The organism is Anaerolinea thermophila, assembly GCF_020723905.1.
Taxonomy (GTDB): domain Bacteria; phylum Chloroflexota; class Anaerolineae; order Anaerolineales; family Anaerolineaceae; genus Anaerolinea; species Anaerolinea thermophila_A.
On the sequence record NZ_DYHZ01000004.1, the window covers coordinates 179199 to 235194 of the forward strand.

A 55996-nucleotide genomic window follows, 5' to 3' on the forward strand; every position below is an offset into this window, starting at 1 on the left:
GCAGTAACCCCCCTCTTTCTTCGCGCTCTTTGCACCTTTGCGGTAAACACCCCTCTTTCTTCGCGTCCTCCGCGCCTTGGCGTTTAACACCCCTCCTTCTTCGCGTCCTCTGCGCCTTTGCGGTAAAAACCCTCTTTCTTCGCATCCTCTGCGCCTCAGCAGTAACCCCCCTCTTTCTTCGCGCTCTTTGCACCTTTGCGGTAAACACCCCTCCTTCTTTGCGCCCTCCGCGCCTCAGCAGTACCCCCCTCCTTCTTTGCGCTCTTTGCCCCTTGGCGGTAAAAATCCCCAAAGACACAGAACCCCGGTCTGGTGTACAATACTCTCACAAGGAGGTTCACCATGCCACTCATTCATGCCGACTTCTTCTCTCAAGCCTTGCAACTGTGCGTGGAAGTGGATGTCATCCTGCCCCTGCGCCCGTGGAAAGGCGCGGGCGTGCGCGACGACTCCCTTCACCCCACCCTGTATCTGCTCCACGGGCTTTCGGATGACCACACCATCTGGCAGCGGCGCACGTCCATCGAGCGCTACGTCGAAGACTACGACCTTGCCGTCGTCATGCCAGCGGTACACCGCAGTTTCTACACAGATATGAAAGCCGGTTACCGCTACTGGACCTACGTCTCCGAGGAACTGCCTTACGTGATGCGCTCGCTCTTCCCCCTCTCCGATCGGCGCGAGGATACCTTTGTTGCCGGGCTGTCCATGGGCGGGTACGGCGCCTTCAAGTTAGCCCTCTCCCACCCCGAGCGCTTTGCCGCCGCCGCCAGTTTTTCCGGCGCCCTCCACATGGCGCTGGCATATCAGGATCCCACCCCCGAATGGCAGGCGGAACTCAACCGCATCTTCGGCTCGCTGGACGAGTACCGCGGCAGTGCCAACGACCTCTTTGCCCTGGCAGAGCAAGCCAGAGCCTCCGGCAAACCCCTGCCTGACATGTACGCCTGGTGCGGCACCGAGGATTTCCTCCTCCCCGCCAACCGCGCCTTCCGCGACCACGCCACTCAACTGGGTCTACCGCTGACCTACCGGGAAGGACCGGGCGACCACTCGTGGAAATACTGGGACGAGCAGATTCAGGTCTTCCTGCAAAGGCTTCCGCTGAAGAAAATCGCCTGAAGGCTTAAGGCATCAGGATGGCAGGCACCAGCCCCAGCATGGCGGGGAAGAGCAGGCGCGGGAAAAATCCCAGAAGGATGAGCGCCGCCACGCCCACACCAATCAGAAGGGCTTGAAAAGGCGTCTCCCGCGGCTCACGTGGACCGAAGTACCCGCCGGTGAGCACTGCCAGCACCCGGAAACCGCTCAGGAGCAAACCACCCATGCCCGCCAGCGCCAGCACGGCGCTGAGCGGGCTCTGGCTTGCCAGCGCCTCCAGCAGAAGGAATCGCGTCGGGAAACCTGCCAGCAAAGGCAAACCCGCCAGCGAAAGATACGCCACCGCCAGCCCTGCCGAGGCAAAGGGAGATGTTTCGGCGGCGCGTTCCAGATCCTCAAAGCGCAAACTCCTGTGCAATCCCTGCAGAACCGAAGCCGAAAGCGCCCACAGCGCCAGCGCCAGCACCCGCGGCAGGAACAGCATGGCGAAGATTTCCATGCTTTCGGGGGTGTTCAGGCTCAACGCCAGCAGGGAGATGCCGGTTTCGATGATCACCGCGTAGGCAAACAGCCGCCCCAGATGCCGCTGGAACACTGCCCAGCCTCCCGCCGTGACAATCATCACCACCCCGCTCAGGCGCAGAACCTCCCACAGTTCGGGCAGATTCTTCAACCACGTCACCGCGTTGATGTACTTGACCCCCAGCAGCAGGAAGGTCGTGGGCAAAAGCATCAGCAGATACCCCAGCGGATACGGATCGGCTTCCTCTGCCACCAGCGGCATCCACGTGTAAAAGGGAAAGACCGCCAGCCACAGCGCAAACCCCAGCCCGAGAAAAACCTCCGCCAGCAGGGGAAAAAAGGTGTTGACCGGGTTGGCTTCCACCGCGCTCAACGCCCAGCCTGCCAGCAAAACAAACGGCATGGCAAAGGTCTGGAAGATGAGATAACGCAGCGCCCCCGTTCCCACCGGTTTTCCCGGCGGCGACACCAGCGGGATACTCAACAGCACCGCCAGTTCCACCAGCAGGGCGGCGTAGAGGAAAGGCTGAACCGAGAGCGCCGCCAGCAGGAGCGCCGCCACCGCCAGCCCGTAAGGCACCATGAAGCGGTGAGCGCGCGCCTCACGCGAGCCGCCAAACCAGAAAGCCGCAATCAGGTAAAAGAAAACCAGCAGGGGACGGTCATTGTTCCCCACCACCAGTTGACGCCCCGCCAGCGCCAGAGCAGACTCAATTTCCCAGCGCCTGCCAAACAGGCGGAAGCCTGCATCAATGGGCACAAGCCACGCCAGAAGCGCCAGCAGAAGGCACAGCCCCACCCCCAGGCGCGTCACCCAGCCCTCGCGCCAGCGCAACAGCCACAGGATGACGGCAAAAACCAGCGGCAGCACCACCCAGATCAGCGGAGCGTTCATCGGCGCACCTCTTCGGTCATGGCTTTGCCATAGATCTGCATCAACCCCTCCAGATGATGGCTGGCGGTGAAGCGCTCTTCCACCAGGCGCCTGCCCGCCTGCCCCATGTGATGTGCACCGGCGGGGTCGCCAAGCACATCCCGGATGCGCTCCGCCAGTTCAGCGGCACTGCCGGGGGTGAACAGGTGTCCCTGCACCCCATCCTGAACCAGATACGGCAGTCCCCCCAGACGCGCGGCAATCACCGGCACCCCGCACACCATGGCTTCCAGCGCGGCAAGCGAAAACGGCTCGTACACCGTAGACGGAATGACCACCAGCGCCGCCCCGCACAGGAACTCCCAGCGCCGGTCGGGAGAAATTTTGCCCGTCAGTTCCACATTTGGCAATCCGCGTGCCATGCGCTCCAGCGCCTCCCGCTGAGGTCCATCCCCGGCAAGACGGAAAGGCACATCCGGCAGGCGTCTTGCCGCTTCGATGAGCAGGTGCGCTCCCTTTTCCTCAGACAGACGCCCCAGAAACGCCACGTATCCGTGCACGGGCGGGGCGGGGCGCGCTTCTGGCAGAGGATCGGGAATGAAATTGCCCAGCACGTCCAGTTGATCCGCGCGGAACAGGCGGCTTTCCACCATTTTCTGCGCGGTGAAAGGCGTCAGCGCAATGGCTCGGGTAATGCCCGCAAACGTTCCCCGGCGGCGGTGCACCCCGATGGAGAGCGCATACAGCGCGCTGGCGGTCACGCTGTTGCGGTAACAGCGCCAGCGCACCGCGTGCAGCGTATTGCCCCATTTACAGCGCTCGCAGATAGCCCCGCGGGTGTAGAACAATCCATTCGGGCAGAGAAAACGCACGTTGTGCAGCGTCTGTACCACAGGCACGCCCTCCTCTGCCAGCACGCGGTACACCGCCGGAGAAATCAGCGGGAAAACGTTGTGAACATGGGCAACTTCGGGTCGGGTATTGCGAATCAAACGGCGCACCTCGCGTACCGCGCGCGGAGCATGCACCGCGCTCAGCCCCAGCGCCAGTTTCTTCAAAGGCGCGGCACGGCGCAGTTCCTCGTTGGTGCGGCGGTAGAAGATGACCTCATGCCCTGCCCGCTGAAGCAGACTGGCTTCGGCTTCGAACGCCAGCGTTTCGCCGCCCAGTTGCTGATAATCGTTGTGAATCAGCAAGACCCTCATCCCTGTTCTTCCTCTCCCGGGCGCATGGATGGCGCCGAGACCACATAAGACCCCACCAGCGCCAGCCCCAGGGTGATAAAAGCCTGCACCCCCGCCACCAGAACAGACTGCTCCACGCTGGTGTACAACAGGTCGAAACCCGCCAGCGCCGTCAACAGCGCCACCACCTCACGGAAAGGTCGCGTGGACATCCCCAGGTGCAACATGCCCATCCCGATGAGAATCAGCCCGCCCCGCATGGCAGGCGCAGGCACGGGAAAGTAAGCCACCGCCAGCGGTGCAACCGAGTACACCAGCAAAATCACCAGCCCGGAAGCAATCAGATAAAAGGTTGTACCCACCCATCCCGGCGGGGGCAATTCGCGCCAGTCGCCGGCAGGTTGCGCCGCACCCAGCACCGCCACTGCCATCCAGCCGGTCACCAGTTTGACCGCCGCCAGCCCCGGCGACCACACCCACAGGATATACGCGGCGGCAACGGCATACACCACCGCCAGCGCCATCAGCCCGCGCCGCCATTCCTGCCCCACCAGAAGATAAATGGCGGCCATCAGCGCCACCAGTTCCACCCCGCGGAAGACCCACTCCAGCGTCATCGCGTCACCTCCGCGCGCACCAGCGAGACGAACAGCGCCAGCAACACGAACACCCACAGCATGCCGCCGCTCCCCTCCAGCAAAGAGGACAGCAGGTCGAACACGCCCGCCACCCGCTGATACAGCCAGCCGATCAGGCGGTACAGCCATGTCAGCCCGAAAAAGTCGGAGAGGAACGCCCCGATCCGCTCACCGGAGCGCCGCACCGCTTCCGACTCGAACCACGCTGGAAATCGGCGGCGCGCCAGAATGGCAGCCCCCCATCCCAAAGCCACCAGCCCCAGCGTTGCCCCGCCGCCGATGAGGCTTTCGCGCGCAGGGTAAAGCGACATGCCCAGCACCCCCACCAGCCAGTAACCCAGAATCAGCACCATCAGCCCCAGCGGATAGACCACCTGAATCCAGCGCTCCATCTGACGCAGGGAATCTCCCTCCACAAAGGCAAAGCGCAGTGCCCCCAGCAGGAGCAAAGGCAGGGGCAGCAGGAACGCCCATTCCAGCGGCGAAAAGGCGCGCGGTAGAACCCCGCTCCAGCCCGCCGAAAGTGGCGTAAACGGCAGACCCGACATGCCCGCCAGCGCAATCAGCGGGAAGACCACCGTCCCCGGCTGCGTGGCAGAATACAGGAAAAACACCGATCCGGGCAGAATCAGCAAAATGCCCCACGCCAGACTGGCAGACGGTTGACCATGCACCACGCAGACCACTGCCATGCTTGCTGTGGCAATCAGCCAGAAGGGGCGCGCGGTGAGCACATCCGGCGCGGTCAGCCACGCCGCCGCGCTGTAGAGCGCCGCCAGTGCAAGAAGCGCCAGCAGACCTGTCTGCCACTCCGTCGGAATGGCTTCGGCGGGCAGGCGCGCCAGCACTGGCAGAACCGAAGCGGCAGACGCCATCCGCAGGGCGGTGCTCAATCCGCGTCGCGCCACAGGGCTTTGAACCGCGGTCAGGTGCAGAGGAAGCACCCCCAGACGCAATCCGCTGGCAAAGAGCAGGAGAAGCGCCTCACGCGGCGGGAGCGAGGCAAAAGTGGGGGGTAAATTTTGCCCGCGCACCAGCAGGATGGCGGTCAGAACCAGAAAACTGCCGCTCACCCGCACGGCAAAAGCGGTGACGGTTTGCAGTCCAATGCGGCGTTCGCGGCTGTTGGCTTGCAGGATGACCAGTTCGATCAGATCCATCAACGTCCAGGACAGCACCAGGCTGAGCAGATTGACGGCATACACCGCCAGCATGGCAACCGCCAGAATGCTGAGAATGCCCGCCCATGCCGGCGGGCTGACATCGCGCTGAAGCCGCGCCGAAGCGGTCAAAAGCGCTCCCAGCGCCAGCAGACTCAAACTCATCGTATACAGCCACGAAATGCTGTCCAGCCCCCAGATGGGGGAATCGGTGAACCGGGAGAGGGGCAGCCAGTTCTGCGCCACCACCTGTTGAGGCAGATGCCAGCGCAGGAAGAGCAAAAAGGCGCTCGCCAGCAGAGCGCTCAACACACCGCTCAGCCAGGCGTAGCCCACGCCGGGACGGGTACGCCGCAGGATGAAAATGACCAGCGTACCCAGCAGAAGCAAAGACGGAGGAATCAGCGCCAGCAAGGGTTAAATCACCTCTCCGGTCGTTCGTCTCAGGAAGCGTCCCATGCCGGGACGTCCGCGCCACTCCCCGCGCTGTACAATTATCTGTCCGCGCAACAGCACCGTTTCGGGAAAACCCTGCAACTCCCAGCCTTCGTAAAGATTGTAATCGGTGCGGTGATGAGCGTACTGCACCCCGTAGGTCACCTGCCGGGATGGATCCCAGAGGACGATATCGGCATCCGCGCCGGGGAGCAGGGCGCCCTTCTGCGGATACAGCCCGAAGATGCGCGCCGGTTGGGTGGCAGTGAGAGCGACAAATTGATTGGGGGTGAGCCGTCCCGCGCCCACGCCGTACGTCCACAGAATGGGCAGACGATCGCCCACCCCGGGCAAGCCGTTGGGAATGCGGGTAAAGTCGTCTTTGCCCAGTTCCTTGCCGGGGATGGCAACCCGTTTGCCCTCGTACTCAATGGGTTGTGTGCCGTCGTAAAAGAAAGGACAGTGATCTGTGGCAATGGCTTGCAGCGTGCCCTGCGCCAGCCCCTGCCACAGGCGTTCCTGATCGGCAGGCGTGCGCACCGGCGGAGAGCAAATCCACTTGGCGCCGTCGGGACGCTGCAGGTCTTCCTCGCTGAAGAAGAGGTACTGCGGGCAGGTCTCCCCCATCACCGGAACACCCTGATCGCGGGCATACGCCAGCATATCCACCTCGCCCGCGGCGTTCATATGCACCACGTAGAGCGGCGCTTCCGCCATGCCCGCCAGCGCCGCGCCGCGCAGAACGGCTTCCACCGCGCTCCATGCCGGACGGGTACGCGCATGCCAGATCGGCTCGGTGTGTCCCTGCGCCAGCGCTTCGGCAACCAGCAATTCGATGACATCGCCGTTCTCGGCGTGCATCAGCGTGAGAATGCCGTGCTTTCCCGCCACACGCATCACCCGCAGAATGTCGTCATCGGGCAGGCGCAGGCGGTTGTTGTAAGCGGTGAACACTTTGATCGAAGAAATGCCCTCTTCCAGCAAAGTGGGCAGTTCCGCCAGCGTGTCGGGGTAGATCCGGGTAATGTTCATGTGAAACGAGTAATCCACCGCCGCTTTGCCGCCCACCCGGGCATGCCAGGCTTCCACGCACTGACGCAGGGCAGGCATATCCTGGCTGACAAAATCAATCACCGTGGTGGTGCCGCCGAACGCCGCCGCCTTGTGACCGGTGTAGTGATCGTCCGAAGAAACCGTGCCGAACATGGGCAGGTCGAAGTGGGTATGCACATCCACCCCGCCGGGGAGCACCAGTTTGCCCTCCGCATCCAGCACTTCGGCATCGGGGGCGCTCAGGCTGGCGCCTATGGCGGCAATTTTCTCCCCCTCAATCAGGATATCGGCGCGGAAGGTCTCCGCGGCGGTAATCAGTGTGCCATTTCGAATCAACAGACTCATAGTGTCCTCCAGTCTCCGGCTGGCATTGCCATTGCAACTTTTTTGGATGATTTCAAGTATAAACCAAACCACAATTCGTGATATAAACATTAAAATAGTTGCAACACTCGAACTGCGCGGGAGAGTCCCATGAAGCCTCTGCAAATTTCCCCTTCGGGAAAGTGGCTGTTTCACGCCACCCCTCAGGGCAAAGTGATGGTGTGGGATATTTCCAGCGGCAATCTGCATGCCGTCTGTGATGGGCACTGGATTGGTCTTTCTCAGAATGAAGACACCCTCCTCACCCAGACACCCGAAGGCGTGAAAGCATGGGCGCTCCAGACCGGTCAGGAAATGGCGCTCACCGCGCTAAACCCGGACACATTTCCCCTGCACCAGCGGGTGCTGGTGCACAAACAGCCCTACACCCTGCAACTCGACCTTCAAGATGCTTTCACCGGCGAAACGGTCTGGAATTTCCGCTTTGCACAGGACCCCCGCTACCATGCCCGTCTGGAAGCCTGCACGCTGGCGCCCGACGACCGCTCCCTGCTGATCACTCTGGCTGGCGAGTTCACCGGTCAGGCATGGGCGCACGGCTATGTGCTGGACATTTCCAGCGGCGGAAGGCGGCTGAAATTCAAGGTCAACCGCCACCAGCCCCCCTCGTTTTTCTCCTTCTCTCCTCCCCCGCTTCAGGTGCTTGTGCCGGATGAGATGTACCACCTCACCCTGATCAATCTGGAAAGCGCTCACATCGAACAGGATGTATGGGTCAGCGGATTTTCGGGTGTAGCGGCGTTCTTCCCCCTGTTGCCCGCCGTGCTGGCGGTAAGCGTGTGGGAGCCGGTAGTGGATCCAGCCATCTCACCGTTTTCGGTACAGTTTCTCGACCTGCGCCGCACCAGCGGCGATCGCATGCGCCGCGCCGCGGTGATTGCCGAGTTTCGAGAAAGCCATCCGGTGTACGACATGGTCTTCACCCCCGACGGGCAGACGCTGGCAGTGCTGGTCAGCACCGGCGCCATCCACCTGTGGAATCTGGCACAGGGACGCATCGAGCGCACGCTGGAACTTTAAAGCGTGGATTCAGCCCGGCTTTCCCTGCGCCAGCCGATCTGCCAGCGCGCGGATTTCCTCCCGCAGGGCAATCTTCTCCAGCCAGTGGGCGGGAATGCCCGCCTCCCCATAAAAAGCACCTGCAAATTGCCCGCACACTGCCGCCGTGGTGTCGGCATCCTCGCCCAGATGGGCGGCGCGCAGGACGGCATCGGCAAAACTCTGGCTGTGCCAGAAGCACCACAGCGCCGCCTCCAGCGTATGCACCACATACCCCGAACTGCGAATTTTCGCCTCCGGTCTGTCCATGTACTTGCCGCGCGCAATGGCGGTTATGCGTGGACTGCCGCGGAAGGTCTCGGAATCGCCCAGCAGGACCTGTTCTTTCGGTTGACCAGCCAGCGCCCGCACCAGCATGCGCGCCATCAAACGGCAGGCATCCACGCACTCCGCCGCGCCGTGCGTGGTTCGCGAACTCTCGGCGCTGTAGTGCTCAGCCGCATCGAGATCGGGGTAATAAAACAGGGGCACCGGCGCCAGGCGCATGATACAGCCATTCCCGGCAGAATACGGGTCGGTCGAACCGGCAAACGGCTCTCCCGTCAGCCGGTAGCGTTCCAGCGCCGCCGCCACCGTCCCGCCAATGTCGAAACAGTACCCCGTACTGCTCCAGTACCCCTCATCCCGCCACCGGCAGTAGCGTTCCATCTGATCGCGAGCATCGAAACCGTTGCACTCCACCAGGCTGGACGCCAGACACAGCGCCATTGAGGTGTCATCCGTCCACTGCCCGGGTTTCAGGTAAAACACTCCCCCGCCCACGATATCGGTCAGAGGTTCAAAACTGCCGCGCGCCCGAAATTCGAGCGTCGTCCCCAGGGCATCGCCCACCGCCAGTCCCAGCAGGCAACCGCGAAAACGGTTCAACAAATCCATACAGCCACCTCCTACCGGGTCTGCGCGCTTGCCGAGGCAACCATGACCGGCACATTCCCCGTCTGCGCCAGCATGCCGCCAAAGGTCTGGGCTTCTGCGCTTTGCGTGTCGAGCACATTCTTTGCCCAGCGGTAACTCACCGACTGGTAAAGCAGTTCCGCCTCAATGGTAAAAGGCGCGCCAGCCGGGTTCACGGGAATGCGGTACTGCACGGTATCGCCCCCGCCGGTAAAATCGGGGTCGTTCAGGGCATCGCCAACCACTGCCGAAACACGGGGCGGCTGGGACTTGTTAAAGCCGCGCGGTAGCAGTCGGTTATCCTTGATGTACGAGGCGGCAAGCAACTGGTAGGTGGTCACCTTACCGGTTTCGGTCTGCATCACCGGCTCGTAAATCTGCACCTGATCTGCCGCGGTGATGAGGGTGTAATGCGGTTCATAAGTTTCGGGGTTTTCATCGCTGGCATTGCCGTAAATCTTCCCGTCGCGCTCGTACCCGCCCGACTCAAACACCACCCTGCCGGACGCATCCTTCACGGTGACATGAAGCCAGGCCCGCCGCGAGGGGAATGAAGTGGGGAACTTATGTCCGGTGAGCAGGTCCACGCGCACGGCAAACTCCAGGTTATCGCCCTCCTGCCGGGGTGAGGTGATGGCAAGAGTGGCAGTACGGGTTTGCAGGTACTCGGTGGTCCGGGCAATGTGAGCATCCAGCCCTGTGCCGCCGGGGTTGCGCACGCCCTCCACCTTGCCGTCCTTCAGCAGGGTGAGCAGGAAGACATTGCCGCCGGTAAAGGTGTGGCGGTAAAAGGGCTGATAGGTATTCTGCGGGGTGATGTTGGAAACAGGCGCAGAGCCTGCCGCGGCGGGCATATGGCAGTCCTGACAGGACGATTGCTGCGCAAAGTCCGAAGCCAGCCACTCGCTGAAGGGCGTCTGCTCGTAAAAGAGGGCATCCTCTCCGCTCAACGAGCCATCGGCGGTGATGTAGTTCAGGTACAGTTCGTGGCAGGTGGCGCACAACTGCGACTGGCGCACATGCTCGCTCTGCACGGCAAGGTATCCTGAAGCGGCTTGCATGGTCTGGCGGTTCTGCTCGCTGATGGGAAGCGCCCCGTACAGCAGACGCTCTCCCATTGCAGTGACCGTGTCAATTGCCATATTACCGCTGTGGCGCAGTTCACCGGCAGGCGGCTGAGGAATCTGGTGGCAGACCGTGCAGGACACGCCATCCAGCGCCAGTTTTCCCAGCACATGTCCCTCCGCCAGCACCCCCTCCTCGCCCAGAAGCGCGGTAGATTCACCCTGCGCCTCCTGAGTGACGCGCGCCATGGGCGTGTGGCAGGTGGCGCACTTGGACTGGATGGCATCGGCGTACTGCGGCGCGTTGAGCAGTTCCATGCGCACGCTGGCGCGGAAATACGGGTCGAGGGCGGCGTTGCCCATCACGCTGGTCTGCCACTCAGGGACAATGGAAACGTCCGCACCGGTGCTGTCTTTCAAGCCCTGATGACAGGCGGCGCAGTTACCGGACGGCTTGAAAAAGGCTTCTCCGGGCGCGGTGGCAGGAGCAGGAGTCGGGGTGGCAGGCGCACTGCAGGCGCTCAACAGGAACAGCACGATGAGGGGCAAACCCCACAAAACGACACTTCGTCTGGAAATCACTGAAGGTGCCATGGCATTCTCCCTGTACATGTATTGTAGCGCGAGTCGGAAAGAGGGAGAGCCTCAGGAATGAAAAAAATTCATTCTTGACACAACTGATTAAATACTGTATTATTCAATTGTAAATACAAAAATTTTCGAATTTTTCACAAAAAAGGCTAATTATGTTAATAGAATTTAGCGTTTCCAATTTTCGATCTTTTTCTCAACCGGTTATCCTGAGCCTGCTTGCCACTCCTTTGAAAGAAAAAGATTCTCGATTAAACACGGACAATCTGTTCGAGGTTAATCGTCTTAAACTCCTGCGCAGCGCGGCAATTTACGGCGCCAACGCAAGTGGAAAGAGCAATCTGGTGAAAGCAATCGGATTTATGCGCCGGTTTGTTCTCGATTCGGCGACAGAATTTCAATCCGGAGAAAAGATCCCGGTTGATCGCTTTCGACTGAGCAGGGAAGCACGCCAGAAACCTGCCTTCTTTCAGATCATTTTTTCTCTAAACGGTAAACGTTATCGCTACGGTTTTGAACTGGATGAAGAACAAGTCCACGGCGAATGGCTATACCAGACCGTACAGCGTGAAAGTCTTTTATTTATCCGGGAAAAGGATCAATACGAAGTTTCTACCTCCTTCAGGCGGGAAGCCCCGGTAAAACTTCAGGAAATGACCCGCACAAATGCCCTGTTTCTCTCCGTGATGGCGCAGTTCAACAGTCCGCGGGCAGTTGAATTGCTGAACTGGTTCCGCAAGAGCCTTCGGGTAGTTTCAGGGCTTAAGGATGAGTTCTACGCGCCCTATACAATGGAACAAATGGAAAAGGATGAAACCTTCCGCCGGTTTGCCCGGGAAATGGTGCGCATGGCTGATACCGGTATAACCGATCTATCAGTTAAAAGTGAAGTGCTGGATAGTGCTTCATTTCCAGCCGAACTACGCAAACTCATTCAGGAAATTGCGGAAAAAGAAGGCAAAACACCTGATGAGTTATCCATTCAAACCGTGGAAACAAGGCACCCCGTTTATGAAGGGGAAACATTTGTCGGGAGCGAGAACTTCGATATTGACGAAGAATCAGACGGAACCCAGAAGTTTTTCTTTTTACTGGGACCGCTTTTCTATACATTAAAGAAAGGCAATGTGCTGGTCATTGATGAACTGGATGCTCGCCTGCACCCCAGCCTCACCCGCGAAATTGTACGCATGTTCAACTCTCCCGAAACCAATCCTTACAACGCGCAGTTAATTTTCGCCACACACGACGCCGGTCTGCTGGGCGAATGTCTGTTACGACGAGATCAGGTGTGGTTTACTCAGAAGAATCGCTTTGGTGCCTCAGAACTGTATTCACTGGCTGAGATGAAAGAGCGTAAAGATGCTTCTTACCTGAAAAATTACCTTGCCGGACGTTATGGAGGTATTCCCTTGCTGGGAGGATTACGCCCATTTGTCGAGGAGATGCTGAAGCATGACACGAACACCGAAGCCGAGCGGTCGCAATAAACTCTCCCCCAAAGGACAACCACTTCGCCAGCGTTCGACCGCAACGCGTAACCTCAGAGAACGCATCTTGATTGTGTGCGAAGGCAAACAAACTGAGCCTAATTATTTTAATCGGTTTCGAGTGAATATTGTTGTGGAAGTGTGTGGACTGGGAAAAAGTCCTCTGGACATTGTCAAGCACGCTCAGAACTGCCAGAAAAATGGGGATTATGACCAGATATGGGTTGTGTTTGACTACGACAATGTTCCTGTAAATCAGTTCAATCAAGCCATTCAAGTGGCACAGCAATCAGGGATAAAAGTGGCTTATTCCAATCAGTGTTTTGAATTATGGTATCTTTTGCATTTTGCCTACCATAATACACCAATAGATCGGCAACAATATATCTCCAAACTAAGCCAGTATCTGGGAAAACCATACGAGAAAAACAGTTCTTCGGTATATGATGATTTGTACCCCTATCAACAAACAGCCATCAGAAACGCCCGGAATTTGTTAGCCTCCTACAATCATCATAATCCTGCAAAGAACGACCCCAGCACGACCGTACATCTTCTGGTGGAAGAATTGAACAGGCATATCCTATAGGAAATCCTGTTTTCCCCACTACAAAACCACACACGGGGGCAGATAACTCTGCCCCCGTGGAGATGATCAGGGATCTATTTACTTTTCTGGCGGGGTATCCGGCTTTTCGGCAAACGGATCCACGTCCGGGTTGGTGCCCGCCCACACGCACGCCGCCTCGCTCATCAAGCCGCACTCGGCGCCGCGCGAACAGCGGTGCGCCACAATCCGCGGCTTTTGATCGGGCAGATGCTCGTCAGGGTAAATCACCTCCGCTTCCAGCGAGACTTCCCGTCCCACATGCCGGCAGTACTGCACCTTAATGGTTTGCCACACTCGTTTAGCCATGCATCACCTCCTGTAAACTACTGCGATTGACGAACCAGTTTGAGCACCGCCCCGTTCTGGTGATCGGTGATGTACACCTCGCCCAGGGCATCCTGCCCAAACGAACTGACCGAAACCCCGCCCAACTGGAAGAGCAGTTGCGATTTCCACGTGCCATCCGCCTGACGGAGCAAACCCCACACCTTGCCGTTGCAGTAATCGGCGTACAGGTACACCCCCTGGAACTCCGGAAGCGCCGCGCCGCGATAGACAAACCCGCCCGTCACCGAACAGCCTTCGGGGTGCGGGTACTCCGCCACCGGGTCAATCAGCACGGCATCGGCGGGAGGCGTCCCCTCATAGGGATGCAGCCCCTCGCGGTAATCCCAGCCGAAGTTGGCACCGCCCGGCGAACCGGCGGGTAGAAAATCAATTTCCTCGTACAGGTTCTGCCCCACATCGCCAATGTACAGGTCGCCGGTCAGGCGGTCAAAGGAAAAGCGCCAGGGATTGCGCAACCCGTACGCCCAGATCTCCGCCAGCCCCTTCTGACCATCTGCAAAGGGATTGTCGGCTGGAATGGCGTAAGGTTCACCGCCATCCACGCTGATGCGCAGCAGTTTGCCCAGATGCGTCTTCAAACTCTGCGCATTCCCCCATGGATCGCCGCCCTGACCGCCATCGCCCAGCCCGATGTACAGATAGCCATCGGGACCGAACGCCAGTCCACCGCCATTATGGTTTGCCGCCGGTTGATCCACCCACAGCAGAACCTTCTCGCTGGCAGGATCGGCGCTGGAACGGTCGGGAAGGGCAGTAAAGCGGGCAATGACGGTATCGCCTTTGCGGTCGGTGTAGTTGACGTAAAAGAAACCATTTTCGGCAAAACGCGGATGCAGGGCAATACCCAGCAAACCCTGCTCGTTGCCAGAAGATCCCACCCGTTCCACAATATTGAGGAAGGGCGTCTCCCGCCGCGCGCCGTTTTCGATGAGCGAGATGACCCCGCGCTGTTCCAGCACCAGCAGACGCGAACCATCCCCGCTGAGGTCTGCCACATCCAGGGGACGTTCAAAGCCCGCTGCCACCTGCACCCAGCCGAACTGAGCCACTTCAGGGAACTGGCTCACCCCGGCCGCAGGCGCCTCGCCGGGAGCGGGATAGGACACCTGCGTGGGCGCGGGAGGATTGTCCGCGGGGGGCTGGTAGCCCTCCGGGGCAGGCGCCGTCCCACCCGGGACATCGCCAGCGGGCGGAGCGTAAGCCGTCGGCGCGGCGGGCGCCGGAGCAGTGGTCGTGGGGGGTTGCACAGAGGGCGTCGCCTGCGGCGAACAGGCAGATAACAGCACCCCGAAAAGAACGCACACAGCAAACAAACGACGCATCAAACCCAAATCAGCCTCCTTGCCACCATTAAGAATTGAGCGGACCTTCATCGCGGAATTCCGCGTCTATAATGTTCTCGTCCTCAGGTTTTGGCGTTTCCGAAACCACCTGAATGTCTACCTCGCCCTCGATGGCGCGGCGGTGTTCTTCCACCACATCCTGCGGGCACATCTCGATGAAGAGGGAGTTTGCCAGCCAGATGACCGCCGCATCATCAAAGGGCAGCAGAGGCAAGGCATCGGCAGGGATGAACATGTACACCACCGAGGCGATGGGGAGAATCTTCACCAGCGGCGAGACGCGGCGATCCGCTACCAGTCGGGCAATCAAACGCACCTGATTGGAAAGCGTGCGAAAAAATCCCCCACCCCCCACAACGATTTGGCGCGATTTTTCGGGCATCGCAGACCTCCGTTAGAAAGATTATACCAGCCCCGAGGGGTTTGACAAGCAGGGGTGTACACGATTCCGGCAGGCGATGCTCTTTTGATATACTTATCTTCAATGGCATCTTACTTCCTCGGACTGGATGCAGGCACCTCTTCGTGTAAAGCGGCGCTTGTGGACGCCTGCGGCAACCTGATTGCGGAAGGCACCGGGGCTTACCGCCTGCCTCCCCATCAGTCCACCACCGATCAGGATCCCGAAGCCCTGCTGGCGGGGATAGCCCAGGCAGGACGGGACGTCCTCGAGCGGGCAGGCATTTCCCCCGCAGATGTGGCGGGACTCTCGCTGGGCGCGGCAATGCACTCCCTGCTGGCAGTGGATGCCCGCAACCAGCCCCTCACCGGCGTGATGACCTGGGCGGACAACCGCGCCCAACTGCAGGCAGACCGACTGCGCGGCACAGCAGAAGGCGAGACGCTCTACCGCCGGACGGGCTGTCCCATCCACCCCATGTACCCGCTCTACAAAGCCCGCTGGCTGAGAGAAAACCACCCCGAAATAGTCCGGCGCACCGCGCGCTTTGTCACCCTGCGAGATTACGCCCTTTACCGCCTGTGCGGCGTCTGGGTTACCGATCCCTCCATGGCATCCAGCACCGGCTGGCTCAACCTGCACACGCTGACGTGGGACGCCGGGTCGCTGGCATTCTCAGGAATCGGAACGGCGCAGTTGCCGGAGATTCACCCCCCCGATGCCGTCTTTCCCCTGCGTCCCTCTCCGCTGACGAAGGCTCTGGGTTTGCTCCCCGGCACACCGGTGGCACCGGGATGCAGTGACGGGGTCAACTCCAATCTCGGCGCCGGAGCCGTGCGCCCGGGACAATCTGTGCTGATGATCGGCACCAGCGGCGCCCTGCGTCTGTTCTCTGACCAGCCGCGCTTCCACCCCGCGCAGGGGTCCTGGTGCTACGCCGTGGAAGCGGGGCGCTTTCTGGTGGGCGGTGCCATCAACAACGGCGGGCTGGCGCTGAGCGTGCTGCGCAACCTGCTGACATCCTTCCCCGGCGCCCCCGCGTTGAGCGTGGAAGACCTGCTGAGGCTGGCGGAGCAGGTTCCCCCCGGCGCAGAGGGATTGATTGCCCTGCCCTTCTTCAACGGCGAGCGCAGTCCCGACTGGAATGCGCAGGTGCGCGGGGCATTTCTCGGCTTAACCCCTGCCCATCGTCCGGCGCATCTGGCGCGGGCGGTGCTGGAAGGGGTTGCCTTCCGCCTGCGCGCCGTGCTGGAGATGCTGGAAGAAACCGGCTTGAGCCTGTCCGAAATCCGCGCCTCGGGCGGGTTCGTGCGCTCGCGTCTGTGGCTCTCCATTGTGGCTTCGGCACTCGAACATCCCCTCAGCCTGCCCGCCAGCGGCGAGACTTCCAGCCGTGGGGCGGCGTTCTGGGCAATGCGCGCCGCCGGCGCGCTCAGCAATTTCGAAAGCCTGCCTGAGCGCATCACCATCGTCGAGACGGTGCCCCCCCAACCAGCCGCGCAGGAAGCCTACCGGCGCCTCTATCCGCTGGCGCAGTCAGGCTACCGCGCCCTGCTCCCCCTGTACGATGCGCTTGCCGACCTTAACTCATCCCCACTGGAAAGGTGACCCGTGATGACCCCCTCGCCTGACCCCCTGCACATCCAGCGCGCTCAGACGGTGTACCGCATTCTGGAAGCGGTGTACGGCATACCCGAATGGCGCAATCCCCTGCCGCCGCTGGATGAACTGGTCTCCACGATTCTCTCGCAGAACACCAACGACCGCAACCGCGATCTCGCCTATCAGCGCCTGCGGGAGCGCTTCCCCACCTGGGAAGCCGTGCGCGACGCGCCCACCGCCGAGGTCATCGAAGCCATCCGCCCGGCGGGGCTAGCCAATCAGAAAGGGGCGCGCCTTCAGGAAGTCCTGCGGCAGATCACCGCCGAGCGCGGCTCGCTGGATTTAAGTTTCCTGCAGGAGTTGCCCGCCGATGAAGCCCGCCAGTGGCTCCTGCGCTTTAAAGGCGTGGGGGTAAAGACAGCCGCCATCGTCCTGCTCTTCTCGCTGAACAAGCCTGCCTTTCCGGTGGATACGCACGTGCACCGCGTCAGCGGACGCATCGGTTTGCGCCCGCCGCAGATGAGCGCCGAAGACGCCCACGAGTACCTTGCCCGCGTGTTCACCCCCGAACAGTACGCCGCCGGTCACCTCAACCTGATTCGCCTCGGGCGGGAAGTGTGTCACGCCCGCAAGCCCGACTGTCCCCGTTGCCCCCTGCGTGCGGTGTGCGCATACGTCAGGCAGGAGGACGGCGGTCGCGCATCCACAGAGCAAACTGCCCCATAAAAAGGAGACTGAGCGCCAGCAGGACGAGGAAAATCCCTGCCATGTTCGCCGAACCGGAATTGAAGATGGGCGAATCGGGGTGCAGAACGTTCTCCGCCCTCCCCAGCGCCATCCACAGCGCCGCGCCGAAGAGGGCGTTGATCAGTCCGGTCAGCCAGGGCAGGTCGAAGAGCGCCAGCGCCACCTGCACCAGCACCGCCGCCACCCCAAACGCGGCAGGGATGCGCCAGCGCGGCTCGTCCCAGAAGATGCCGCCCCAGTTGATCTGCTGAACCAGCAGGGAGACCGGCAGATAGGTGAGCCAGAAGAACAGTCCGGTGCGTCCCAGCGCCAGCGAGGCTTCTGCCCAGCCAGAAGCGCGCCCGGAACGCGTCAGCGACAACGCCACTGCGGCGATGCCGCTCAACCCGGCAAGGGCAAAGGCAATCTTCCCCATCCACACCCACGCGCCATGAAAGTACACCAGGCGAATGCGTTCGCCCAGCGTTTTCTCCAGCGGGGCAAAAGCCGCCACCAGGGCAATCAAAGCCAGGCTGGCAAGCATGCACTGCCAGCGGTAACGTCTCAATGCGTGCAACAGGGTTGACATTCTTCTCCTCCAGAGGCACAGCAATGCCCTCTGCATCCCTGCAGAGGGCAATGGGAAACCTGCAAAAAAAATTACGGCGTCTCCGCTTCGTGAGGCGGTTCAGGCAGGTGGCTCAGGTACACATTCAGCCGGTCGTAGCCTTCAATGCACCCCAGACGCACCAGCCAGTCCAGGTCGGCGTCGCTGGCGCGATGGCTGACCTCCTGTTCGCTGGCAGTGAAGAACTGCCCGCGCACCAGATCCAGGTACAGACCATTGCCCCAGTCCAGCGCCGCAAAACCGGCACGCATCATCACCACCCAACTGCGGGCAACCGGTGTAGTGCGCATCTCTCAAATCAGCGCGGTTGAGATGCCAGTGCCGCTGCAAAGGTGGTTCGGCGCAGTTTTTCAATCAATTCCTTCTGCGCATCGCACCAGATGGGTTTCATCGGGCAATTTTCGCCAAACTCACACGCCCCGGAGGGTGAGGTGCACTCGTTCATAGCGATGGGACCGTCAATGGCTTCCACCACCTCCAGAACGCTGATCTCTTCGGGCGGACGCGCCAGCGACACGCCGCCGCGCGCACCCCGGGACGTGTGAATCAACCCGGCAATGGAAAGTTGGGAGATAATTTTCGCTAAAAAAGAAGGCGGGATGTGCTGTTCCTCGGCAATCTGACTGGTTGCCGCCCGCTGATTGGGAGATAATCGTGCCAGATAAACCATCGCGCGGAGCGCATAATCAGCCTGTCGGGTAATCTGCATATCAACCCCTTTTCGGAAATAAAGATAGAAATTCTCAAGATTATAAATAAGTTTATTTAACTCTATTTTATCCGACAAGTGATAGATATCACATCCTCTTGTGATGAAAAGCGTCAGCGTCAAAAATAATGGGACACGCAACCCCTTCAGGGCACTGGTGCAAAAAAACAGGGCAGTGCCCTGTTTTTTTTTTTTTGCATTATATACTATTAAGGTAAATAATACTTTATTACAAACCTGCCAGCAGACGCTGACGGTTGAAACCGCGCACCGCAAGGCGGGTCAGCGCCAGGGCAACTGCCCAGATTGCCCCACCCACCAGCAAGCCTGCCTCCACCGTCAGGTACACCACCCCTGCAATCTGCCCGAAGAGCAAAGGAAGCACCAGCACCACCAGCACCCCGCTCAACTGATACGCCCCCATGAAAGTGGGATTGCGCGCCGAAATCAGCACGGTGAATGCTGTCCCCAGCAGAGAAAGGGCGGGAGAAATCCAGAAAATCAGCGGGTACCACGTGGGAATCGGGAACCACACCCACCCCATCGTCCAGTACGACGCCAGATTGACCACCAGCGTATACACCAAAAAACTGCCCCACGTCAGCCCCAGCGCAGGCAGGAACGCCGCCAGCACCTTGCCGAAGAACAGCTCCACATCGCTGGCGGGGGTGTACAGCAGGGCTTCGATGGTCTTGCGCTCGCGCTCACCGGCGAAGGAATCGGCGGCGATGACGGTCGAGGTCATCAGCGGCAGGATGAGGAACATGGGCGCCAGCATCATTCCCAGCATGAGGACGATGACGGTGCGCTGGACGTCCAGCCCCTGCGTGTAGGGCGTCAGGAAGGCGGGCAGGTTGTTCAGCAACGGCTGGATGTCGGGATCACTGACGAACGCCTGCGACATTTGCGGCGAGAGCGACGGAACGATGATGAACAGGACGGGCATCAGCACCACGAAAATCAACGGCAGCACGATCATGGGCACCACCACCGCGGTGTTCTTGAAAGCATCCGCCCAGTCTTTCCGGGCAAGCGTCCAGAGTCTTTGCAGATTCATAGGGTTTCCTCCTCCGCCTGCGCCTGCAGGGTAAAGTAAATATCCTCCAGTGAGGGACGCGCAGGTTCGACGCGCACAATGGGCGCCCCCAGACCTGCCAGACGGCTTACCAGCGCGGGTATGTCCTCCACGCGGGAGACCTGCACCCGCAGAAGCGCGTCCTGCGCCTGCACCTGCAGGGCAAAAGGCAGTTCCCCCGCCGGGATGAGATGCGGTTCGAGCAGTTGCACCTCCACCCACACACCGGGGTTGAAGCGGCGCTGGAGTTCTTCCAGCGAGCCCATCGCCAGGGCGCGCCCGCGGTTGAGAATGAGCACCCGGTCGCACAGGCGTTCGGCTTCCGTCAAAATGTGCGTGCACAGGAAGACCGCCTGCCCGTTTTCGCGGCGTAGAGAGGCAATCAGTTCGCGCACCTGCCGCGAGGCTTCCGGGTCAAGCCCTGCGGTCGGCTCATCCAGAAAGAGGATTTTGGGACGGTTGAGCAGCGCCCGCGCCAGCGCCAGGCGCTGTTTCATCCCCTTGGAGAAGGTCGCCACGCGCTCATCGGCGCGGTCGGCAAGGTCAAAAAAGCCCAGCAGGTCGTCCATGCGCCGCCTGAGGTCCGCGGCGGGCATTCCCATCATCTCGCCGAAAAAGCGCAGGTTCTGGCGGGCGGTGAGGCGTTCGTACAGCGCAGGCGATTCGGTCAACACGCCCGTTTGAGCGCGCACCTGCCCACCCTGCACAGATGGATCCAGCCCCAGCACGCGAATCGTACCTGCAGTGGGACGGTACAGCCCGTTGAGCAGGCGCACTGTGGTGGTCTTGCCCGCCCCATTCGGACCCAGCAGGGCAAACACCTCGCCTTCGCCGACGGTGAAGGACAGGTCATCCAGAGCGCGGCGCTCGCCAAAGGCATGCACCAGATGTTGAACGGCAATGGTTTCCATAACGATTTCTCCAGCGTCTCACGTGAAGCCTTCAGCCATAAGGTTCCAGAGATGTTTCACGTGAAACAGGGATCTCACACCCTTGAAAAATGTTTCACGTGAAACATTTACTCCTTCTGATTCAACCGGCGATAGACGAAGTACGAATACACCACCGTACCCAGCGCCGCGCCCAGCAACGCCGCCAGAATGACCCAGATGGAGATGATCGGCGGGAGAAACGCCGCCAGCACGCACAGCACCCCCGCGGCGCGGAACACCCACGCCCCCACCCGGTGCGTCTCCACCCACACCGCTTCACTGCTCAACGTCCACGGCGTGCGAATGCCGATAAACCAGTTCGGGCGGGCATGCTCCAGCAGACTGCCAATGCCGATGAACAGCAACCCCATGGCGGGTAAAAGCATCAGGGTCATGTTGAAGGCCACCCCCAGCCCCGCCAGCAGGGTCAACACGTGGATGTACGCCATGTACACGCAGAACCCCGCAATAAAGCCGTGATACACCCTGCGGAAGGACTCCACGTTCTTTCCCAGCGGGTCAATAGCGGGGATGTACACCAGCAGGTAGCCGATCCCCAGCGTCATCAGCGGTATCAGCAGAACCGCCCACAGGCGCGGCAGGGTGTCATCCACCTCGCCCTGTGCGTTCCAGTGCGAGGGCGTCTGTTCGGGCAGGCGCGGGTACGCCCACGCCCCAAACGCCAGCATCGCCAGCACCATCAACAGAATCGTCAGGTTAATCGCTTTTCGAGTCATCGTTTTCCTCCATGACAGTACGAATACACCCCTTCTAACCGCAGTTTCCTTTTTCTCCGATTTTTAACGTTCGGCAGGCTCGCCTTGCAGAACAGCGCTCCCTGCGCTGGCTGAGCCTGCCGGGCACCTTATTCTTCTTTCGGTAATTGCTGCTGACTCAGCGAGACCATCCCGCTCAGCCCGCCCAGATTCATCGTGTCCACCGCGCTGGAAGGCACGATGACCAGCGCACCTTTTTCCTTCAACCCTTCAGAGCATGTTCATGGCGCGCAGATGCAGAGCGGTGGGATTGTTCTGGTATGCCCGCGAGGCTTCGGCAAAACTCTCGGCGATTTGCTTCTCGCTTTCGCCCAGGATGACGCGCGCCTGACGTTCGCGCTCAGCCTGCGCCTGACGGCTCATGGCATCTTCCAGCCCCTGTGGAATGATGATGTCGCGTATCTCCACCGACTGCACCGTCACTCCCCACGGAGTGGTGCGCTCATCAATGATCTTCTGCAGGTCGGCATCCATCTTTGCCCGTCCCACCAGAATATCCGCCAGTGGCATCTGCCCGATGACCTCCCGCAGGGCAGTCTGCGCCGCCCAGGTGATGGCGGCACGGTAGTCTTCCACCTCCAGAGCGGCTTTTTCGGCGTCCCACACCACCCAGAAAAGCACGGCGTCCACGTCCACAGGAACGGTATCTTTGGTGAGGGTCTTTTCGGCGCTGAAAGGCGTCACCATCACACGGTGATCAATCCATGTGGCAATGGAGTCGATAATGGGCAGTATCCAGAACACACCCGGACCGCGCAAGCCGTGGAACCTGCCCAGCCGCAGGATGACGGCTTTCTCCCACTGCCGCGCCATCCGGAAGGCAAACAAAATGTACAGCCCGATCAGCGTCGGCGGCAGGACCACAGCCAGAATCGCGCCATCGCTGGCGCCGCGTTCATCCATCACCGCCGCCAGCACCACCCCAACGGTGATGAAGAGGATAAACAACGCTACTGCCAGCGGATTGACATGGGCATCCTGCGCGGAGCGCGTTCGCTGGGTGAGTGCCTCTTCCTTTCCTTCGCGGTGGCTCTTGCTTTCTTCTTTTGTGTGAACAGTCTGACTCATTTTTACACTCTCCTTTTAACCTTGTTCTCTTTCAGACCCTTTTTCTCTTTCCCGGCGGCGTTGCACCGCCTGATGAAAGACCCGTTCGATTTCCTCAAGATCGTACCCGCGGCGCAGGGCGCTCAGCAGGTAATCCTCGGTCATCTCTTCCAGCGCCATTTGACGCAGTCGTTCGGCGTGTTCTGGCGGGGGCTGTTCCAGAATGTAGGTGCCGCGCCCCTGCTGGGTGGAGATCAGCCCCGCCTCGTCCAGCAGACGGTACGCCCGCGCCACCGTATTGAAATTGACCCGCAGTTCCAGCGCCAGTTGCCGTACCGTAGGCAGTTGATCGCCCGGCTTGAGTGCGCCACTCTCAATCTGCCGCCGCACATGAGTAACAATCTGCTCATAAATGGGCACGCCAGAACGAAAATCGAGTTGAAAACCGCGAAATCCGTTCAATCCTTTGTTCTCCCATATTGTATCATTGTATCATTGATTGAATTGTATATTTATTGGAGCAAAAAGTCAAGGGGAATCTGAAGGGAAAGCAAAAAAAATCGTCCCCCGCAGGGCAATCCGGCGGGGGACGGCAAACGTTCTCTTTCTTGAGTCGCAGGCTGGCTCTCCTGCTGTTTAACCCAGGGTGGCGCCGTGGGCATCTCCCCAGCGGTCCAGGGTCTCCTCCACCCGATCGAGGAAGGCGTCCATTTGCTCGAGACGGGCGGCAAAACGGCTTTTATCCAGCCCCACCTGCCGGGTCATCTCCTGCCAGGTTTGCAGATCAGGCGAGCCGGCGGGTAAATGCGCCGCCGCCAGCGTCCACACCCGCAGTAACAGCCAGTACGCCGCCGAAGGAGCACTGTCCCACAGGGCACCTGCCGCCTTCAGGTAGTAAGCACGGCGGGCAGGGTGCAGACGCGGGGGCAAGGATTCCTGATTCGCGCTCTGATCCCAGGCCTGGGTGGCAGAGTTTATCCATGCCTGCCACTGGGCATCGTTGACCTCGATTTCTTCGGACAGCAGGGCAACCATTTGAGCGTACAGGTCGCTCCAGCCCGCCTGCTGAAGATGACGCTCCAGGTGCATCAGAAAGCGCCGCTCTGCCAGCGGCAGGGCGTGCAAACTCACCAGGGCGTTGCCGGCGTTTTCGATGGCTTTGAGATAGGCATACAGCCTTCGGGCGTGGCTGGGTTCGCTCTGCAGGGTCAGGTTCATCCAGGTACGGCGCGCCTGTTCGGCAAAGGCGCGGGCGCGCGCCAGGGTGTAATCAGCCTGCCAGAACTGCGCGCCGGTGGCGGCTTGAATGTAATCGAACCAGTGTTGAGGGTCGAACAGCACCAGCGGCTTGGCGTAGATGAACGGTCCCAGCCAGGGATCGGTGCGCAAATGGCGCGGCTGTCGGAAGGTCTCCTGAGCGAAACAGGCAATATCCAGATGCACCTCATCGGTCACCGGCACAATTTCGCGGGAAGCGTTGGGTTCGGTGTCGTAAATGATTACCAGGTCCACATCGGCGGTGCCGCCCAGCAGAGGTTCCTCCTCCATCAGTGAGCCGGTGAGGTAAATACAGCGAATGCGGCGGCTGACCCGCGTGCGCTCATCGGCGGCGCTGCGGGCAATGCGCATCAGAGTCTCGCGAGTGATTCGCATGGTTTCCTCCCTTTCTCTCTCACCGCACCGTCTGATGCCCGAATCAATCGCCGTGCAAAGGCAGAGGAAGTTCGGGCTGGTAGGGGGGCAGTTCCAGCGCCTGGCGGATGCGGTTCTCAATCCAGCGCAGGTCTTCAGGATAGCGCACAAAGTCCAGCACGTTGGCGTCCAGCGTCAGCACGGGCGAGGAAAGCCTGTCGGGGGAGAGGAAAAATTCATCATAGGCATGGTTGAGTTCGTCAATGTACGCCCGCTCCATGTTGCGCTCATAGACGCGGTCACGGCGGGTAATGCGCTCCATCAGCAGGTCGGTGGAGGCGCGCAGATAGACAATCAAATCGGGGGGCTGGATTTTCTCCGCCAGGGCTTCGTGAACGCGGTAGTACATCTCCAGTTCATCCCCCTCCAGGTTGATGCGCGCAAACAGGGCATCCTTGTCGAAGGTGTAATCGGAGATGAGGTTGCGCCCGCCCGCCGTCAGTTCGGGAATGCCGCGCCGCTGTTGATGATACCGGCTGAGCAGGAAGAAAATCTGAGTTTGAAAGGCATAGCGGGCGCGGTCTTCGTAAAACTTGCTGAGGAAGGGGTTTTCTTCAAAGACTTCCAGAAGAAGGTTGGCTTGAAAGGCAGGCTGCAGCATACGCGCCAGCGTGGTTTTGCCAACACCGATGACACCTTCAATTGCCAGATACATGAGAATCGCTCCAGAGTGAGGGTGATGGCGTTAATATACCATATTTCCAACCTTAAGAATGGGCGGGGAGACGGGCGAAGAGATCTCCCTGTGGAGAAAAACGGCAGTGCGAATCGAACAAATGGTCCCCTAAATACGGATTGGCATTTTTCCTCAATTTCCACAAAAACTGTGGATAACCTGCGAAAAACTGTGGATAACCCCCTCTGTTTGTGGATAATTATCGAAAATTTGTCCAATGAGTCTTTTCTGCCCTGTAGCGCCACCCCCCATATATGGGGGTGGTTTTGCGAATCCTGCGTTATTTCGGCGTGTGGATAACTTTGCCCGATCTGTGGAGAAATTCTCCACGGGTTCTCCACCACTCACCTGTGGATAACTTTTCCGCGATTCAGCCGAAGATGCGAGGGAACCAATATCCGCTCCCCCCATATCTGGGGTTAAACAGGCTTCTCAAACCTTAAAATCCACATATCCACACCCTCTACGATTACGACGATTCCTGATTCATTCCTGTGGGGAAAAGAATATATGGGGAAAAAAGAAACTCCCCCCTTCCACAAAGTTTGGAAGGGGGAGTACAAAAGTTATTGTTGTTTCTTGCTCGATTGTTGTTTACCTGAATTAAATTCAACCAGTTTTTCCCAATCAATATATCCATCACGACAAAAATCTTTTGTAAATTCCTCTGTAAACAGATTTACAATGCGGGCATATTCTTTCTGAAAATCTTCATTACGCTCTTTTGCCCGGTGTCCCAGGGGCTCAATGATGTCTAGATAAAGACGTTCATCTCCGGAAATAAATGTCCAGAATTCCTGCCCGCAGATTTTGATGTAGTCGCCATATTCGTGGGATTCTTTACCATAACAACACCCGTTAACTGCACGGACGTTGATGTTTGGCTGATTGGTACGCAGAGTCCTGATGGCTTTCTGGAAGGCTAAACGCATTTTTTTAATTTGTTCAGAGTTTCCCCAGTTAGGACCGGATTTGACTGAAACCAGATAGATCACTCCATCCTTTTCAAATTCAAGGTCTATACCTTCTGAAGATGATTTTCTTCCCCCGTAAACCTGATTACACACAAAAATGGCTAACTGTTCCATAAACTCGCCGAATATGGTTTCTTCATGGGAAGAAAGGAAAGCATCCAGCAACATCTTAACCAGATCATGAGCAACATGCAGGTTTTTGGCTTTGAAAAGGTAAGGATTTTTCCGTTTGAGGACTTCGTTTAATTTCAAATTTTTCAAACGTTCCAGACGGCGCTTATGAAACCCGTCAATATTCTTTTCCACAAATTGATAGATATGATCACTCAGAGTGGGGGGCATCATAAGATCCTTTTTCCTCCAGTAATACCATTTGTTTGGGGATTTCCAGTACAGGTTGAAGACTTTGCTGAGACAATGCAAAGTACTCAGGCAAGATTTCAATGCCAATGGAATTGCGTCCCATCCTTTGGGCTACCCGGTTGGTTGTTCCAGATCCCATAAACGGATCGAGTACCCAGTCTCCCTCACGAGTGAAAAGTTTAATAAACCACTCGGGCAGATCTTCAGGAAATACTGCACTGTGATTTCGGTTTTTCGTTTCTGTTGCCAGATGCAAAACATTGGTTGGATATACTTTGTTTCTGCCAATCCAGTTGGCTACCCGTTTGCCAAAGCCGCTTCCCACTCGTGAGTTATCGCGAACAAGATCGGTGTGGCTCAAATTTTTCAGGCGTTTTTCTGCCCAGCTCCCCATTGGTACCATCACTTCTTCCTGATACATGTGAAAATGCTTTTGCTTATTAAACTGAAGCAGTCTTTCCCATGCATCGCGGAAGCGATTGGGCCATTTACCGGGGTAGGAGTTTTTTTTGTGCCAGATGAACTCTTCTGTCCATAACCAGCCCTGTTTGCGCATTTCCAGAATTAATTCAATGACATAAGTGTGGCGTTCGCCATTGACGACTTTCTCTTTGATGTTCAGAATAAAAGTACCTGTAGGTTTCAGCACCCGAAGAAGTTCTCTGGAAATGGGTAAGAACCATTCCACATATTCATCAGGCTTTATCCCACCGTAGGTGTTGGAGCGACTATCTGCGTAAGGTGGTGACGTAAAAATTAAATCAATAAAGTTATCAGGAATTTCTTTCAATTTTTCCCGGCAATCACCCAGAATTAAACGCGTTTCTACTTTCATATTTTTATTATAATCCTTCTGAACAGAAGTTCTATCTTTTTAACGGGTAGGAGAAGAAAGAAGAAGCGGAGCCTGTACTGCTCCGCTTCCCGTAGGGCTTGAAGAGACCTTATATATGAATTGCGTGTCCCAGAACGGCTTCTGCGGCTTCCATGATGACCTCGCTCAGGGTGGGGTGCGCATGAATGTTGCGCGCCACATCTTCAATGGTCAACTCACTGCGCTGAGCCAGGGTGAGTTCGGGCAGAAGTTCGGTCACTTCCGGTCCAATCATGTGCGCGCCCAGAATCTCGCCGTGCTTCTCGTCCACAATGATTTTGACAAAGCCGGTGTAATCGCCCAGTCCCAGGGCTTTGCCGTTGGGCTGGAAGGGGAAGCGCCCCACCTTGACGGCGTACCCGGCTTCCTTTGCCTGCGCTTCGGTAAGCCCAAACGAAGCCACCTGCGGCTGGCAGTAGGTGGCGCGGGGCACCATGCGGTAATCAATGGGCTGTACCGGCAGACCGGCAATGGCTTCGGCGCAGGCGATGCCCTGTGCGGATGCCACATGCGCCAGCAGAAGTTTGCCGGTCACATCGCCAATTGCCCAGATGCCCGGCACGCTGGTTGCCATGCGCTCATCCACTTCAATGAAGCCGCGCTCGTTCATCTTCACGCCCACCTCTTCCAGTCCCAGATCGCGGGAATTGGGCTTGAAGCCAATCGCCAGCAGAGCCTGTTCGGCTTCCAGGGTCTTCTCGCCGCCTTCGCCGCTCACCACCACCCGCACGCCGGTTTCGGTGGTTTCCACCGATTGCACGCGGTGACCCGCCAGTACATTGATGCCGCGCTTCTGGAAGGCTTTGGTCAGTTCGGCGCTGATTTCTTCGTCTTCCAGCGGCGCAATGCGCGGCAGCATTTCCACAAGGGTCACTTCGCTCCCGTAGGCGTTCCACACGGTGGAGAACTCCAGCCCGATGGCGCCGCCGCCGATGACGATGACCGATCCGGGCAGGCGGGTCTGCAGGATGGCTTCCCAGTAGGTCAGCACTTTCTCGCCGTCCACCTTTACCCCGGGGATGACCGCCGCCGAAGCACCGGTGGCGATGATGATGTTGCGCCCCTTCAACTGGCTCACCTTGCCGTCGCGATCGGTCACCTGGACGGTGTCGCGGGCGGTCAGCCGGGCGGTGCCCATGTGCACGTCAATGCCGTTCTTTTTCATCAGGAACCCCACCCCTTTCGTCAGGCGGTCCGATACCTGACGACTGCGCTTGACCGCCACGGAAAAATCGAGGGTGAGGTTTTCAAAGGAAAAGCCGAACTCGCGCCCGCGTTCGCGCAGGGTGTGAGCCACTTCGGCGTTCTTCAACAGGGCTTTGGATGGGATACAGCCCACATTCAGGCAGACGCCGCCCAGCCACTGTCTGTCCACAATGGCGGTTTTCAGTCCCAACTGCGCCGAGCGGATGGCGCTGACGTACCCGCCGGGTCCCGCTCCAATGACGATGACATCGTACTCGTTCATGGTTTAACTCCCTGATAGGATGCGGGCAGGGTGATCCTACCCGTTTTTTGTTTCAAGCATACCATAATTGGATGATTTTTTCCGCTGGCGGTTACACCTTCCGGCGTTCTTTTTTTCTAAAGCCGTTCGAAAGGCACATGTCCGGTGCCGGAAAGAGGACAGTCTGCCTGAATGCCTTATCCATTTGAAGAAGAGCGCTCTTGCTCTTCCCGAATGACCTGCAAAAACACTTCCACGACGCGCGGATCGAAGTGGGTGCCGGCATGTTCCTGAATGAACGCCAGGGTTCTCTCCACGCTCCACGCCGGACGGTAGGGACGATCGGAGCGCAGGGCGTCCCACACGTCCACCACGGCAAAGATGCGCGCCGCCAGTGGAATCTGCTCGCCCTTCAAGCCGCGGGGATAGCCGGTGCCGTCCCACTTCTCATGGTGGCAGTAGGGAATGTCCAGGGCGGGACGCAGGTACTGAATGGGCAGGAGCATCTGGAACGCCAGGGTGGGATGCTGGCGCATGATGCGCCATTCTTCGTCGGTGAGTGCGCCGGGCTTGAGCAGAATGGCATCGGGGACGCCCATCTTGCCGATGTCGTGGAGCAGGGCGCCGCGGCGTACGTGAACCAGTTGCTCTTCAGACATGCCCATGGCGCGGGCAATTTTCAGGGTGAGTTCAGTGACCCGCCGGGAGTGTCCCTCGGTCTCGCGGTCGCGCAGGTCGAGAGCGCGGGACCAGCCCTCAATGGTCTCATCATAGGCGAGGATGAGGTCGGTGTTGGAACGCTGGAGTTCCTGGAAGAGGGTGGCATTGTCCACGGCAATGGCAATCTGACCGGCGAGGGTCTGGAAGAAGTCAAACCATTCCCTGTCGAGCGAGCGGGGCTGGCGCAGGAAGACTTCGAGAACTCCCTTTACCTGTCCTTTGGCGATGAGCGGGACGGCGGCATATCGGTTAAACCCTTCGCTTTGCAGCAGGTCGGCGCAGGGAAACGCATGGATTTCCTTCTGGATGTCGGCAATGAAGATCGGGCGTCTTTCCTTTGCCGCGTGCCCTGCCGGAGCCTCTCCCACCCGCAGTTTGACCCGATCGGGCAGCGATGAGGCAAACCCCAGACTGGCGAGGCTCTCCAGTTGCTGGGTGCGCGGGTCGAGCAAAAGCACGTTTGCCGCGTCCACCTTCAACTGGGTGGTGACCTGCTTGAGCGCCACCCGCAGGGTCAGCGCAAGGTCCAGACTGTTGCTGATTGCCTGATCAATCTCCCGCAGGGCGGAGATTTGCTCCAGACGTTGATGGGTCTGCTCGAAGAGGCGGGCGTTTTCCAGCGCGGCGGCGGCAAGGTACGCCAGGGTCTGGAAGGTATGCAGACGTTCTTCGTCGAAGAAGCCGGTCTGATCGCTGTACACGGTGAGCGCGCCAAACACCCGCCCGCGGCTGGTCAGCGGAAAGGCGGCGTTGGTGTACAGTTCGTGACGAATCAACAGTTCCCGCCATTCCGGTATGGCGGGTTGAGAGAGCAGGTCGGGAATGACCTGTGCGGTTTTAGTGCGGATGGCTCTGCCGGTGGGACCGTTGCCATATGGGCTGTCATCCCAGCGCACCCCGATTTGATGGGGGTAGGGATGATCTGGCGGGTAAACTGTCAGCACGGTGATGTTCCCGTCGGGTTCGGCTCTGCCCAGCCAGGCCAGTCTGGCACCCAGCACCTCGCAGGCAAGCCGCACGGTTTCCTGAGCGGCGTTTTGGATTTCCAGGCTCTCCGCCAGCGCGCGGGCTTGATCGGTCAGGGCGGAGAGCATCTCAAACTGGCGGCGAATGCGCTGTTGATCTTCCACCCGTTCGGTGATGTTAGACCAGGTGCCGATGATTTCCGGCAGGCTGTGTTCACTTCTGTGAATCAGGCGCAGTTGCTGACGAATCCACAACAGCGAGCCGTCTTTGTGGAAAAAGCGGTAGGTCAGGTCGGCGCAACCGGTTTCCAGCACCCGGTTGCTCTGTTCAATGGCTTTCTGGCGGTCTTCGGGGTGAACATGGCGAAGCCACCAGTCGTAACTCAGGGCTTCTTCTGCGGTAAACCCCAGCAGAGCGTGCACATTCTCGCTCACCCAGACGGGGGAAACCCTCCCGTCCTGTTCAACCCGCAGAACAAAATTGACCACCGGACTGACCGAAAGATACGACTCCAGCCGTTGAGCGGTTTCCAGGCGGGCTTCGCGTTCGCTTTCCAGGGTTTCCAGGCGCATCCGCAGGGTCAGGTAAAGCAGCAGGGCGGTGACAAGGACGAATCCCCAGCCTTTGTAGGTCTGAAACAGGGCAAGACGGTCTGGGTCGGGAACCAGCCACTCCAGCAGGCGGTCGGAAAAAAGAATCCACAGACCCGCAAACAGCAGGTACAAACCGCTGATGCGCAGGGCTTCTTTTTGAAAGCGCACAGGCAATTTCATGGTATTCAGTTCTTGAGCAGATCTCCGGCTTCTGTGAGAAAGGACGCGACCGCTGGAAAGGAGATTTATTTACGTTCTAAGTATACAGTTTTTCAGGGATGAGGAATATCCGATTTGTACAATCCTTTATTCCCTTGAGGCGGACGATTGCCCGGCTTCCCGGATGAGATCTTGCAGGACCCGCAGGGCAGACTCACGGCGTTCCCACGGCACAAACAGATGATCGTGATGCACAGCCGAAACCACGTTGAGAGGAATGCCCGCTTCTGCCAGAGGGCGGGCAATTGCCGCCAGAAAGCCCACCGCGGTCAGCGCCGAATGCACGGTCAGGGTAATGCATGCCCATTCTTCCGCTCCGGGCGGGGCAGGTAGAATGAGGGAAACGCCTTCCGCCTCGCGGAACCAGCCCAGGGCTTGATTCTGCCGGTTCTGGGCTTCCGCTTCGGGCAGGGAACGGAAGAGAAACCCCTGCGGGTGCAGGGCGGGCGCCATGTGGGCGAGCAGAAAAGTCAGATCTTCAGAAGCAATCAGGGCACACCTCACAGCGGTTGGGTAAATCTTCCGGTGGCGCGGCGCCTGTGCAGGGATCAGGTGCGCTCCACGAAGAGGTAGCGCGCCACGGCAAAGCCCAGCGTCAGGGCATTTTCCTGAACTTCAACGGTCAATGTCTGGTTAAAGGGCAGGACTTCCTGCACCCGCAGGGACGCGCCGGGGGTCAAGCCGCGCGCATACAGAAAGGTAATCACCTGCGGGTCGTCTTCGGCAAACTCGTGGATGCGCCGCAGGACGCCGCCCTCTCCGGCGCGCAGATCGGTGAGGGCAGTCCATGCCTGTACCACACTCTCACAGCCAGGGAAGGGGTTGCCGTGCGGACACACCTGCCGGTCTCCCAGCGCTTCGCGCAGGCGTGCTTCCAGTTGCGGCGAAATGGCGTGTTCGATGCCGTGGGCTTCCTCGTGCACCTGCTCCAGCGGCACTTTGAGCATCTCGACCAGCAGCCACTCTGCCAGCATGTGCCGGCGGATGACCGAGTGCGCCGCGGCGCGCCCGGTCTCGGTGAGGCGCACGGCTTTGCGCCCGGTGCCGGTGATCCAGCCGTCGCGCTCCATGCGCTTGAGCGTCATCGTCACTGTGGGTGGGGCGACCCCCATGCGCTCCGCCAGACGCGCGGCAACGATTTCGCCCTGATCGCGCTCCATGACGGACATGGTCATCAGGTAATCCTCGATGGTGCGGGTAGGGCGGGAGTCATGAGAAGGGAATATGGCTCGGGTCATAGAATATTTAAGAAAAATATGACAAAAATCATCTTTACTATCTGATAATATTAGTATATACTAACATTCGCAGTTGACGCAGGCTAATTATACCATTGCCTACCACTTTACTTGAATCAATCACAACGGAGAACTGCCTGTCATGTTCAAAACCATTTCGTTCCTGTTTCTCACAACCACGCTTTTCCTGAGCGCCTGCGCGCCCGTTTCTACCCCGCAGGTCCGTCAGCCCGAAGCGCCCGCGCACACTCCCACCTCCCCTGAGCCGACAGCCGCGCTTGCGGAGACGCCTGCCGCCGCGCCGGTCAGCGGGCGGCTGGTGATTTACTCCGGGCGTTCCGAAGCCCTGATTCAACCCGTGCTGGACGCCTTCCGCGCCCTTTACCCGGATGTGGAGATTGCCCTGAAAGCCGGAAGCAACAGCGAGATTGCCAATGCGCTCCTCGAAGAGCAGGGCAACCCTCAGGCAGATGTGTTTCTCACCACCGAAATCTTCACCGCGCAGAAGTTGAGCGAGAGCGGCGTGCTGGCTCCTTATACCTCGCCACTGGTGGATCAACTTCCCGCCGATCTGCGCTCTCCCGACGGCACCTGGGTGGCTCTCACCCGCCGCGCCCGCGTCATCATGTACAACACCGATCTGGTTTCGCCCGATGAACTGCCCGCCTCGATTTTCGACCTGACCGACCCGAAGTGGAAGGGGCAGGTTGCCGCGGCAGGCTCCACCAACGGCTCTCTGCAGGCGCAGATTGCGGTGATGCGCCAGTTGTACGGTGAGGAAGTCACCGAAAACTGGCTCAGCGGGTTGATTGCCAATCAGGTGACCTTCTTCGGCGGTCACACCGACGTGCGCAAAGCCGTTGCCGCGGGCGAGTTCAAACTGGGGCTGGTCAACCATTACTACTACCACCTGCAACTTGCCGAGAGCAGTCCGGTGGGGGTGATTTACCCCGATCAGGGCGAGGGGCAGAAAGGCGTCATCACCAACGCCACCGCCGCCGGTCTCATCCGGGGCGGTGCCAACCCCCGCGCGGCGCAAGCCTTTCTGGATTTCCTGCTCTCGCCGGAGGGACAGCGCCTCTTCGCCGAACAGAATTACGAGTATCCGGTCGTGCCGGGGATTCCGGTGCGCGAGGGCGTGCGTCCGCTGGATGAGGTGCGCCTGGCGGCATTCAATCTGGCAGAGGTGGTGAAGGATTTCGACGCCACCTTTGACCTGATCGAGAAGGTGGGTCTGCCCTGATTTCTATGCAAGTTTCCCTGCGTCCATCTGCTCCTTCGTTCAGCCCCCGGCTGGCTTTTGCCGCGGGGCTGGTGGGGTTGTTCGTGGCGGTTCCGCTTATTTACATCTTTGTGCGCGCGCTGGGTGCCGACCCCGCCGACTGGCAGAGACTGCTGCAAACCCGCCTGTGGACTCTGCTGGGCAACACCCTGCGGCTTGCCGCCGCGGTCACTGCGGGGACGCTGGTGCTGGGGGTGGGGCTGGCGTTCCTGACCGAGCGCACCGACCTGCCCGGCAGGGCGTTTTTCCGCTGGGCGCTGGCACTCCCGCTGGCAATCCCGCCGTACATTGGCGCCATCATCCATCTGGCGTTGATGCGTCCGCGCGGGGGGGTGCTTCCGCAGGCGCTGGAATCCTGGCTGGGATACGCCGTTCCCCTTCCCAGTCCGCTGGGGTTCTGGGGGGCGGCGTTTGTCCTGACCCTGTTCACCTATCCCTATGTGTATTTGCTCAGCGGAGCGGCATTCCGTTCACTGCACGCCTCGCTGGAAGAATCTGCGCGCACGCTGGGGCGCAGTCCTCTGCAGACCTTCTGGCAGGTCACCCTGCCGGTGTTGCGTCCGGGTTTGCTGGCAGGCGCCCTGCTGGTTTCGCTGGACATTCTGGCGGAGTACGGCACGGTGGCTCTCCTGCGCTACGAGACCTTTTCTTCGGCGATATTCGTGCAGTTGTCCGGGCGGTACGATCGCTCCGCCGCGGCGGTTTTGAGCGGGGTGCTGGTGACGCTCGCCATGCTCATGCTGTGGGGCGAGGTGCGCGCCCAGGGGCAGGCGCGCTTCACTCAGATGGAAGGCGGCTGGCGTCCTGCTGCCCCGGTTGCGCTGGGGCGCTGGCGCCTTCCCGCGCTGATGGGAGCGCTGGCGGTGAGCGCCGCCAGCCTGTTCGTCCCACTGGGGGTGCTGACGGCGTGGAGCGTGCAAGCCTTTGCCGATGCCGACATCACCGCGGCGGTGTTCCGCACCGGCTCGCAGGGCTTTGGAAACTTTGCCCTCAACAGTCTGTGGACGGCGCTTCTGGCGGCTGTCCTGGCGGTACTGCTCTCTCTGCCGGTGGCGTTGTTCGCGCGCCGCTCTCCGGGACGCTTTTCGCACTTTCTGGCGCGCCTGTGTCAGGTGGGCTACGCCATCCCCGGGGTGGTGATTGCCCTCAGTCTGGTTCTGCTGGTCAACCGGTTTCTGCCCTTTCTGTACGGCACGCCGCTGGTGGTGGTGATGGCGTACGTCCTGCGGCACATGCCTCAGGCGGTGCGCGCCAGCCAGTCGGCGCTGAGTATACTTTCGCCCACGCTGGAAGAAGCCGCGCGCACCCTGGGACGCACTGGTGCGCAGACCGTGCTTCAGGTCACCCTGCCGCTCATCCTGCCGGGACTGCTGGCAGGGGGTGCGCTGGTGTTCCTCACCTCGCTCAAAGAATTGCCTGCCACCCTGCTGTTGCGTCCGGCAGGTTTCGACACGCTGGCGGTGCGGGTGTGGATGTGGGCAACGGATGGGTTTTATCTTCAAGCCGCTCCAGCGGCGCTCTTTCTGGTGCTGATTTCGATTGCGCCGCTGGCATTCCTTCTTCGCAGGGAGCAAATGTTTCGATGATTGCGCTTTCTCTTCGTCACGTCTCTAAACGGTTTGCCCGCAACGCTCAACCGGCGGTGAATGACCTTTCCTTTGACCTGCCCGCCGGGCAGATTCTCGCGCTGGTGGGACCCAGCGGGTGCGGAAAAACCACCACCCTGCGCCTGATTGCCGGGCTGGAGCGTCCCGACCGCGGGGAAATTTTTATCAACGGGCGGTTGATGGCTTCGCCGCAGGTCTTTGTCCCGCCGGAACGACGGGGGGTGGGGATGGTCTTTCAGGATCATGCCCTCTTTCCCCACCTGACGGTGTTTGAAAACGTGGCTTTTGGCTTGCGGGGCAAACCCCGTGCGCAGGTGCGCGAAACAGTCAACACCCTGCTGGAGATGGTGGGTCTGCAGGCACTGGCAGGGCGCTATCCCCATGCGCTTTCCGGCGGAGAGCGTCAGCGGGTGGCGCTGGCGCGGGCGCTGGCGCCCCGTCCCGTGCTGGTGCTGATGGATGAACCCTTCAGCAGTCTGGATGCGGATATGCGTCTGGAGATGCGCGAGCAGGTGCGCGGCATTTTGAAAGAGATGGGGGCAACGGTGGTGTTTGTCACCCACGATCAGGAAGAAGCCCTCTTCATGGGCGATTGTCTGGCAGTGTTCAACAGCGGGCGCATGGAGCAAATCGGCGCGCCGGAAGCCATTTTCCACACCTCAGCCACGCGCTTTGTGGCGGAATTTATGGGCGACAGCGATTTCCTGCCCGGTGTGGCGGTGGAGGGGGGCATCCATACCCCGCTGGGGGCACTTTTCCAGCGGCACCCTCTGCCTGCGGGGACACCGGTGGAAGTTGCCCTGCGCGCCGACGATGTGGATTTCGTCCCGGCGGCGGAGAACGCCAACGCGGTGATTGTGGAGCGGTTCTTCCGCGGGGCGTTCCATGTGTATCGTCTGCGGCTGGACAGCGGCGAGGTGATGCATGCGTTTAAGGCGCATACGCTGGTCCTGCCTGCCGGGGCGCGGGTGCAGGCGCGCATCAGCGCCGAACATCCGCTGATGGTCTTCCCAAAGGGGCAGTGAGGGCTTTTGCGCGCGCTTTTTTGGGTTCTGTCCGGTAGCCCGGGGGATGTGTTGGAGAGAATTGCCGCGCGCTCAAAAAAAATGCCCCCAATGATCAAAAAGATCCAGCCCTCGAAGACATTCGAGGGCTGGGTGGTTTCTCTCTCTCAGGGGATTACTCGTGGATGATCCAGCAGGCGTGCGGGGGGAAGTTGAGGGTCACCTCTTCGCCTACGCGGGGCAGGCTCATCTGACGTTCGTTGAACAGGTCTGCCAGGGCTTCGTGTCCCTGCAGATCCACGCGCACGCGCACAATGGCGCCGAGGAACATCACATCCAGCACCTTACCGCGCAGGTGATTGCGCCCCGGCACCTCGCCCAGATTGAGTTCTTCCGGGCGCAGCGCCAGGGTGGCTTCGCTCACGCCTGCCAGCGGCGCGGTCAGTTCCACCTGAATCGGGGTATTCTTGAACAGCACCACCCCGCGGGCAGGGTCGCTCACCTGTACCGGCAGAAGGTTCAACTGCCCGATGAAGGACGCCACAAAGCGCGTTTTGGGGTAGTTGTACACCTCGAAAGGCGTGCCTGCCTGCTCGATGTGCCCGGCGTTCATCACCACCACGCGGTCGGAGAGCGAGAGGGCTTCTTCCTGATCGTGGGTGACGTACACCGCGGTAATCCCCAGGGTCTGCTGGATGCGGCGGATTTCCTCGCGCAGTTCCACGCGAATTTTGGCGTCCAGCGCCGAGAGGGGTTCATCCAGCAAAAGCACGCGCGGGTGAATTGCCAGCGCGCGCGCCAGTGCCACGCGCTGTTGCTGTCCGCCGGATAACTGGTAGGGGTAGCGGTTGCCATAATCGCTCAAATGAATCAAATCGAGCATTTCCTGCACCGTTTTGCGGATTTCCTCGAGGGGGCGTCTGGCGATCTTCAGCCCAAAGGCAATGTTTTCCGCCACGGTCAGGTTGGGGAACAGGGCGTATGACTGGAACACCATGCCGATGTGGCGGCGGTTGGGCGGCAGATGGGTGATATCCACCCCGTCCAGCACAATTTGACCGGTGGTGGGGTACTCGAACCCGGCAATCATGCGCAGGGTGGTGGTTTTTCCGCATCCGCTGGGACCAAGAAACGAGACCAGTTCCCCCCGTTCGATTTCGAGATTGAAATGCTCCACGGCAATGGTCTGTCCAAACTGTTTGGAAAGCCCTGTCAAACTCAAATACGCCATAATCCTCACCTGAAATGCAAGGTTTAACGAGCCACAAAGGTCTGATCGCCGCCCAGTGCGCGTCTGCCGACGAACTGGAACAGCGTGGTAAATGCCCACGTGAGCATGAAACTGATCACCGCCAGCGCGGCACCCTCGTAGGCGCGGTTTTGTCCCACCTGAGACATGTAGGGACCGAAGGCGCGCAACCCCACCAGGAAGGACGCCATGGTCAATTCGCCCATGACGATGGTGATGGTGAGGAAAGCGCCGCTCAGAATGGCGCTGCGCAGGTTGGGGAAGATGATGCGGGTGATGATCGTCCACCAGTCTGCGCCGAGGCTCTGGGCGGCTTCGGTGAGGGTGCGGATATCCAGTGCCTGCAAGCCGGTATCCACCGCCCGGTACAGGTAGGGCAAAACCAGCACCACATACCCGGCGACGAGCAAAATCTGCGTGCCGGTTTCGGAGTTGGTCAGCAACAGGGGCGGGCGGCTGAAGACGCGAATCAGTCCGAAGACCAGCACGATGGCGGGTACAACAAAGGGGATGAGGGTGATGAACTCGACAATGGGGCGCAGTTGCGGCAGGCGCAGGCGAATCCAGTACGCCGTCGGCACGACCAGAATCACCCCCACGATGACGGTCAACAGCGCCATTTCAAGGGAAAAAGTGAACGCCTGCACGAATTTGGGATCGCGGAGGACGCGCTCATACGCCAGGAAACTCAGCACCCCCTTCTTCGCCCGTAGAGAGAACTCCAGCGTGGCGATGAGGGGCAGGAAGAAGTACAGCGCGCCCAGGAACAGGAAAAACCACGAGAGCAGGCGCTGACGGAGTGGAATGGATGGTCCTTGAGACACAGGCTTGCTCCTTTCCCCTTTACCGCTTCAGCCAGCGTTCACTGCGTTTGCGCAGGAAGTAATACACCACCATATTGATTGCCATGACCACAATCATGCCAAACGAGAGCGCGTAGCCCAGCCCGGGGTTGTAAAGCACATCGCCCATGATCTGCGCGCCGATGAGGATGGTGATGAGGTTGATCAGCCCGCCGGTGAGCGAGAGGGCGGTGGCGTAAGCGCCAAAGGCGTTGCCAAACAGCAGGATGATGGCGCCGAGGATGGAGGGGGTCAGAATGGGCAGGGCGACCATGCGCCAGTACTGCCAGGTGGTGGCGCCAAGATTTTCGGCGGCTTCGCGCCATTCGCGCCTCAATCCTTCCAGTGCCGGGGCGATGATCAGCACCATCAGAGGAAACTGGAAGTACATGTAGGTAAAACTCAACCCCCAGAAACTGTACAGGTTAAAGCCCGCGCCGTACAGGTCAATGCCGAGGGCTTTGAGAAACACGGTGAGCATGCCCAGCCGTCCCAGAGTGGCGACAAAGGCAAACGCCAGCGGCACACCGGCAAAGTTAGATGCCACCCCCGAAAAGGTCAGCAGGGCATCGCGCGCCCAGCGCGGCAGTCCGCCCAGAATGACGGCGTACGCCAGCAGGAAGCCAAACACGGCGCCGCCCAGGGCAGTCACCAGGCTGACGCGGATGCTGATGGAGTAGGCGCTCAAAATGGAGGGAGTGAAGAGACTGCGGAGATTTTCCAGGGTGAAGTTGCCCTGCGGATCGCGAAAACTGCCCACCAGCAGAGACAGGGAAGGCAGAAGCATGAAGAGCAGGGCAAAAACGAAGAAGGGCATCACCCCTGCCCATGCCCAGAGCCCGCTTGGCTTGGGGAGGCGGGCAGGGGAAGAAGGGGAGGCGGGATGCCGTCCCAGCCCCCCCTCATTGCCCGATTGGCGAAGCAATTCGGGACTCATGCGCAAACGGGTTATTTGACGTCGGCGCCGACCACTTTATCCCAGTTCTCAGCAATTGCCGCGCGCGCCGCATTCAACTGCTCGATGGTGGGGAAGACGGCTTTGGCGTACAGTTCGGCAGGGGGCAGTTCCGCCAGCACATCCTGCGGGATGGCGTTGCGCTTGAGCATGTCATCGAAGCGCACCGGGCGGCATCCGCCTTTGAGCCAGATCAACTGTCCTTCGTCCGAGTAGAGGAATTCCATCCACAGTTTGGCGGCGTTGGGGTGTGGGGCATAGGCGCTGATGGCTTGAATGTACACGCCGGCAATCACACCGCTCTTGGGAATGACCACTTCGATTTCAGGGTTGCCTTCGAGGGCTCTCTTGTCTGCCAGGGCGTTGTAATCCCAGCGCAGGACGACCGGGGTTTCGCCTTTGGCGATGGTGGATTGTTTGGCAATCACCGGCACAAAGTTGCCCACTTCATTGAGTTTCTTGAAGAATTCCAGACCGGGCTGGACGTTATCCAGCGAGCCGCCGTTTGCCAGCGCTGCGGCATAGACGCTCATCTGAGCCTGTGCGGAGATGCGCGGATCTCCCGCCAGCGCGACCTGATTCTTGTACTCGGGCTTGAGCAGGTCTGCCCAGTCCTGTGGGACGTTCTGGACGACGTCTTTGTTGACCTCAAATGCCATCACGCCGTAGTAGTCGCCGTACCAGTAGCCGTCGGGGTGCTTCAGGTTGGCGGGGATGCTGTCCCAGGTGGAGACTTTGTAGGGCATGACCAGCCCTTCCTCAATTAACTGTGGACCAAAAGCGTAGCCCACATCAATCACGTCGGGAGCCTGGGGACCCTTGCTCTCTTTGTTGGCTTTAATGGCTTCGATTTCCTCAGCGGAACTGGCGTCGGGGTTCAATTCGTTGACCTTGATGCCGTACTTGGCTTTGAAGGTCTCGATGGCTTCGCCGTAGTTGCACCAGTCGTGCGGCAGAGCGATGGTGGTAAGAGTGCCTTCCTGTTTGGCGGCGTCCACCAGTTCTTTGAGGGCGCCGGTCTCGGCGCCGGGTTCAGCCGGTTTGGCGGTGGGCGCGGCGGTGCAGGATACCAGCATTGCCACCAGCAAAACGAGGCTCAGCAGGCGTACCCACTTGGATTTTCCAGAAAAGAACATAAATTTTTCCTCCTCCTTGGGTAGAAAAAAGATTGGAAACATCATCATTGTACAATGAAATCGTTTTCGCGCAACATTCTACGGGGTAAGATTGGGTTAAGGCTGCGTTAAGGAGCGTTAAAAAGCAACACAGCGGGAGGTCCCGCTGTGTTCAGTATTAAAGTTTGAAAAAGACTTACCAGCCGCGGCGGTCGTTGCGGCGGTCTCCACCACCACCGGTGCGGCGCGGGCGGTCTCCGCCACCGGGGCGGCGCTCTTCGCGCGGGCGGGCTTCGTTGACACGCAGGGCTCGACCCTTGAGTTCCTTACCGTTGAGCCCCTGGATGGCGGCTTCTGCCTCAGCCTGATTGGGCATTTCTACGAAGCCGAACCCCCGGGACTGACCGGAGAACTGGTCTTTGATGACGGCGGCGGACGTGACGGTTCCGTAGGCGGCGAAAGCGGTGCGCAGATCGTCTTCGCTGGCTGAGAACGGCAGGTTTCCTACATAGATATTCATACGATTGACTCCTCTTGATACAAAAAGAAATGGCTCTCCCGAATGTTCAGAAGGAAGCGTTATTTCGGCTACAGATTCGGGGTGGAGCCAGCAAGAGGGTCAAAATCAACTCTGACCGAAAACTGCACGGAAACCATCACACCAACCGGGTGCTCTGCGAACGCATCGCTTTTGAAAACTGCAAGCCCCCAAACGGACAACCTCTGCAAACTTCGGGCGACTACGTTCATCATTGTAGCACCTTTTCCAAAAAAGTCAATCAAAATCGAGGATGTGTTCCACGGCTTTCCTGACTCTGGAAAAACAGTGCCTTCCCCTTCTCTCCGGGATAAGAGGAGAATACACATGCCTTTCAGCAAACGACGTTGCGGCTGGCATGCGAACACGTCCGCTGGATGGGGTGTTGACGGGGTCGGGCAACCCGAAAGCGGATTTTACAGTTTTTTTACAGGCGGATAAAATCTGCCTTACGACCAGGCGGTATCCTTGGGATGAGAAATCCTTGATGGAGGTGAAAGATGAAATTCAAATGCTGGTCGTTTCTTTCGGTTGTGCTGGCGCTTCTGCTGGCGTTTGGCGGGCTGATGGTGCAAACCCTGCCCGCGGCGGCGCAGTCTTCCGGTCCGGAGGGCAGCGCGCGGGAGAGGATTAAGCAAATGCGTGAAGGGGCGCTGGAACGCACCTATCAGCGTGAACTCAACTGGCTGGCGGCACAGGAAGATCACCTGAACAACGCCCGCACCTTAGCCGGCAAGACCCGCGAATGGCTCAAAAAAGCCAGTGAGAAGGGGCTGGATGTCAGTGCGCTGGAATCGGCGCTGGATGCCCTCGATGCCGCCATTGCCGCGGCACAGGGACACCATGATCAGGCGGCGGCAGTGCTGAATGCGCATGCCGGTTTTGACGATGCCGGAAAGGTGACCGATCCGGCGGCGGCACGGGAGACGGTGGCAAACGCCCACCGCGCGCTGAGCGATGCGCACATGACTCTGAAAAAGGGCATCATTGACTTCCGGCAGGCGCTGCGCGCCTGGCGCGACGCCCATCGTCCCACCCCTGGAACTCAACCCCAGCCCTGATGGAGGATGAAGCATGCGCCGTGACCTGTGGATGAAGGCAATTCTGGTGGTGCTGGTTCTGGTGATGATCGGGGTGAGTGCCTGTGCCCGTCCGAAACGCCTGCAACAGTCAGCGGACGCTCAGGCTCCTGCGGCGGCAGGGCAGGTTGTCCTCCCGTCCGAGGGCGGAGAACAGGACTACGTCTCGGTCGCCGATGAAATGGATAAACTCTTTCAGGAACTGGAAGAAGAACTCAACAACACCGATACCCTTGCGGATCTTCAGTGAGCCAGTGAGAGAAGCAAAACGTCCCCGGCGGAGTAACCTCCCGGGGGCGTTTTGCTTTCCATGGAGAACGGTTCGATGGGTTTGCCAGTCTGCCTCAAAAAAACATCCCGCAGGATTTCTGCGGGATGGCAGGGTGTCTCTTTAGACCACGCTGGCGGCGATTTCTTCGCCATAGCCCAGCAGGGCTTTGACCATCTCCGGAGTGCGCCCTTCGGCGTACACCCGCAGAACCGGTTCGGTGCCGGAAGGACGGATGAGCAGCCAGGAATCGTCCGCCAGGATGTACTTGACCCCGTCCAGCGTGCTGATGTCCACGATGCGCTCGCCGCCGATTCCGGCGGGGGCGTCGTTGACCAGCCGGGCGGTCATCTGAGATTTGGCAACCGGGCGGCGCAGGCGCAGGTCGGTGCGCTCGTAGTACGCCGGTCCCACCTCTTCCAGCAGTTGACGCACCAGATCGCGCAGGGGGGTGCGGTACGCCGCCACCATCTCGACGATGAGCAAGCCCATCAGGATGCCATCGCCTTCGGGGATGTGTCCTTTGAAGGAAATGCCGCCCGATTCCTCGCCGCCGATGAGCACGTCGTCTTTCATCATGTAATCGGCAATGTGGTTGAAGCCCACCGGTGTCTCGTAGAGCGGCAGACCGTATTTCTGGCACAGGCGGTCAATCATGCGGGTGGTGGAAACGGTGCGCACCACCGCGCCGCGCAAACCGCGCTTTTCCACCAGATAGCGCAGGCTGAGCGCCATGATCTTGTGCGGATCGACAAAGTTGCCGTGCTCGTCCATGGCGCCGGTGCGGTCGGCGTCGCCATCGGTGGCGATGCCAAACCCGCCCACGCCGCTGCCGATGGCGCCTGCCAGCGCGCCCAGGTAACGGGCAATGGGTTCAGGATGCACGCCGCCAAAACCGGGGTTCATCTCGCCGCGGATTTCGATGACTTCACAGCCGGTGCCCTGCAGGATGCCGCGAATGACTCCGCGACCGGAGCCGTACATGGAATCCACTACAAAGCGGGGCGGGTTGCTGGCGATGACGTCGAAGTCAATCAGGCGGCGCAGGTGGTCGTAGTACTCGGGGATGGGGTTGAAGCGGATGATGCGCCTTTCTTCCAGAGCGTGCTCGTACTCCATCAGGTTGGGACCGCGGGCTTTGGCTTCGTTGTCGTTCAGGAAGACTTCCACCTCGCGGCACTGTTCGGGCAGGGCAGAGCCGCCGTAGTAGGATTTGAGTTTCACGCCGTTGTAGCGCGGGGCATTGTGCGAGGCGGTAATCATCACCCCGCCGATGGCGTTGCGGTTGTACACGGCGTAGGAAATGGCAGGCGTGGGGGCGTCTGCCTGCGCCAGATAGACGGTGAAATCGTTGGCGGCAAGCACGCGAGCCACTTCCTGCGCAAACCGGTCGGAGAGGAAGCGGGTATCGAAGCCGACAATCATGCGCCGGGGGTCAATCGGGCGGTCGGTGGGCAGGTTTTCTGTCCATGAACCGCTGGCGATGGAATCGGCAATGGCTTGCGCCACCATGCGCAGGTTGGTAAAGGTGAAGGTATCTGAGATGACGGCACGCCAGCCGTCGGTACCAAAATGAATGGGCATGCAGGGTTTCTCCTTGTTAAGATAAAAAGTTCAATTTAACCGTTTCCCGGGGATGTTCATGGAATGTCACCATCCGGGGGCGGGGGTGGCGGTTGCCAGCAGGGCGCGCACAATCCAGCCTTCCACGCCGTCGGCGGTGCGGATTTTCACCCAGGTGGCGCCGTCGGCAGTGGCGACATCGTTCAGCACTTCGACGATGATGCCGTTGAGCAGGCTCTTGACGATGGCGGCGTTGTAGCCCGGTTCGGCGCGAATCACCGCGCCGTTACTGCCCTTGACGTTGATACGCGCCCACACCGGCGTAGGCTGTGGGGTGACGGTCATGGTGGGGGTGTTGGTGGGGATGAGGGTGCGCGTGGGGGTGGCGGTACCGGTGACGGTTGCCGTGGCGGTGAGCGTGGGGGTTGCCAGAGCCCCGGCGGGGGTGGAAGTGACCTGTTCATTCACGGAAGGCGGGGCAGATGCCTGCGGTGCCTGCGGGGCGGTCATCTCCGGCAACTGGATGACCGGGATGCCGCCGCTGAGCCAGATGACCAGCGCGGCAACCACCACGGTCATGTAGGCGCCGGTGAAGAGGTAACTCCACCCGTTGAGGGGGCGCAGACCCTGAATCACCAGGGTGACGGCGCCCAGCAGGGCGGCAACCGCCAGACCGATGAAGAACACCACCATGCCGTTGTACCACGGTAGAGGGGCGCCGGAGGTAAGCCCGTAGCCCGCCGCGCCCAATGGCAGGAACAGCGCATACGCCATGGCGACACTGCTGACCAGCGGACGCTGCTGTGTGGAGCGCACCAGCAGGACGGTGGACAGAATTGTCCCGAGGCTGAGCAGAAGCAGGCTGTAGCCGTCCAGACGCAGGAGGTAAGATAACTGCACCCAGCCGTTCAGGGCAAGCAACCGGGCGGGAATGCCCGTCAGTGTGCCGGTGAGGAAGAAAATCAACCCGCCGATGAGCGTACTGACCAGCGAGCGCAGGAGGAAGCCGGTGGAACCAGCCACGCCTGCCACCCCCATGCCCAGCACCGGCGCCATGAAGGGCGCCAGCAATGCGGCAAGCACCACCAGCGCGGGTGAATCCAGCAAAAGGGCGATGCCGGTCACCAGCCCTGCCAGCAGGGCAGAGAGGAAGAACTCCGCGCCGGGGGTGGTGCGCTCGCCCAGAGCATCCAGAAACGCCGATTGTTCATCGTGACGCTCGGGGATGACCATGCGGCGCAATCGCCGCCGCCGGGCGGGCGGAAGTTCTTCTTCCGGCAGAGGGATGGGTTCACTGGCAGGCAGGGTCATCTTCGCAACGTTGCCACCAATCGTGTGGGTTTTAAGAGCAACTCCAGTGCAGGAAGGATGCCAGGCGCGCAGAGATCTGCCGATTGCAGGGTGGAAAGGGCGGTGCCTTCCGGCGAGAGCACGCAAATGCCGATGCGGGCTTCGCGGAGCATCAGGGCGTCGTTGGCGCCCTGTCCAATGGCAACCACCTGCTCTGCGCCCAGCGAGCGCACAAAGGCGGCTTTTTGTTCGGCTTCATCCCCTGCCTGCAGGCGGTGTGCCTGAACTCCCAGTTGACGGTCGAGCGCCGCCTGCCCGCCGTGCGTATCGGCAGTGATGAGATGAATCTCCAGCCGATCGCGGATCTGGTCGAGCAGAGGGCGCACCCCTTCGATGAGATGTCCATCTACGGCAAGGGTGCCGTTGACATCCAGCACCAGATGGCTCAGGCGAATCACCCCCTGACCGGGAACGGTCAATTCAATCATACCGCAATTATAATACACTCCGCAGGGGGCTGTTGCCGGCGCTGGAGATGCCCGCGGCAGGGCGAGGGCGGATGCCGGTAAAGAATCGGTTAGAGGGTTATCCCCCGCTCATCCCCGATTCGTCCACCGATTCTCCACAGTTTTCCACAATTTTGTGGGGGTTTTCCACAGATTTTCTGGGAGTTATCCACAGGAAAGGAGAGTCTATCCACAGAGAGGTTGTCCTGGTGGGGGAAATCCTGCCGGAAAGGCTCTGTGGTATACTATCGGCGTTGCTATGAAATTGATCATTCAAATTCCCTGTTATAACGAAGCCGAGGTTCTGCCGCACACGCTGAGCCTGTTGCCGCGTCAAATGGAGGGCTTTGATGCTGTTGAGGTGCTGGTTGTGGATGACGGCAGTCAGGACAACACTGCTGAGGTTGCCCGGGCGGCGGGTGCCGATCATGTGGTGCGTCTGCGCAAACACAGCGGGCTGGCAAAAGCCTTTGCCGCCGGGCTGGATGCCAGTCTGCGCGCCGGGGCGGATGTCATCCTGAATACCGATGCCGATAATCAATACAGCGCCGAGGACATCCCCACCCTTCTGCGCCCGATTCTGGAAGGCAAAGCCGATCTGGTGATTGGCGACCGCGGGGTGGCAACGCTGGAGCATTTTGCGCCGTTGAAGCGGCGTTTGCAGGTGTGGGGCAGTCACGTGGTCTCTCGCGCGGCGGGGTTGAGCATTCCCGATGCCACCAGTGGTTTCCGCGCGCTGACGCGCGAAGCCGCCCTGCGCACGCTGGTGCTCTCCGATTATTCCTACACGCTGGAGACGCTCATCCAGGCGGGCAACAGTCCCATTGCGGTGATGTCGGTGCCCATTCGTACCAATCCGCCCACCCGTCCTTCGCGGCTCATCCGCAGTATCGGCGATTACCTGCGCAATTCGAGCATCACCATTGTGCGTTCGTACTCCATGCACCGTCCCCTGCGGGTGTTCAGTGTCGTCGGGGGGATTCTTCTGCTGGTGGCGTTCGGGCTGGGTATGCGCTTTGTCATCCTGCGCTATGTGCTGGGACAGGATGTGGCGCAGGTGCAGGCACTCATCCTTGCCGCGATTCTTGCCATCATCGGCTTCCAGACGCTGATGATCGGGCTGGTGGCAGATTTGATTGCCTTCAACCGCAAGATCTTGGAGGAAGTGCTCTACCGCGTGCGCCAGCAGGATTACGAGAGAGGGGAGAGCAACGCCTCTCTTAAGGAACGATAACCGCCCCCAGAGATAGTTGTTGATTCGGGGTCAGTTGAATCAGCATGGGCGTCATATCGTCCATGGACTTGACCGCAAGTTCATAATCGTATCCCAGATTGACCACCAGGAAATAATTCCCCGGTGTCAGATTGTTAAACGTAAACTCACCCTTTTCATTGGTTTTCGCGGCAATATCCCCTTTATCTGCCAGCGGACCTGCCAGAATGGGTGGGGGTTGATCGCGGTTATCTCCCTGAGCAGGGGTGAGGTAAATGAAGAAGTTGGTCAGCACCGCAGAATGGGATTTCTGATAGAGGATTCCGCTCAAAGAGGCTTTTCCTTCATCGGGAACCGGCGCCGGTACGCTCCCGGAAGGGACTTCGGAAGAGGAGTTTTGAGGGGCGGCGTACCCTTCCATGCCCTGAGACCCCATGGTGGGATATCCTGCAACAGAGGGAGTTGCGGAGGGACTGGCTGCCGGAGCGCATGCGGACAATGCCATCACGAGAACGACCAAAACCACAAAAGAGATGCGAAATTTCATACCTGTTCCTTTGCAAGGTTTTTTTCGAGCGTTGTTTCAGGGTTGATTTTACATGATTCTTTCCCATCTGGCATACCCCTCTGAATAATACCAATGGATTATTGAAAATGCCGGGTTGAAACGCTATGCTTATCTTAGCCTTTAAATCCCAAAGGAGGATTGGTATGCTGAAAAAATCACTCATTTCTTTGCTCTCGGCGGTCATGATTCTGACTCTGGTGTTTGCCACGAGCGCCTCAGCCGCCGCAACCACCAAATCGCTTTCCACGAACTTCACCCTGGTGAATCTGGGAAGCAGTTCCGCCGATGTGGTGGTGGACTATGTCAAACCCGATGGAACCCCCTGGACGGGTTCTTCCTATACCAGCGCCACCATCCCGGCAGATGGCGGTCAGTGGATTGTCCGGCAGTATTTCGACACCCTGACCCCCGGACAGGGCTCGGTGGTGATCTCCGCCACCCAGCCTCTTGGTGCGCTGGTGCAGTTGATCAACCGCAGTGGCGTTCCCACTTCCGGTGCGTATAAGGGCTTCAATGCTGGCACCGCCAAAGCCTACGTGCCGCTGGTGGCTCGCCAGGGAACCTCGGCAACCGGAACTGCCAATTCTCAAATCATGATTCAAAATATTGGTTCTGCGGCAATTGATGTGACCGTTGCGCTGACTCAGGTTGGGGATACCACCCCCGATTACACCAAGACCATCACGGGCATTGCCCCCAAAGCCACCTACACCTACGATATTTCGGATGAGACCAACCTCCCCACCAACTGGTTTGGCTCGGCTGAGGTTTCGGTGACCACTTCCGGCGGGCAGGTTGCGGTGGTTTCCAACCTCTTCTTTGGCGCCGACAGCCTGATGACCTTCAGCGGCTTCCCGCAGGAATCGGTTGACTCGGTCTGGTTCGTCCCCTTGCTGTACTCTCGTCTGACCAACTCCCTCAACACCTCTCTGGCGGTTCAAAACCTCGATACCACCGATATTGCAGCGGGCGATCTGGTCCTGAACTGCACCAAGGATCCTGCTTACACCGGGCCGGCCACACTGACCATTTCGAACGCCACCGCCATTCCGGTGAAAGGCTCTTACACCTTCAACACGCTGGTAGATACCACCAACTTCCCCACCAACTGGCAGGGCTCCTGCAAAGTCTCCGTGACCTCCGGGAAGAAGGTTGTGACGCTGGTGATGTACCGCTGGGTAAACACCAAAGATCAGGCGGCTTATGAAGCCATCCCCGGCTCCTCGACGGGCACCACCGCTTACGTCCCGCTGATTGCCAAGCGGCTCAGCAACGGCTTCTCCACCACCGTCACCATTCAGAATCTCTCCACCAATCCTGCCACGGTCACGTTGACCTACACGCCTTCGGGTGGCGGCACGCCGATTGTCCGCACGGGCATCACCATTCCGGCAGAGTCCAGCATTGTGCGCAACTTCCGCCTCTCCGGGACTGAATTGCCCGAAATCACCGATGGCTGGCAGGGTTCTCTGAAGATCGTTTCTGACCAACCCGTTCACGCCTACATTGCCAACACCTACATCACCCCGCCCAACGGCGATCAGTTCATGGCTTACACCGCTCTGGTGCCATAACACTGGCTGAGTTCATTCAATCGAAAGGGCTGACCCCACGGGGTCAGCCCTTTCTGGTTTGTCCCTCTCCGGCGCGGGTGCCGCTTCCCAGGATCAGGGCAATCAGAATCCAGAGCAGTTCTGCCAGCGAATACAGAAGGCGCGAAAGCACGGCAATCCATGCAGATTGTCCTGCCGGAACATTCACCAGTTGAGTCAGCAAGAAAGAAAGGGAAACTTCCCGGATGCCCATTCCGCCGGGAATGAAGAGCACAAAGAAGCCCGCCAGCCACGAAAAGGTGTAGCAGAAGGCAATCAGTGCGCTCTTTTGCAGGGTGATGAAATCAAAAACAGACCCGCTCTGTACCCCAAAGAGCAGGAAAATGGTGCTGATCCCTAGAAGCACCCATTGAATCACTCCGGAATACCCCGCAATGAGCCAGTCTGGCAGGTGAATCTGAAAAGGCAGCCATTGATTCTGTTGAATGACGGGAAGTGAGAGTATTTTCCAGACCAGGAAGGGGAGCAGAAGGGTGAGGAAAACCACCATCAGGAACCCCGGGAGAGGCAGGTTCGAAAACAGCCCGGCGAACAGGAACAGCGCCATGAATGCCGTGAGAATAATCTGAAGCACTTCCAGTACAGACGAGAGGTTTCCCTGAGAAGCAGGGATTTGATAAGCCTCTTTCAGCCACTCACTCCGGTTCAGATACCCCCACACGCCGCCGGGAATGTAACGGGGGATTAACGACAGGCTGTATCCTCTGGCGATTTGAAGATACCGCAACGGAATGCCCATGGCGTTCAGAATCTGCTTCCAGATGAAAATCTGGAGCGCAATGAGCAGAAACATGGTGAGAAACGCCAGAAAAATCCATCCCCACACCATGCGCAAAGGCGATGAGGAGATGGAGAGAATTGCCTGAACGATCTGGGAAAGGAAAAGCCCAAAGCCGATTGCCAGTCCCAGACGACGAGCCCATTTTCTGATCATTCTTCAAAGAATTCAACGAGGGTATAACGGCTGGGGAGGTGAGGGTCGGTTTTTTTGACCAGCACCCAGTTGAAATTGGGGGTCAGCCATGCCACCAGATGCTTCACCCAGCGGGGAGCCTTTGAAAAAGCCCGGTATACCTGCCGCTTGAAGCCCTGCCTTTCATGGGCGAAGAACCTCAGCACCGGTACGGTGACATCATAAATATCAAAGCCTTTCAGCACTTTGCGCAGGTCTCCCAGCGTGCGGGAGTATTCGTAAAACTCGTTGCCTTTTCCCAGCAACTGGACATACCGGTTTGCCCACCGGGGGGGAAGCCACTGCAAAAACGGCAGGTTGTGATGCAGTTCGATGGGAAACAATTTATTGGGTCCACTGAAGAATACAATCCCGCCCGGTCTCAGAACGCGTTCAATTTCCTGAAACAGCCGTTCGTCATCGGGAACATGTTCATATACCTGGGCGCAAATGACCACATCCACACTTTCGTCTTCCAGCGGCAGATTCATGGCATCGCCGCGCATGAAACCCACTTCCTGTTTTTGTTCGGGCGTGATCAGTCCCAGTCCTACGGGGTCATAATCCAGACCGATCATCTTATGGAATAACGGGCGCAAATAACTGGTAATCACACCCGCAGAACAGCCTACATCCAGACAGGTTCTGGTTTTTAAGTCTTCTTTGCAAAACTGGGTCAGGGTAAAGTGGATTTTTCGTCCCTTTTCCAGCCTGCGGTCGTGGCTTTGAAACGAGGTGTATAACGTAAAAAAGTTTTCCTGATAATTCCTCTTCATGTTTCTATGCTCCGTGCGCCTGATCATAATAGGCAACAATGGAAGAAGCGATTTTGTCCCAGTCGTAAAGGCTTTCCACGCGCTTCTGGCTGTTGCGGCTTTTCTCCTCCCATGCCTCATTTTGAACGAGAATCTGTCTGAGGGTGTCTGCCAGTTCTTCCACACGTTCGGCTTCAAAGAGGAAGCCGCAGTCGGGGGTCACAATATCTGGAATGCCGCCGACCTTCGATCCGATGCAGGGCGTGCCGCAAGCCATGGCTTCCAGCAAGACCACGCCCTGTCCTTCTTCAACGGAAGGTAAAACGAACACCTTTGCCCGGCGCATCCAGCGAATCACATCATCGTGGGGGAGGTTGCCGGTGAAGACCACTCGCTCTTCCAGTCCCGCTTCGCGCACCCGTTTTTCCAGCAGTTCCCGCTGATCTCCTTCTCCCACAAATACCAGCCGGTATGCAGGAATTTCATAGGCGATGTTCTTAAAGGCTTCCAGCAGGTGGGTTACCCCCTTTCGCCAGAACAGCGAACCGACAAACAGGATCACCGCTTCGCGGGGTATTTCTTCTTTCAGAAGGATTCGAATGGACGCAAGATTGACCCCGTTGGGCACAATTTTCACTTTTTCTGCGGCAACGCCAATTGCCTGCACTTCTTGAGCCAGCGCCCGGCTCAACGCAAAGACGAAGTGAGCGCGCTGGAGCGCCCATGCGGAGACCTGCCTGACCAGCGGGATTTTCAACCCCTGAAACACATCGCTTCCCTGTACCGTCACCACGTAGGGCTTGCGGTGAACCCCCTGCGTGAGCCACGCCACCATGCCCGAAAGCGTCCAGTTGGCGTGCAGGATATCTGCCTGGCGGGCATAGCGCAGGACGGCGAGGGTGTGCCGGATCAGGAAAGGGATCAGCGCCAGTTTTGCCCATGGATTGGTGCGCCATGCCTGCGGCAGTCCGGCGCTGTCTTTTGCCAGGATCTCCCAGCGCTCCGGCAGGTAGCGCGGACGGACCACCTCGATGCCGTCCATCCATTCGTGGGTCTTTGCTCCCGGGGTGTGCATGGCAATCACCCGCACCTGCCAGCCCTGCCGCCGGACCGCCTGCGCGGCTTCGTAGACAAAATTGCCCCTGCCGTCCCCCATCCAGCGTGGGAATGCGGTGGTGATGATCAGGACCTTTCTGGTTCTCTGTTCCATGGTTGTCTTTACCTGATGGGCTGATTTTACCCGAGAATTGCCCGACTGTCCGGCAGATTTTTGCCCCCCGCGCTCCCTTTCCTGACGCTGGACGGAGTATAATCACCTCAATTCAACCACAAGCGGGAGGCACATGACTCAAGCGCACCTTTCCCCCTCTTCCCCTCTGCGCGTCTGGTGGATGGCGGCGCGACCGCGCACCCTGCCCGCCGCCGTTGCCCCGGTGATTGCCGCCAGCGCGCTGGCGTTTTACGATGGCGCTTTCCGCTGGGATGCCGCGCTTGCCGCCCTGCTGGGCGCGCTCTTCCTGCAGATCGGCGCCAACTTTGCCAATGACGTGTACGATTTCCAGAAGGGCGCCGATACCAGCCAGCGCGTCGGTCCCACCCGCGTGACCCAGGCGGGCTTGCTCACCCCCGCGCAGGTCAAGATGGGCATGGCGGTGGTATTCGGGCTGGCGGCGCTGTGCGGTGTGTACCTCACCCTCATCTCCGGCTGGCTGGTCATCCTCATCGGTGTGCTCGCCATCATCTCCGCCATCCTCTACACGGCTGGACCCTACCCGCTGGGCTACAACGGGCTGGGCGAGGTTTTTGTGTACCTCTTCTTCGGGCTGGCGGCGGTGGCGGGCACGTACTATGTGCACACCCGCACGGTCACCCTGACGGCGGTGGCGCTTTCGGTGCCCATCGGGGCGCTGGTGGTCAACATCCTTGTGGTCAACAACCTGCGCGACATCCCCACCGACACGCTCAGCGGCAAACGCACCCTGGCGGTGCGCTTCGGTGCCGACTGGACCCGCAAGGAGTACCTCTCCCTGCTGGTGCTGGCGTACCTCGCCCCCCTGCTGATGACCCTTTCCGGGCTGGTCTCGCCGTGGATTTTGCTGTGCTGGCTGTCCATCCCCCGGGCAGTGCCGCTGATGCGGGAGATTGCCACCCGGAGCGGACGCGCCCTCAACCACACCCTGGCGGGCACCGGTCAACTGGAACTGCTCTACTGCCTGCTGATGGCCGTCGGGCTGACCCTGGCGAAATTCCTCGCCTGACCGGCTGATGATATAATCTCCCCAGAGAGGATGCGAGTCTTATGAGCGAATACGAAGCCGTCATCGGGCTGGAAACCCACATTCAACTGAACACCACCACCAAAATCTTCTGTTCGTGCAAAGCCGATTCATGGAATGAGCCGCCCAACACCAACATCTGTCCGGTGTGCACCGGTTTGCCGGGCGTTTTGCCGGTGCTGAACAAGGCGGTGGTGGAAAAAGCCGTTTTGCTGGCGCACGCCATGCACGCCCACATCCGCCCGATTTCCTACTTCGACCGCAAGAACTACTTCTACCCCGACCTGCCCAAGGGCTATCAGATTTCGCAGTACGATATGGCGCTGGCGCACGGCGGCTACTTTGACCTGCCCATGCCGCAGGGCTACGTGCGCCGGGTGACCATCCACAAACTGCACATCGAGGAAGATGCCGGCAAGACCAGAAACGTCAACGGACAGCGCTACATTGACTTCAACCGCTGTGGCGTCCCGCTCATCGAAATGGTCACCGGTCCTGACCTGCGCAGTGCCGACGAAGCCGCCCAGTACCTCATCCGTCTGCGCCAGTTACTGCGCTGGCTGGGCATTTCCGAAGCCGACATGGAAAAAGCCCACCTGCGCTGTGATGCCAACGTCTCCATCCGCCCGAAAGGCTCCACCATCCTCAACCCCAAGACCGAGATCAAGAACGTCAACTCCATTGACGCCGTGCGCAATGCCATCCAGAACGAAATCGAGCGCCAGATCCGCGAGGTGGAAGCCGGGCGGCGGGTGGAAGCCTGGACGCTGGACTGGGACGACGAAACCCAGACCCTGCGCAAGATGCGCTCCAAAGAAACCGAAGCCGATTACCGCTACTTCCGCGAGCCCGACCTGCTCCCCGTGCGTCTGGATGACGCCTGGAAGGAGCGCATTCTGGCAGATTTCCCCGAACTGCCGCTGGCGCGCCGCGCCCGCTTTGTGGATCAGTACGGCTTGCCCGAATACGATGCCGAAATCCTCACCGCCGAGCGCAAACTGTCCGATTACTTCGAAAACGCCGTGCGCGCCTACGGCGGCGACCCCAAGAAGATCTCCAACTGGATGATGAACGACGTCCTGCGCCTGATTAACGAGCGCGGACTGGACCCCGCCGCCATGCGCCTCACCCCCGCTTATCTGGCGGAGATTCAGGGCCTGGTGGATGCCGGCACCATCAACCTGACCACCGCCAAAGCCCTGCTGGTGAAGGTGGAAGAGAGCGGCAGCAGTCCATCTGCCATTGTGGAAGCCGAAGGGCTGGCAAAGGTGAGCGACGACAGTGCCATCCGCGCGGTGGCGCAGGAAGTGCTGGCAGAGAACCCCCGCGAGGTGGACTCGTACCGCAAGGGCAAGACCACCCTGATGGGCTGGTTTGTCGGGCAGGTGATGCGCAAGATGCGCGGCAAAGCCGACCCCAACGTGGCGCGTCAGGTGCTGGAAGACCTGCTGAAAGAATAACCCCCCGCAACCCTGCATTTTACGGCGGAGCGCCCACGGCTCCGCCGTTGCCTTTTCATCTTGCCCGCTTCACTCGCGGTAACCACCCAGTGCCAGCGCGCCCGGACCGGTGTTCAACCCCAGCACCGGACCGGTGATGTGCACGTACACCTCGGCGCCGGGATGTTCCTGCCGGATGCGTTCGGCGATCAGCCGGGCTTCTTCTTCCGCCATGCCGTGCATGACCGCCACGTGCAGGGCGCCTTCGCCTGCCACCTCGCTGAAGAAGCGTTTGATCATGGCTTCAACCGCCCGCTGATGGGTGCGCTCCATTCCGTAGGCTTCGACGATGCCCGTTTCGCGGTTGACGCGCACCAGCGGCTTGATGCGCATGATCGAGCCCGCCAGCCACGCCGCCCTGCCGATGCGTCCGCCGCGGTGCAGGTACTCCAGCGTATCCAGGGCAATCACCAGGCTCAACCTGCGGCGCACGGCGTCTGCCGCGGCAATCATCTCCTGCGCCGATGCGCCCTGCTCGCGGGCGCGCGCCGCCGCCAGCACCTGCCAGGCAAGCCCCGCCGTCACCGAGCGCGAGTCGTACACATGCACGGGAATGGGCGACTGCTCCGCCGCCTGCTGAGCCGAGAGAATCGCCCCGCTGAGTTGCCCGCTGAGCAGAATCAAAACCACCTCGCGGTAGCCCTGATCCTTCAGGGACTGAAACAGGGTCAGAAAGTCGTGCACGCTGGCTTGCGCGGTGGTGGGCAGGGAGCCCTGAGTCTGGATGCGGCGGTAAAATTCCTCCGAGGAGAGGGTCACGCGGTCGCGGTACTCCACGCCGTTCCAGATGAGGACATGCGGCTGGACGAGGATGCCGTAGCGCTGAAGATATTCGGGGGGGATATCACAGGTGGAATCGGTCACCAGAGCAATGGAAGTCGTGTTGTTCATGCTTTTATTATACGTCGGTTCATTCGGGACTATAATGATGGACATGGCAAAAGTGCAAACCCGTTATGTGTGTCAGAACTGCGGGCGGGTTGCGGCGCGCGCCATGGGGCGCTGTCCGCAGTGTGGGGCGTGGAACAGCATGGTCGAAGAGATCATCGCCCCCTCCGCCGCGCCCGCCAGAAGCACCAGCGCCTCCTCCTCGCCGGGCGGGACTGCCTCTCAACCGCGCCGGCTGAATGAGATTGAGGGCGATCATGAAGCCCGCCTGCCCGTGCCCATTGGCGAGTTTGCCCGCGTGCTGGGCGGCGGCGTTGTCCCCGGCTCGATCACGCTGGTGGGCGGCGACCCCGGCATTGGTAAATCGACCCTGATGCTTCAGGTGGCGCTGGAAATGGCGCAGGAACGCCGCGTGCTGTACATCTCCGGAGAAGAGTCGGAGCGGCAGGTGAAGATGCGCGCCCTGCGCCTGCTCAACCACCGCCCCGTACCCGAAAACCTCTTCCTGCTCACCGAAACCAGCCTGG

At 59.6% G+C, this 55996-nt stretch carries 54 protein-coding genes and 1 pseudogene (1 of these 55 running past the window's edge); 16 read left to right on the top strand and 39 right to left on the bottom strand.

What is annotated here, in order from left to right; translation table 11 throughout:
* Nucleotides 1-342: 342 nt before the first annotated feature.
* Complete coding sequence (locus LHF31_RS07560) at nt 343-1122, top strand: alpha/beta hydrolase family protein (RefSeq protein ID WP_298003664.1); 780 nt, start codon at nt 343-345, stop codon at nt 1120-1122.
* 4 nt (nt 1123-1126) lie between these two features.
* On the opposite strand, the gene LHF31_RS07565 is transcribed toward LHF31_RS07560, so the two are convergent.
* Genes LHF31_RS07565 through hydA form a run of 5 tightly spaced genes read right to left on the bottom strand, consistent with a single transcriptional unit; the run spans nt 1127 to nt 7312 of the window.
* The gene (locus LHF31_RS07565) at nt 1127-2518 is read right to left on the bottom strand and encodes a proton-conducting transporter membrane subunit (protein ID WP_298003661.1); all 1392 of its coding nucleotides are present in this window, start codon (nt 2516-2518) and stop codon (nt 1127-1129) included.
* A complete protein-coding gene (locus LHF31_RS07570) occupies nt 2515-3702 on the bottom strand; it encodes a glycosyltransferase family 4 protein (protein WP_303774029.1) in 1188 nt (395 codons plus the stop codon). Before LHF31_RS07570 ends, LHF31_RS07565 begins: the two co-directional genes overlap by 4 nt.
* The gene (locus LHF31_RS07575; RefSeq protein WP_298010679.1) at nt 3699-4298 is read right to left on the bottom strand and encodes a hypothetical protein; all 600 of its coding nucleotides are present in this window, start codon (nt 4296-4298) and stop codon (nt 3699-3701) included. The genes LHF31_RS07570 and LHF31_RS07575 overlap by 4 nt, the downstream gene beginning before the upstream one ends.
* Complete coding sequence (locus LHF31_RS07580; protein ID WP_298010677.1) at nt 4295-5893, bottom strand: hypothetical protein; 1599 nt, start codon at nt 5891-5893, stop codon at nt 4295-4297. The genes LHF31_RS07575 and LHF31_RS07580 overlap by 4 nt, the downstream gene beginning before the upstream one ends.
* A gap of 3 nt (nt 5894-5896) precedes the next feature.
* On the bottom strand, nt 5897-7312 hold the full coding sequence (gene hydA / locus LHF31_RS07585; RefSeq protein WP_298010674.1) for a dihydropyrimidinase: 1416 nt from the start codon (nt 7310-7312) through the stop codon (nt 5897-5899).
* A 129-nt stretch (nt 7313-7441) separates the two neighbouring features.
* Here hydA and LHF31_RS07590 point away from each other — a divergent pair, with 129 nt between their 5' ends.
* Complete coding sequence (locus LHF31_RS07590) at nt 7442-8371, top strand: hypothetical protein (protein WP_298010663.1); 930 nt, start codon at nt 7442-7444, stop codon at nt 8369-8371.
* Nucleotides 8372-8380: 9 nt separating this feature from the next.
* Here LHF31_RS07590 and LHF31_RS07595 read toward each other — a convergent pair whose 3' ends face one another.
* Together LHF31_RS07595 and LHF31_RS07600 are read right to left on the bottom strand one after the other, a co-directional pair.
* Nucleotides 8381-9286 (bottom strand): ADP-ribosylglycohydrolase family protein, encoded by a 906-nt coding sequence (locus LHF31_RS07595; protein WP_298010661.1) that lies wholly within the window; start codon nt 9284-9286, stop codon nt 8381-8383.
* An 11-nt stretch (nt 9287-9297) separates the two neighbouring features.
* Entirely contained in the window at nt 9298-10962 is a 1665-nt protein-coding gene (locus tag LHF31_RS07600; RefSeq protein WP_303774033.1) for a hypothetical protein, read from the bottom strand.
* 152 nt (nt 10963-11114) lie between these two features.
* On the opposite strand from LHF31_RS07600, the gene LHF31_RS07605 reads away from it, so the two are divergent.
* Entirely contained in the window at nt 11115-12449 is a 1335-nt protein-coding gene (locus LHF31_RS07605) for an ATP/GTP-binding protein (RefSeq protein ID WP_303774034.1), read from the top strand.
* Nucleotides 12415-13038, top strand: coding sequence for an RloB family protein (locus LHF31_RS07610; protein ID WP_298008916.1), 624 nt, complete (start codon nt 12415-12417; stop codon nt 13036-13038). The genes LHF31_RS07605 and LHF31_RS07610 overlap by 35 nt, the downstream gene beginning before the upstream one ends.
* A gap of 78 nt (nt 13039-13116) precedes the next feature.
* Here the strand turns inward: LHF31_RS07610 and LHF31_RS07615 are convergent, their stop codons facing one another.
* The 3 genes from LHF31_RS07615 to LHF31_RS07625 are packed head-to-tail and all read right to left on the bottom strand — an operon-like array spanning nt 13117 to nt 15132.
* Complete coding sequence (locus LHF31_RS07615) at nt 13117-13365, bottom strand: hypothetical protein (RefSeq protein ID WP_298008918.1); 249 nt, start codon at nt 13363-13365, stop codon at nt 13117-13119.
* Nucleotides 13366-13382: 17 nt separating this feature from the next.
* Entirely contained in the window at nt 13383-14780 is a 1398-nt protein-coding gene (locus LHF31_RS07620; protein ID WP_303774036.1) for a sorbosone dehydrogenase family protein, read from the bottom strand.
* A complete protein-coding gene (locus LHF31_RS07625) occupies nt 14758-15132 on the bottom strand; it encodes a hypothetical protein (RefSeq protein WP_298008924.1) in 375 nt (124 codons plus the stop codon). Before LHF31_RS07625 ends, LHF31_RS07620 begins: the two co-directional genes overlap by 23 nt.
* A gap of 102 nt (nt 15133-15234) precedes the next feature.
* On the opposite strand from LHF31_RS07625, the gene LHF31_RS07630 reads away from it, so the two are divergent.
* Together LHF31_RS07630 and nth are read left to right on the top strand one after the other, a co-directional pair.
* Entirely contained in the window at nt 15235-16758 is a 1524-nt protein-coding gene (locus LHF31_RS07630) for a gluconokinase (RefSeq protein ID WP_298008927.1), read from the top strand.
* Nucleotides 16759-16764: 6 nt separating this feature from the next.
* Nucleotides 16765-17478, top strand: coding sequence for an endonuclease III (gene nth / locus LHF31_RS07635; protein ID WP_298008930.1), 714 nt, complete (start codon nt 16765-16767; stop codon nt 17476-17478).
* Here the strand turns inward: nth and LHF31_RS07640 are convergent.
* The 16 genes and pseudogenes from LHF31_RS07640 to LHF31_RS07715 form a co-directional block, all read right to left on the bottom strand.
* Nucleotides 17429-18067: a hypothetical protein gene (locus LHF31_RS07640; protein ID WP_303774039.1), complete on the bottom strand. Its 639-nt coding sequence runs from the start codon at nt 18065-18067 to the stop codon at nt 17429-17431. The genes nth and LHF31_RS07640 overlap by 50 nt on opposite strands.
* Before the next feature lie 71 nt (nt 18068-18138).
* Nucleotides 18139-18396, bottom strand: a complete 258-nt coding sequence (locus LHF31_RS07645; RefSeq protein ID WP_298008935.1) for a hypothetical protein — start codon at nt 18394-18396, stop codon at nt 18139-18141.
* Between the two features lie 8 nt (nt 18397-18404).
* On the bottom strand, nt 18405-18815 hold the full coding sequence (locus LHF31_RS07650; RefSeq protein ID WP_298008938.1) for an Rrf2 family transcriptional regulator: 411 nt from the start codon (nt 18813-18815) through the stop codon (nt 18405-18407).
* A gap of 229 nt (nt 18816-19044) precedes the next feature.
* Nucleotides 19045-19872, bottom strand: a complete 828-nt coding sequence (locus tag LHF31_RS07655; protein ID WP_298008941.1) for an ABC transporter permease subunit — start codon at nt 19870-19872, stop codon at nt 19045-19047.
* Complete coding sequence (locus tag LHF31_RS07660) at nt 19869-20801, bottom strand: ABC transporter ATP-binding protein (RefSeq protein WP_298008944.1); 933 nt, start codon at nt 20799-20801, stop codon at nt 19869-19871. The genes LHF31_RS07655 and LHF31_RS07660 overlap by 4 nt, the downstream gene beginning before the upstream one ends.
* Before the next feature lie 107 nt (nt 20802-20908).
* Nucleotides 20909-21559, bottom strand: coding sequence for an SdpI family protein (locus LHF31_RS07665; protein WP_298008947.1), 651 nt, complete (start codon nt 21557-21559; stop codon nt 20909-20911).
* Between the two features lie 128 nt (nt 21560-21687).
* Nucleotides 21688-22666: pseudogene (locus tag LHF31_RS07670) on the bottom strand (slipin family protein).
* Between the two features lie 15 nt (nt 22667-22681).
* Nucleotides 22682-23107: a GntR family transcriptional regulator gene (locus LHF31_RS07675; RefSeq protein ID WP_298008953.1), complete on the bottom strand. Its 426-nt coding sequence runs from the start codon at nt 23105-23107 to the stop codon at nt 22682-22684.
* Nucleotides 23108-23281: 174 nt separating this feature from the next.
* On the bottom strand, nt 23282-24298 hold the full coding sequence (locus LHF31_RS07680) for a hypothetical protein (RefSeq protein WP_298008957.1): 1017 nt from the start codon (nt 24296-24298) through the stop codon (nt 23282-23284).
* 43 nt (nt 24299-24341) lie between these two features.
* Nucleotides 24342-24992, bottom strand: a complete 651-nt coding sequence (locus tag LHF31_RS07685) for a deoxynucleoside kinase (protein ID WP_298008960.1) — start codon at nt 24990-24992, stop codon at nt 24342-24344.
* Between the two features lie 587 nt (nt 24993-25579).
* Nucleotides 25580-26332, bottom strand: coding sequence for a PmeII family type II restriction endonuclease (locus tag LHF31_RS07690; RefSeq protein ID WP_363324789.1), 753 nt, complete (start codon nt 26330-26332; stop codon nt 25580-25582).
* A complete protein-coding gene (locus LHF31_RS07695; protein WP_298008967.1) occupies nt 26310-27185 on the bottom strand; it encodes a site-specific DNA-methyltransferase in 876 nt (291 codons plus the stop codon). The genes LHF31_RS07690 and LHF31_RS07695 overlap by 23 nt, the downstream gene beginning before the upstream one ends.
* A 109-nt stretch (nt 27186-27294) precedes the next feature.
* Nucleotides 27295-28692 (bottom strand): dihydrolipoyl dehydrogenase, encoded by a 1398-nt coding sequence (gene lpdA, locus LHF31_RS07700; protein WP_298008970.1) that lies wholly within the window; start codon nt 28690-28692, stop codon nt 27295-27297.
* A 176-nt stretch (nt 28693-28868) separates the two neighbouring features.
* Complete coding sequence (locus tag LHF31_RS07705) at nt 28869-31130, bottom strand: HD domain-containing phosphohydrolase (protein ID WP_298008972.1); 2262 nt, start codon at nt 31128-31130, stop codon at nt 28869-28871.
* A 126-nt stretch (nt 31131-31256) separates the two neighbouring features.
* Nucleotides 31257-31673, bottom strand: a complete 417-nt coding sequence (locus LHF31_RS07710; RefSeq protein ID WP_298008975.1) for an ACT domain-containing protein — start codon at nt 31671-31673, stop codon at nt 31257-31259.
* Nucleotides 31674-31717: 44 nt separating this feature from the next.
* Nucleotides 31718-32407: a metal-dependent transcriptional regulator gene (locus LHF31_RS07715; protein ID WP_298008977.1), complete on the bottom strand. Its 690-nt coding sequence runs from the start codon at nt 32405-32407 to the stop codon at nt 31718-31720.
* Nucleotides 32408-32549: 142 nt separating this feature from the next.
* Between LHF31_RS07715 and LHF31_RS07720 the strand changes: the two genes are divergently transcribed.
* The 3 genes from LHF31_RS07720 to LHF31_RS07730 are packed head-to-tail and all read left to right on the top strand — an operon-like array spanning nt 32550 to nt 36321.
* On the top strand, nt 32550-33650 hold the full coding sequence (locus tag LHF31_RS07720; RefSeq protein WP_298008982.1) for an extracellular solute-binding protein: 1101 nt from the start codon (nt 32550-32552) through the stop codon (nt 33648-33650).
* 5 nt (nt 33651-33655) lie between these two features.
* Nucleotides 33656-35275, top strand: coding sequence for an iron ABC transporter permease (locus tag LHF31_RS07725; RefSeq protein ID WP_298008985.1), 1620 nt, complete (start codon nt 33656-33658; stop codon nt 35273-35275).
* Complete coding sequence (locus tag LHF31_RS07730) at nt 35272-36321, top strand: ABC transporter ATP-binding protein (RefSeq protein WP_298008988.1); 1050 nt, start codon at nt 35272-35274, stop codon at nt 36319-36321. The genes LHF31_RS07725 and LHF31_RS07730 overlap by 4 nt, the downstream gene beginning before the upstream one ends.
* A 154-nt stretch (nt 36322-36475) precedes the next feature.
* On the opposite strand, the gene LHF31_RS07735 is transcribed toward LHF31_RS07730, so the two are convergent.
* From LHF31_RS07735 to LHF31_RS07755, 5 genes are all read right to left on the bottom strand, one after another.
* Entirely contained in the window at nt 36476-37531 is a 1056-nt protein-coding gene (locus tag LHF31_RS07735; protein ID WP_303774045.1) for an ABC transporter ATP-binding protein, read from the bottom strand.
* A 23-nt stretch (nt 37532-37554) separates the two neighbouring features.
* Nucleotides 37555-38373 (bottom strand): ABC transporter permease, encoded by an 819-nt coding sequence (locus LHF31_RS07740; protein WP_298009971.1) that lies wholly within the window; start codon nt 38371-38373, stop codon nt 37555-37557.
* Nucleotides 38374-38392: 19 nt separating this feature from the next.
* Entirely contained in the window at nt 38393-39208 is an 816-nt protein-coding gene (locus LHF31_RS07745) for an ABC transporter permease subunit (RefSeq protein ID WP_363324798.1), read from the bottom strand.
* Between the two features lie 131 nt (nt 39209-39339).
* On the bottom strand, nt 39340-40482 hold the full coding sequence (locus tag LHF31_RS07750; RefSeq protein ID WP_298009977.1) for an ABC transporter substrate-binding protein: 1143 nt from the start codon (nt 40480-40482) through the stop codon (nt 39340-39342).
* A gap of 175 nt (nt 40483-40657) precedes the next feature.
* The gene (locus tag LHF31_RS07755; RefSeq protein WP_298009980.1) at nt 40658-40981 is read right to left on the bottom strand and encodes an RNA-binding protein; all 324 of its coding nucleotides are present in this window, start codon (nt 40979-40981) and stop codon (nt 40658-40660) included.
* Nucleotides 40982-41499: 518 nt separating this feature from the next.
* Between LHF31_RS07755 and LHF31_RS07760 the strand changes: the two genes are divergently transcribed.
* Nucleotides 41500-42060, top strand: coding sequence for a hypothetical protein (locus LHF31_RS07760; protein WP_298009983.1), 561 nt, complete (start codon nt 41500-41502; stop codon nt 42058-42060).
* Nucleotides 42061-42073: 13 nt separating this feature from the next.
* Nucleotides 42074-42328 carry a hypothetical protein gene (locus tag LHF31_RS07765; RefSeq protein ID WP_298009986.1) on the top strand — a complete coding sequence of 85 codons (255 nt, stop codon included), beginning with the start codon at nt 42074-42076 and terminating at the stop codon, nt 42326-42328.
* Between the two features lie 141 nt (nt 42329-42469).
* Here LHF31_RS07765 and LHF31_RS07770 read toward each other — a convergent pair whose 3' ends face one another.
* The 3 genes from LHF31_RS07770 to LHF31_RS07780 form a co-directional block, all read right to left on the bottom strand.
* Nucleotides 42470-43930 (bottom strand): phosphoglucomutase/phosphomannomutase family protein, encoded by a 1461-nt coding sequence (locus LHF31_RS07770; RefSeq protein WP_298009988.1) that lies wholly within the window; start codon nt 43928-43930, stop codon nt 42470-42472.
* A gap of 66 nt (nt 43931-43996) precedes the next feature.
* Entirely contained in the window at nt 43997-45220 is a 1224-nt protein-coding gene (locus LHF31_RS07775; RefSeq protein ID WP_298009991.1) for an SH3 domain-containing protein, read from the bottom strand.
* Nucleotides 45217-45687 carry an HAD family hydrolase gene (locus LHF31_RS07780; protein WP_298009994.1) on the bottom strand — a complete coding sequence of 157 codons (471 nt, stop codon included), beginning with the start codon at nt 45685-45687 and terminating at the stop codon, nt 45217-45219. Before LHF31_RS07780 ends, LHF31_RS07775 begins: the two co-directional genes overlap by 4 nt.
* Before the next feature lie 277 nt (nt 45688-45964).
* On the opposite strand from LHF31_RS07780, the gene LHF31_RS07785 reads away from it, so the two are divergent.
* Nucleotides 45965-46939, top strand: coding sequence for a glycosyltransferase family 2 protein (locus LHF31_RS07785; protein ID WP_298009997.1), 975 nt, complete (start codon nt 45965-45967; stop codon nt 46937-46939).
* Here LHF31_RS07785 and LHF31_RS07790 read toward each other — a convergent pair.
* On the bottom strand, nt 46926-47465 hold the full coding sequence (locus LHF31_RS07790; RefSeq protein WP_298009999.1) for a hypothetical protein: 540 nt from the start codon (nt 47463-47465) through the stop codon (nt 46926-46928). The genes LHF31_RS07785 and LHF31_RS07790 overlap by 14 nt on opposite strands.
* 164 nt (nt 47466-47629) lie before the next feature.
* Between LHF31_RS07790 and LHF31_RS07795 the strand changes: the two genes are divergently transcribed.
* A complete protein-coding gene (locus LHF31_RS07795) occupies nt 47630-49060 on the top strand; it encodes a hypothetical protein (protein ID WP_298010001.1) in 1431 nt (476 codons plus the stop codon).
* A gap of 43 nt (nt 49061-49103) precedes the next feature.
* Here the strand turns inward: LHF31_RS07795 and LHF31_RS07800 are convergent, their stop codons facing one another.
* The 3 genes from LHF31_RS07800 to LHF31_RS07810 are packed head-to-tail and all read right to left on the bottom strand — an operon-like array spanning nt 49104 to nt 52016.
* Nucleotides 49104-50033 (bottom strand): lysylphosphatidylglycerol synthase domain-containing protein, encoded by a 930-nt coding sequence (locus LHF31_RS07800; protein WP_298010003.1) that lies wholly within the window; start codon nt 50031-50033, stop codon nt 49104-49106.
* The gene (locus tag LHF31_RS07805; protein WP_298010007.1) at nt 50030-50827 is read right to left on the bottom strand and encodes a class I SAM-dependent methyltransferase; all 798 of its coding nucleotides are present in this window, start codon (nt 50825-50827) and stop codon (nt 50030-50032) included. The genes LHF31_RS07800 and LHF31_RS07805 overlap by 4 nt, the downstream gene beginning before the upstream one ends.
* A 4-nt stretch (nt 50828-50831) precedes the next feature.
* The gene (locus LHF31_RS07810; protein ID WP_298010010.1) at nt 50832-52016 is read right to left on the bottom strand and encodes a glycosyltransferase; all 1185 of its coding nucleotides are present in this window, start codon (nt 52014-52016) and stop codon (nt 50832-50834) included.
* A 133-nt stretch (nt 52017-52149) separates the two neighbouring features.
* Between LHF31_RS07810 and LHF31_RS07815 the strand changes: the two genes are divergently transcribed.
* Nucleotides 52150-53064 carry a 1,4-dihydroxy-2-naphthoate polyprenyltransferase gene (locus tag LHF31_RS07815; RefSeq protein WP_298010013.1) on the top strand — a complete coding sequence of 305 codons (915 nt, stop codon included), beginning with the start codon at nt 52150-52152 and terminating at the stop codon, nt 53062-53064.
* 41 nt (nt 53065-53105) lie between these two features.
* A complete protein-coding gene (gatB, locus tag LHF31_RS07820) occupies nt 53106-54542 on the top strand; it encodes an Asp-tRNA(Asn)/Glu-tRNA(Gln) amidotransferase subunit GatB (protein ID WP_303774051.1) in 1437 nt (478 codons plus the stop codon).
* A gap of 69 nt (nt 54543-54611) precedes the next feature.
* On the opposite strand, the gene LHF31_RS07825 is transcribed toward gatB, so the two are convergent.
* Complete coding sequence (locus tag LHF31_RS07825; protein WP_298010025.1) at nt 54612-55472, bottom strand: DegV family protein; 861 nt, start codon at nt 55470-55472, stop codon at nt 54612-54614.
* Nucleotides 55473-55515: 43 nt separating this feature from the next.
* On the opposite strand from LHF31_RS07825, the gene radA reads away from it, so the two are divergent.
* A protein-coding gene (radA, locus tag LHF31_RS07830; protein WP_298010028.1) for a DNA repair protein RadA crosses the window boundary here: on the top strand, nt 55516-55996 show its 5' portion. The gene runs 926 nt beyond the window's last position; 481 of the gene's 1407 nt are visible here — the first part of the coding sequence; it begins with the start codon at nt 55516-55518; its stop codon lies beyond the right edge, outside the window.

What these genes read in the sequence shown, in the direction of transcription:
- LHF31_RS07565 (WP_298003661.1), bottom strand. Translation starts at nt 2,518, where the DNA reads ATGAACGCTCCGCTGATCTGGGTGGTGCTGCCGCTGGTTTTTGCCGTC.
- LHF31_RS07810 (WP_298010010.1), bottom strand. Translation starts at nt 52,016, where the DNA reads ATGGAACAGAGAACCAGAAAGGTCCTGATCATCACCACCGCATTCCCA.
- LHF31_RS07795 (WP_298010001.1), top strand. Translation starts at nt 47,630, where the DNA reads ATGCTGAAAAAATCACTCATTTCTTTGCTCTCGGCGGTCATGATTCTG.
- hydA (WP_298010674.1), bottom strand. Translation starts at nt 7,312, where the DNA reads ATGAGTCTGTTGATTCGAAATGGCACACTGATTACCGCCGCGGAGACC.
- LHF31_RS07560 (WP_298003664.1), top strand. Translation starts at nt 343, where the DNA reads ATGCCACTCATTCATGCCGACTTCTTCTCTCAAGCCTTGCAACTGTGC.
- LHF31_RS07785 (WP_298009997.1), top strand. Translation starts at nt 45,965, where the DNA reads ATGAAATTGATCATTCAAATTCCCTGTTATAACGAAGCCGAGGTTCTG.
- LHF31_RS07750 (WP_298009977.1), bottom strand. Translation starts at nt 40,482, where the DNA reads ATGTTCTTTTCTGGAAAATCCAAGTGGGTACGCCTGCTGAGCCTCGTT.
- LHF31_RS07730 (WP_298008988.1), top strand. Translation starts at nt 35,272, where the DNA reads ATGATTGCGCTTTCTCTTCGTCACGTCTCTAAACGGTTTGCCCGCAAC.
- LHF31_RS07770 (WP_298009988.1), bottom strand. Translation starts at nt 43,930, where the DNA reads ATGCCCATTCATTTTGGTACCGACGGCTGGCGTGCCGTCATCTCAGAT.
- LHF31_RS07640 (WP_303774039.1), bottom strand. Translation starts at nt 18,067, where the DNA reads ATGTCAACCCTGTTGCACGCATTGAGACGTTACCGCTGGCAGTGCATG.
- LHF31_RS07695 (WP_298008967.1), bottom strand. Translation starts at nt 27,185, where the DNA reads ATGAAAGTAGAAACGCGTTTAATTCTGGGTGATTGCCGGGAAAAATTG.
- gatB (WP_303774051.1), top strand. Translation starts at nt 53,106, where the DNA reads ATGAGCGAATACGAAGCCGTCATCGGGCTGGAAACCCACATTCAACTG.
- LHF31_RS07805 (WP_298010007.1), bottom strand. Translation starts at nt 50,827, where the DNA reads ATGAAGAGGAATTATCAGGAAAACTTTTTTACGTTATACACCTCGTTT.
- LHF31_RS07685 (WP_298008960.1), bottom strand. Translation starts at nt 24,992, where the DNA reads ATGTATCTGGCAATTGAAGGTGTCATCGGTGTTGGCAAAACCACGCTG.
- LHF31_RS07575 (WP_298010679.1), bottom strand. Translation starts at nt 4,298, where the DNA reads ATGACGCTGGAGTGGGTCTTCCGCGGGGTGGAACTGGTGGCGCTGATG.
- LHF31_RS07620 (WP_303774036.1), bottom strand. Translation starts at nt 14,780, where the DNA reads ATGAAGGTCCGCTCAATTCTTAATGGTGGCAAGGAGGCTGATTTGGGT.
- LHF31_RS07590 (WP_298010663.1), top strand. Translation starts at nt 7,442, where the DNA reads ATGAAGCCTCTGCAAATTTCCCCTTCGGGAAAGTGGCTGTTTCACGCC.
- LHF31_RS07815 (WP_298010013.1), top strand. Translation starts at nt 52,150, where the DNA reads ATGACTCAAGCGCACCTTTCCCCCTCTTCCCCTCTGCGCGTCTGGTGG.
- LHF31_RS07680 (WP_298008957.1), bottom strand. Translation starts at nt 24,298, where the DNA reads ATGCGAATCACTCGCGAGACTCTGATGCGCATTGCCCGCAGCGCCGCC.
- nth (WP_298008930.1), top strand. Translation starts at nt 16,765, where the DNA reads ATGACCCCCTCGCCTGACCCCCTGCACATCCAGCGCGCTCAGACGGTG.
- LHF31_RS07725 (WP_298008985.1), top strand. Translation starts at nt 33,656, where the DNA reads ATGCAAGTTTCCCTGCGTCCATCTGCTCCTTCGTTCAGCCCCCGGCTG.
- LHF31_RS07570 (WP_303774029.1), bottom strand. Translation starts at nt 3,702, where the DNA reads ATGAGGGTCTTGCTGATTCACAACGATTATCAGCAACTGGGCGGCGAA.
- LHF31_RS07615 (WP_298008918.1), bottom strand. Translation starts at nt 13,365, where the DNA reads ATGGCTAAACGAGTGTGGCAAACCATTAAGGTGCAGTACTGCCGGCAT.
- LHF31_RS07650 (WP_298008938.1), bottom strand. Translation starts at nt 18,815, where the DNA reads ATGCAGATTACCCGACAGGCTGATTATGCGCTCCGCGCGATGGTTTAT.
- LHF31_RS07665 (WP_298008947.1), bottom strand. Translation starts at nt 21,559, where the DNA reads ATGACTCGAAAAGCGATTAACCTGACGATTCTGTTGATGGTGCTGGCG.
- lpdA (WP_298008970.1), bottom strand. Translation starts at nt 28,692, where the DNA reads ATGAACGAGTACGATGTCATCGTCATTGGAGCGGGACCCGGCGGGTAC.
- LHF31_RS07755 (WP_298009980.1), bottom strand. Translation starts at nt 40,981, where the DNA reads ATGAATATCTATGTAGGAAACCTGCCGTTCTCAGCCAGCGAAGACGAT.
- LHF31_RS07625 (WP_298008924.1), bottom strand. Translation starts at nt 15,132, where the DNA reads ATGCCCGAAAAATCGCGCCAAATCGTTGTGGGGGGTGGGGGATTTTTT.
- LHF31_RS07610 (WP_298008916.1), top strand. Translation starts at nt 12,415, where the DNA reads ATGACACGAACACCGAAGCCGAGCGGTCGCAATAAACTCTCCCCCAAA.
- LHF31_RS07765 (WP_298009986.1), top strand. Translation starts at nt 42,074, where the DNA reads ATGCGCCGTGACCTGTGGATGAAGGCAATTCTGGTGGTGCTGGTTCTG.
- LHF31_RS07775 (WP_298009991.1), bottom strand. Translation starts at nt 45,220, where the DNA reads ATGACCCTGCCTGCCAGTGAACCCATCCCTCTGCCGGAAGAAGAACTT.
- LHF31_RS07715 (WP_298008977.1), bottom strand. Translation starts at nt 32,407, where the DNA reads ATGACCCGAGCCATATTCCCTTCTCATGACTCCCGCCCTACCCGCACC.
- LHF31_RS07735 (WP_303774045.1), bottom strand. Translation starts at nt 37,531, where the DNA reads ATGGCGTATTTGAGTTTGACAGGGCTTTCCAAACAGTTTGGACAGACC.
- LHF31_RS07630 (WP_298008927.1), top strand. Translation starts at nt 15,235, where the DNA reads ATGGCATCTTACTTCCTCGGACTGGATGCAGGCACCTCTTCGTGTAAA.
- LHF31_RS07690 (WP_363324789.1), bottom strand. Translation starts at nt 26,332, where the DNA reads ATGATGCCCCCCACTCTGAGTGATCATATCTATCAATTTGTGGAAAAG.
- LHF31_RS07655 (WP_298008941.1), bottom strand. Translation starts at nt 19,872, where the DNA reads ATGAATCTGCAAAGACTCTGGACGCTTGCCCGGAAAGACTGGGCGGAT.
- LHF31_RS07605 (WP_303774034.1), top strand. Translation starts at nt 11,115, where the DNA reads ATGTTAATAGAATTTAGCGTTTCCAATTTTCGATCTTTTTCTCAACCG.
- LHF31_RS07825 (WP_298010025.1), bottom strand. Translation starts at nt 55,472, where the DNA reads ATGAACAACACGACTTCCATTGCTCTGGTGACCGATTCCACCTGTGAT.
- LHF31_RS07645 (WP_298008935.1), bottom strand. Translation starts at nt 18,396, where the DNA reads ATGCGCACTACACCGGTTGCCCGCAGTTGGGTGGTGATGATGCGTGCC.
- LHF31_RS07745 (WP_363324798.1), bottom strand. Translation starts at nt 39,208, where the DNA reads ATGCCCTTCTTCGTTTTTGCCCTGCTCTTCATGCTTCTGCCTTCCCTG.
- LHF31_RS07705 (WP_298008972.1), bottom strand. Translation starts at nt 31,130, where the DNA reads ATGAAATTGCCTGTGCGCTTTCAAAAAGAAGCCCTGCGCATCAGCGGT.
- LHF31_RS07660 (WP_298008944.1), bottom strand. Translation starts at nt 20,801, where the DNA reads ATGGAAACCATTGCCGTTCAACATCTGGTGCATGCCTTTGGCGAGCGC.
- LHF31_RS07720 (WP_298008982.1), top strand. Translation starts at nt 32,550, where the DNA reads ATGTTCAAAACCATTTCGTTCCTGTTTCTCACAACCACGCTTTTCCTG.
- LHF31_RS07800 (WP_298010003.1), bottom strand. Translation starts at nt 50,033, where the DNA reads ATGATCAGAAAATGGGCTCGTCGTCTGGGACTGGCAATCGGCTTTGGG.
- LHF31_RS07790 (WP_298009999.1), bottom strand. Translation starts at nt 47,465, where the DNA reads ATGAAATTTCGCATCTCTTTTGTGGTTTTGGTCGTTCTCGTGATGGCA.
- LHF31_RS07760 (WP_298009983.1), top strand. Translation starts at nt 41,500, where the DNA reads ATGAAATTCAAATGCTGGTCGTTTCTTTCGGTTGTGCTGGCGCTTCTG.
- LHF31_RS07595 (WP_298010661.1), bottom strand. Translation starts at nt 9,286, where the DNA reads ATGGATTTGTTGAACCGTTTTCGCGGTTGCCTGCTGGGACTGGCGGTG.
- LHF31_RS07780 (WP_298009994.1), bottom strand. Translation starts at nt 45,687, where the DNA reads ATGATTGAATTGACCGTTCCCGGTCAGGGGGTGATTCGCCTGAGCCAT.
- LHF31_RS07600 (WP_303774033.1), bottom strand. Translation starts at nt 10,962, where the DNA reads ATGGCACCTTCAGTGATTTCCAGACGAAGTGTCGTTTTGTGGGGTTTG.